The sequence below is a fragment of the Dyella humicola genome (assembly GCF_026283945.1).
In the GTDB taxonomy this organism is placed as follows: domain Bacteria; phylum Pseudomonadota; class Gammaproteobacteria; order Xanthomonadales; family Rhodanobacteraceae; genus Dyella; species Dyella humicola.
Genome location: NZ_JAPDPC010000001.1, coordinates 1,265,724 through 1,320,107 on the forward strand (window position 1 = coordinate 1,265,724; position 54,384 = coordinate 1,320,107).

The following is a 54,384-nucleotide window of genomic DNA, read 5'->3' on the forward strand; positions in this document are numbered from 1 at the left end:
GCCTTGCCGGTGGCCCACACGGTGCCGACTTGCAGCAGGATGGTAAGTAGGACAACGACGGCGGGCAGATGCTGGATCATGAGGGACTCTCGTAAAAAGGTGGCCCACTGTAGCCATCGGATACACGTAGCGGGAGTAGGCGCAAGGCGCTATCGTCACCCGGTCACCACTGTGGTGTGCCACCGAGGGCCGTCATATGGACTGGCAAAAGGGCGAGCGCAGTGAGAACGTCGAGGTCGATAGCGGTGGCGGCGGCGGTCCGCGCTTCGGCGGTGGTCGCGGCATGGGCATCGGCGGCATCATCATCCTGGCGATCCTGGGCGTGGTGTTCTTCAAGGACCCCACGGCCTTGCTCAACCAGGCGGACAACGGCGGCCAGGTCGCCGCGCCCACCGGCGAGCCGGCCCAGGTCGATCCGCAAACCAAGGATTTCGTCAGCGCGATTCTGGGCTCCACCGAAAAGACCTGGGGCGACATTTTTGCGGCGCATGGCCAGCAATACGTGGATCCCAAGCTGGATCTGTTCAGTGGCGGCGTGAATACCGCCTGCGGTTCGGCGTCGACCGCGGTCGGACCGTTCTACTGTCCTGGCGACCAGAAAGTGTATCTGGACGTCGCGTTCTTTCAGGAGTTGGAGAACCGCTTCCATGCGTCGGGCGATTTCGCGCGGGCTTACGTGATTGCGCATGAAGTCGGCCACCACGTGCAGAACCTCACGGGCGTGTTCGACCAGGTGGAGCAGGCGCGTCGTCGCGGCGCACGGATGGAAGGCGCTGACGGCTTGTCGGTGCGGCAGGAACTGCAGGCCGACTGTTTTGCCGGCGTCTGGGCCAATCACAGCCAGCAGCGCTTGCAGTGGCTGCAGCCGGGCGACATCGAGTCGGCGCTCAACGCGGCCAGCAAGATTGGCGACGACGCATTGCAGCAGCAGGCACAAGGCCGGGTGGTGCCCGACTCCTTCACCCATGGCACCTCGGCGCAGCGCGTGCAGTGGTTCCGTACCGGCTTCGAGAGCGGCGATATGGCCAGCTGCAATACGTTTGCCGGCCCGCTCTAGGCGCATCCATGGCTGCCGACGCACGAAGGCCCGTCACCTGCGGGCCGTGGTCGTTCTAAAATGGCGCTGCTGCACGCCTTGGGGTGTGCCTTAGAACGACTGCATGCTGCATCCCTGCCTACGTTGCGGCGCTTGCTGCGCCTATTTCCGCGTGGCCTTTCACTGGTCAGAGGCGGACGCGTCCCTGGGCGGCGTGGTTCCGCCAGAGCTGACCGAAACGCTCGATCCGCATCGATTGGTCATGCGTGGCACTCAGGCGTCGAAGCCGCGTTGCGTGGGCTTGCAAGGTACGGTGGGGGAGGCTGCGCATTGCGGCATTTACGAGGGACGGCCGTCGGTTTGTCGCGAGGTGCAGCCATCCTGGGAGTTTGGGGCGCTCAGTCTCCAGTGCGACAAGGCACGCAGTGCGCACGGATTACCGGTGCTGACGCCGGCGGACTGGCCTGAGCCAACCGGCGCCGATGCGGCGTAGGCATCTCAGGGCTCTTGATCCACATAGGGGTTAGCGCCCGCTGGGTGCGCCCACCTCATTCTGGAAGGCGAGTACGAACTGCTTCAAGTCGTTCTCATTGACGTCCGAGATGGCCGCGTACTGCATGCCATCGGCGCGCCAACGAATCACCGTATAGCCGTGTCGCTGCGTTTGCACCTGTGCGGTCGCCGCGGCCTCCGTTGGCCACTGGTAGAGGTTGATGACATGCAGGCGCCGCTTGTAGATCAGTGCGGCGACACCGTGGCCGTCGACAGCATCCAGCCGCCCGCCGACAAGCGGGAAGCCTTCGCTGGCAAGATCCTTCACGCGTGGCGAGAAATCCAGCTTGCCCTCGAACCAAGGCTTGACCGTGTGTTGATCGGTCGACACGACATCCATCAAATGCTGTTCCTGCAGCGAGCGGACATGGCCCGAGATCACCTCGGCCACGACCTGATCGTCGCCCAGGGCCGGCTGCCGCCACACGTGGAACCAGGCCGGACTGGTGACAAGCAGGGCGCCTGCGAAGCCGGCGGCCATGGCGAAGGCGAGCGGTGCGCGGCGGCGCGGTGGCCGCGAGGTCACCGTCATAGCGGGCCTGGCCGCACTCCAGCGCTCGCGCAATGCTTCCGGTGCGCGCCGATACAGGGATGGTTGCGCGAGCGCCTTGTGCAGGGTGGCATACGTGCCGTAGCGGGCCGTGCAGGCGGCACAGTCCTGCATATGCTGCGCGACGGCCGCGCTATTGGCCGCGTCGAGTTCGTCGTCCAGATAGGCATGTAGGAGCAGCCTGGCGTCATCGCACATCATGGCGACGTACCTCCTTGGGTCGGCAGGTCAGTTCGGTCTTCAGCCGTTCGCGGGCACGCGCCAGTCGCGACATGACCGTGCCGATTTTCTGTTCGGTGATCGCAGCGATCTCCTTGTACGAGCACTCTTCCAGCTCGCGCAGCACGATCACTTCGCGCAGCGGTGGCGGCAGATGCTCCAGTGCGATCTGCAGTGCACCTACATCCACGGCGAGCAGCGTCAGAGTTTCTGGTGAAGGGCCTTCATCCACCAGCGGATGCGCGTCGTCGTCCAGCGAGGCGCGCAGGGCCTCCTGGGGTATTTTCGTACGCAGTGTGTAAAACGTGTTTCGCACGATGGCGAGCAACCAGACCCGAGCATCGCCGCCATGGAAGCTGTCGAAATAGCGCAGCGCACGAAGCATGGCTTCCTGCACCACGTCCTGTGCGTCCGCATCGTCGTGGGCGAGCCAGCGCGCGAGGTTGTAGGCGGCATCGAGGTACGGCAACACGAGCGACTCGAAGCGAGTGCTTCTCGCTGGGTCGTGGCTCGGCGATCCGACGGACGACTCGATGGGCATAAGAGGGATACCTCTGCTGGCGTCACTTTATTCCAAGTCCGTGTTGCGAGCGTGCAAACGACGATGGGTGGGAATAGATCCCCGGGTCTCCCGGTAATGCACGGTGAGGGGCAAGTTGGATCGACGCCCGCATTCCGAATGGCCGCACGGCCACCCAGCCTGGAGATACCGATCATGCGAGACCCAGAAGACAACGAAGTCGGCGGCCGACGCCAGTTCCTCAAATGCATGGCCTGGGCGGGGGCGGGCACGCTATGGCTAATGAAGGGCGGCGTGCTGCATGCCCAGCCCCTGGGCGATGGAGGCGCTGCAGCAGCGGCAGACTCCAGTTTTAGCTTCGTTCAAATCAGCGATTCGCATATTGGTTTTCACAAGGCGCCAAACATGGATGTGGCAGCCACGCTTCGCGCGTCGCTGACGATGGTCAATGCCCAGCCGATACGGCCGGATTTCATGCTGCACACGGGCGATCTTACCCATCTATCGAAACCCGAAGAGTTCGATACGCTGGCCGAACTCATGCGCGAGGCACGTACCGACAAGGTGTTCTACGTACCTGGCGAACACGACGTGATTGGCGACAACGGCGCCGAGTTTTTTCGCCGCTTTGGCGAGCGGCAGCAGTCCGGTGGCTGGTACAGCTTCGATCATCGCGGCGTGCACTTTGTCGGCCTGATCAATGTGCTGAATCTCCAGGCAGGCGGGCTCGGCTCGCTGGGTGCGGAGCAGCTGGCGTGGCTGAAAAAGGATCTGGCGGGTCGCTCCGCCGAGACGCCGCTGGTGGTATTTGCGCATATGCCGTTGTGGCCGCTGTATCCGCCGTGGGGCTGGGGCACGGACGACAGCGCCGAGGCGATGGGATACCTGCGCAGGTTCGGTTCGGTCAGTGTGCTCAATGGCCATATCCACCAGATCCAGCAGAAGGTGGAGGGCAACATCACGTTCTACACGGCGCGTTCCACTGCTTACCCGCAACCAGCGCCGGGCGTGGGGCCGGCCCCGGGGCCGCTGAAGGATATTGCGCCGGATGCGCTGCATGGCTACCTCGGCATCCGCGAGGTGCGCCATGTGAAGGGTGGTCACGTGCTCGCAATTACCGACGAGGCCATGTCATGAATACAGTGCGAAACCAGCTTGCAGCGCTGTTGCTCGGCGCGGGCTACCTTGGCCTGCCTGCCATGGCGGCGGACCTATCAGGCGCCATGAAGGCGAAGACGTTTCAGGTCGAGATACGCAACTTCGCCTTCGCGCCGCATACGTTGACGGTGCCGGTCGGTACACGCGTCGTGTGGACCAATCGGGATGACGAACCTCACCTCATCACCAGCGCGGGTGCGATGTTTGCTCCCTCGAAGGCCTTGGATACCAGCGACAGCTATGCCGTCACGTTCGCCAAGCCCGGCACGTATGCGTACTACTGCTCGATACACCCGATGATGGTCGGAACCATCATCGTGCAGTGAGCGGTGCGCTTGCGCCGTCGAAGCGATAGATATCCATCGCGAGCAGGCCGTACTCGATGCCTGCATCTATGCGTTCGGCATATGCGGCATGGCCGGCCGCGCCCAGCGCCACGAAAAGCGGCAGCAGGTGTTCGTCGGTGGGGTGTGCCTGTTCGGCAAACGGTGACTGGCGGCGATAGTCGAGCAGGGCATCCACGTCGCCTTCCGTCAGCTTGCGCTCGATCCATTCGATGAACGGGCGCACGTAGGGCGCTTCGCGTTCCTCGCTATAGCCGGCGCGGAAGTCGTGCAGGTTGTGCGTGATGCTGCCTGAGCCGATCACCAGCACGCCCTCGTCACGCAGCGGCGCCAGCGCGCGACCCACGGCGTACTGATGCGCCGGCCCCAGCGCGGGCTGGATCGACATCGGTACGACCGGAATATCGGCTTCGGGGTAAAGCAGGCGCATCGGCACCCAGGCGCCGTGGTCGAGCCCATGCGTGGGGTCCAGTGTGGTGGGCAAGCCGGCCTTGTCGAGCAATTCGGTGACACGCGCGGCCAGTTCCGGAGCGCCGGGCGCCGGGTATTGAATCTCGAACAACTCGCGCGGAAAACCGTAGAAGTCGTGGATGGTTTCCGGCCGCTTGGCGCCGCCGACCTGCGGTTGCCGCGCCAGCCAGTGTGCGGTGGCGATAACCACGGCCTTGGGGCGCGGCAGAGTGCGCGCCAGTTCGGCTAAGCGCTCGCCTATCTGCCGCGGCTGGATCGCGGTCATCGGGGAGCCGTGGGAGATATACAGGCTGGGTAGGGTGGTCATGGCGGTCACTTTGGGGACCACCCTAGGGTAAGGGCGCCGCGCGCATTTGCTGCGTGCTTATGGTGAACGATGAGTCACAGCAGTCGAACAATCGGCCCGCCTGCCCGTCATTCCGGCCTATACCGGAATGACGGTTTGTCGAGTGAGCGTGGCTTACTTCGCGCGGCGCGGCGGCTTGCCGCCAGCATGGCCATGCGGACGCGGTTTGAAGCCACCGCCGCCCGGCTTCTTGAAGCCGCCCGGACGGGAACCGCCGCCGGGGCGGCGCGAAGAGGATTCTTCGGCACCGGTGTCGTTGCCGTCCCATTCCTTGATGCGCAGCTGCTGTTGGCTCACCCACACCTTCTGCAGGTGCGTGAACACTTCGGCGGGCATGCCATCGGGCAGGTCGATCAGGCTGTATTCGCCGCGGATGCTCAGGCGACCGATAAAGCCGCTCTCCAGGCCCGCTTCATTGGCGATGGCGCCGATGATGTTGCCCGGTTTTACGCCGTGTTCGTGGCCGACTTCGACGCGATAGGTGCGCTTGCCTTCCTCGGTGTGGTGCGGGCGTACCGGGCGGGCCACGAACTCGCGCGGACCGCTGTCACGATCGCGATCACGCGGGCGATGCTCGCGCTCGCCACGATCATGGCTGCCCGATTCGCGGGTGTGCTCACGCGTGTGCTCGCGCGGGGTGTGCTCGCGCTTCGGCGGCGGCGCCAGCAATAGCGGCTGGCCACCTTGCGCAATCCGCGCCAGGGCGGCGGCAATTTCGATGGCCGGAATGTCGTGTTCCTGCTCGTACTGTTCGATCAACTGCTGGAACAGTTCCAGTTCGCCCAGGGCCACCGTGTCGCTGATGCGCTGCTTGAACTTGGCGATGCGCTGGTCGTTGACCGCCTCCACCGTCGGCAGCTTCATCTCTTCGATGGGCTGGCGGGTGGCACGCTCGATCGCGCGCAGCATGCCTTTCTCGCGCGGCGTGACGAACAGGATCGCCTCGCCACTGCGGCCTGCACGACCGGTGCGGCCGATGCGATGCACGTAGCTTTCCGTGTCGTACGGAATGTCGTAGTTCATTACGTGGCTGATGCGCTCGACGTCGAGACCGCGCGCGGCCACGTCGGTCGCCACCAGGATGTCCAGCTTGCCTTCCTTGAGCTGCTGGATCACGCGCTCACGCTGAGCCTGGGCGATGTCACCGTTGATGGCGGCAGCGGCGAGGCCGCGTGCCTGCAGCTTCTCCGCAAGTTCCTCAGTTGCCTGCTTGGTGCGCGCGAAGATGATCATCGCGTCGAACGGCTCGGCTTCGAGAATGCGCGTCATCGCGTCGAGCTTGTGCATGCCGCTGACGAACCAGTAGCGCTGACGGATATTGGCGGCCGTGGTGGTGGACGACTTGATCGTCACTTCCACCGGCTCTTTCAGATGACGCTGCGCGATCTTGCGAATCGGCGCCGGCATGGTGGCCGAGAACAGCGCGACCTGGCGGGTGGGTGGCGTCGCTTCCAGCACCTTTTCGACATCGTCGATGAAGCCCATGCGGAGCATTTCATCGGCTTCGTCCAGCACCAGGAATTTCAGCTCGGACAGATCCAGCGTGCCGCGATCAAGATGATCGATCACACGGCCGGGCGTGCCGACCACGATATGCACGCCGCGCTTGAGCGAGTGCAACTGCGGGCCATAGCTTTGGCCGCCGTAGATCGGCAGCACCTGCAGGCCGGGCAAATGCGCAGCGTAACGCTGGAACGCTTCGGCGACCTGGATGGCCAGCTCGCGCGTCGGCGCCAGCACCAGCGCCTGCGGCTTGCCGGGCTTGAGGTCGATGCGCGAAAGCAAAGGCAGCGCGAATGCGGCGGTCTTGCCGGTACCGGTCTGCGCCTGGCCGAGTACATCGCGACCTTCCATCAGCGGCGGAATAGTTGCGGCCTGAATCGGCGATGGCGATTCATAACCGACGTCAGTCAGTACGCGCAGCACATCCGGATGAAGGCCAAGCGCAGCGAAGCCGGCGGCTGCCGGCTGGGAATCGGAAGACGGGGAGGACATGGGGGAACCTCGACATGGCATGCACGTGGGCATGCGGGAGAATGGCGGTATTGTAGCAGGCTACCCCGCCCAAGCCGGTCTTTTTCTGGCTTTTGTCCCCCCTTTTGCAGAGGAAAACCCATGTCCCAACGTCTTGACGGTCGTGTCGCGCTGGTCACCGGAGCTTCTTCCGGCATTGGCGAGGCCACCGCGTTGGCTTTGGCCGAGGCTGGCGCCCGTGTAGCGATAACGGCCAGGCGCCGCGATCGACTGGAAGCCTTGGCCGCCAAGCTCGAGGCGCTGGGCGCTGCGCCCATCGTGCTGGTGGCCGACCTGAACTCGGAAGTCGAAGCGCAGCGTGTCGTCGTCGACACCGAGGCGCACTACGGTCGGCTGGATATTCTCGTGAACAATGCGGGTGTGATGTATCTGGAACCGGTGATTGAAGCCGATCTGGGCCGCTGGCGACGCATGCTTGAACTCAACGTGCTCAGTCTGATCGCGTCCACCCAGGCCGCTCTGCCTGGCATGCGCAACCGTCGTGATGGCCACATCGTGAATATTTCGTCGACGGCAGGTCGTGTCGCCAACCCCAATGCGGCTGGCTATTCGGCGACCAAGTTTGGCGTGGTGGCTTTCTCCGAGGCGCTGCGTCGCGAGGTCTATCAGCACAACATCCGCGTCACCGTGATTGAGCCGGGTGCGGTGGCGACGGAGCTGCGAGAGCATATCGGTCACGCTGAAGTGCAGGCCGCCATCAACGCCTGGGCCGAAGGCATGCGCCAGCTGCAGGGCAGCGATGTCGCTGACGCCATTGTGTTTTGCGTCTCGCGTCCCGCACACGTCAACATCAACGAAGTGTTGATGCGGCCCACTGATCAGGAGCGCTGAACGCGTCTATCATCGCGATCCGTGCGAGGACAGGGAGAACCACCATGAGCGAGATGGAGACGATCTCCGAGCAGCGTTGCCACGATGGTGTGCAGGGTTTCTATCGCCATGATTCGGAAAGCTGCGGTGGACCGATGCGCTTCGCCGTCTATCAACCGCCGCAGGCAGCGCGCGAGGCGTGTCCGGTGTTGTACTTTCTTGCGGGGCTCACCTGCACGGAGGAAACCGCCACGATCAAGGCTGGCGCGCAGCGTTTCGCCGCCGAGTTGGGCTTGATCCTGGTGATGCCCGATACCAGCCCGCGCCATACGGGCATCGACGGTGCAACCGGCGATTGGGAGTTCGGAGAAGGTGCGGGCTTCTATGTCGACGCCACGCAGTCAACGTGGGCGTCGCGTTTTCGCATGCACAGCTATATCTCCAGCGAATTGCCCGCGTTGCTTAAACGGCAGTTTCCGGTGGATGCCGAGCGCACAGGCATAACGGGTCACTCGATGGGCGGGCATGGTGCGTTGAGCATGGCACTTCGCCATCCGCAGCAATTTCGTTCAGTGTCTGCGTTCGCGCCCATCGTCGCGCCCAGTCAGGTCCCCTGGGGACAAAAGGCGTTTTCCAGTTATCTGGGCGAAGACGCCGCTGCCTGGGCCGACTATGACGCGTGTGAGCTGGTTCGCCGGCATACCTTCGACGGCACGATCCTGATCGACCAGGGCGAGGCGGATGGTTTCCTCACCACCCAGCTCAAGCCCGAACTGTTCGACCAGGCATGTGCCGAAGGCGGGCAGTCGCTGGTGCTGCGCCGGCATGTCAGCTACGACCACAGCTACTACTTCATTACCAGTTTCATCGAAGACCACCTGCGGCATCACGCCGAGGCGTTGGGGCGCCTGTGAATCTGCTTTATCCATTCACCACCGAGCGTACGCTGATCCGTGTGGTGGAGCCGGCGGACGCATCTCTGCTCCTGCGTTACCGGCTGCAGAACCGCGACCATCTGGCGCCTTGGGAACCGTTGCGCGATTCGGTGTACTACACGCTGGGGCACTGCACGCAAACACTGGTCGATTCGCGTGAAGCGGTGCGCTGCGATCGTGCGTATCCGTTCTTTGTGCTCGATGTGGCTGGCAGCGAAATCATCGGCTGCTTCACCTTTGCCAATGTCGTGCGGGGCGCGTTCCAGGCCTGCCATCTCGGCTATAGCATCGCCGAGCATCGACAAGGGCAGGGGCTGATACGGGAGTCGTTGCAGGTAGCCATGCATTGGGCATTCAATGAGCTCGACCTGCATCGAGTCATGGCCAACTACATGCCGCGAAATGAGCGCAGTGCAAGGCTATTGCAGCATCTTGGCTTCGAGCAGGAAGGCTATGCGAAGCGCTACCTGCAGATCGCAGGCGTGTGGGAAGACCACGTGCTTACATCGCGTATTCGTAGCGAGTAATGCCTGGCGGCTCATGCGGGAGCGCACCCAGTGCGCGACCGCTCCCGCGGTGATGCCGCGTCTTCGCCTTGTAGGTCTTTCGCGCACTGGGTGCGCTCCTACATGGGGTGTTGCCGTGCCCTAGCCCTCTCCCCGGAAGGGAGAGGGAGGGCGCGCGGTTCAGGCCTTCGCAGCAGGGCGACGACTGCGCTGACGGTTGCGATTGCCTTCGGCAGGGCGCTCGCTGCTGCCGTGCGGGTGCGCGGGATTGTGCGGGCGAAAACCGCCACTGCCCTGCGGACGTCCGCCTTGCGGGCGACCCTGACGCTGCGGGCGCTGACCCTGGCCGCCCTGCACCGGACGCGGTGCGCCGGCGTCGGTGCGCAGCGGATGCGAGGGTTCGAAGCCGGGAACGTCGCTGATCGCGATGTCCTGCTTGAGCAGCTTGCGGATGTCGCGCAGCAGGCCCGATTCCTCATGGCTCACCAACGACACGGCCATGCCGTCGGCGCCGGCGCGGCCGGTGCGGCCGATGCGGTGCACATAGTCTTCGGCAACCATCGGCAGATCGAAGTTGATCACGATCGGCAGCTGGTCGATATCGATGCCGCGCGCGGCGATGTCGGTGGCCACCAATACGGTGACGCGGCCGGTCTTGAAATCGCTGAGTGCGCGCGTACGGGCATTCTGGCTCTTGTTGCCATGAATGGCCGCAGCGCGCAGGCCGGCGACTCCCAGGTACGTCACCAGCTTGTCGGCGCCGTGCTTGGTACGGCTGAACACCAGCGTCTGGCGACGGCTGTCCTGCGACAGCACGTGCAGCAGCAGATCACGCTTCTTGGCGGCATCGACCGGGTGTACGTGATGCGTAACGGTGGTGGCTACCGAATTCGCCGGCGTCACCGACACTTCGCGCGGCTCATGCATGAACTGCATGGCCAGGGCCTTGATCGGCGGTGCGAACGTGGCCGAGAACAGCAGGGTCTGACGCTTGCGCGGCACGGCGGCCAGGATGCGCTTGAGCGCCGGCAGGAAGCCCATGTCGAGCATGCGGTCCGCTTCGTCCAGCACCAGCACCTCGATGCCCGACAGGTCGAGCGAGCGCTGCTGCATATGGTCGATCAGGCGACCCGGCGTGGCGATCACCACGTCGACGCCGCGGCGCAGGGCCTGCATTTGCGGACCCATGCTGACGCCGCCGAAGATGGTCGTGCTGGTGATGCGCAGGTGCTTGCCGTACTCACGCAGGTTGTCATGCACCTGTGCAGCCAGCTCGCGCGTGGGCGTCAGTACCAAAGCGCGCGGGCGGCGCGTGCCGGCCGGCGGACCGTTGGAGATGTGCTGCAGCAGCGGCAGCGCAAAGGCCGCCGTCTTGCCGGTGCCGGTCTGCGCGGCGGCCAGCAGGTCGCCGCCTTCGAGCACGATCGGGATGGCCGCGGCCTGGATGGGGGTGGGTTGGGCGTAGCCTTGTTCAACAAGCGCACGCAACAACGCGGGCGCGAGGCCCAGCGATTCAAAAGACATGGAAGCTCCAGAGCAACCCGGAGCGTTCTATCGAACCGCGTTGCAGTATTCAGTGAGGGATGGGCGGCGATCGCCGCGCTGCGAAGTATAGCTGAAACGCAGCAACGCCGCTTGGTATGCATGAACGGCGAGCAACGCGAGGTGGAGATCGAGGGCCGAAAGCGAGCAGCTGCAACGTTTCGAGGGCGCCTTGGTCGGTTGGCGAAACGGCATCAGGCACCCTTCCAAGCGGGTCTTTCCAGCCCTCAACGCCTTCGCTGTGCAACCAATAAATAGCTGTTGTAAGGCGTATGGCCATGTAACGGACGGATGGTGACCTGCAGGCCGGCGGCTTCCAGCGGCGCGCGCAGTTCGTCGGCGCTGGGGTAGTGCTGCGCGCCCACGCGCATCCAACCGCTGATGCGCAGGAAGAATTCCGACACCCGCGTGGCCTGGTAACGCCAATTGGGTTCGCGCAGCACGCTGCGCACGATCAGCATGCCGTCAGGCGCGAGATGGCGAACGGCATGCTCGATCACGGCGCGCTGGCGCTCTTGGGACAGGTAATGCAGCACGTCGAGCAAGGCGACGTGCCCCCGTACGGTTTGCGCCGTGGTGCCATCGGCGCAGCGCAATTGCAGCGATTGATCGATCCCGGCCCGATGTAGCGCGCGCAGGCCGGCTTCAATCTTGCGCTGGTCGTGATCGAGCCCGAGATACTCCGGCACGCAGCCTTGTGCGTGCAGATACTGACCCAGCAGCCCGATGCCGCAACCAATGTCCAGCAACGGCAGTGGATGCTCGGCAATCAGTTCGGCGGCGGCCGCATACACGGGATCGGTGGCGAGCTTGCCGCGCACATAGCCACGTTGTAGCCCGCGCTCGTAGTAGTCGGCAATGCGATGGCGGGCGGCGGCATCCATTCTCGCCATGTCAGCCGACTCGGTGACTGCGCAGCGTGAAGGCAGCAGGGTGCCGGACACGATGCTGCCCTTGCGTCGCGACGGCCGTGATGGTTCGCTTGGCACCCTGTGTGCCGCGCTGACGGCTTTGCCTTGGAGTCCACGATGTCGCCGTTTGCGCCCCTGCGGGAACTGACTCGCACCCAGCGCCACACCGTATTGGCCAGTTTTCTGGGCTGGACGCTCGATGCGTTTGATTATTTCCTGCTCACCTTCGTCATCGTTGCGGTGGCGAAGGAATTCCATGTCGACAAGGAACACGTCACCTTCGGCCTCTTTCTCACGCTGGCGGCGCGGCCGATCGGGGCGCTGCTGTTTGGCCGGCTGGCCGACCGCTTCGGGCGACGCCCGATCCTGATGATCAACGTGATCATGTTCTCGATCTTCGAACTGTTCACCGCGTTTTCCACCACGCTCACCATGTTGCTGGCGTTTCGCTTCCTGTTTGGCGTGGCCATGGGCGGTGAATGGGGTATTGGTGCCTCGCTGGCGATGGAGTCGATACCGGCGAAGTCGCGCGGCATGGTGTCCGGTCTGTTGCAGAGCGGATATCCGTGCGGCTTCTTCCTCGCTGCGTTGGCGAACTGGCTGCTGGTGGACCACGTCGGCTGGCGTGGGTTGTTCGTGGTGGGAGCGGCTCCGGCCTTGCTGGTGTTGTATATCCGCAGCAGCGTGCCGGAGTCGGAGGTCTGGAAGCAGGGGCAGGCACGGGGCGAGAAGCTCGGGCTGATGGCGTCGATGCGCGGCCACTGGAAGCTGGCGATCTACCTGATGCTGCTGATGGCGGCGTTCAACATGTTCAGCCACGGCTCGCAGGACATGTACCCGACCTTCCTGCAGACCAACCTGCATATTCCCGGTGGCTCGGGCACCGCGTTCCTGCTCACGGCCTTGCTCAACATTGGCGCCTTGGTGGGCGGCCTGTACTTTGGTTCGCTGTCGGAGCGGATCGGCCGGCGTCGCGCCATCATCACGGCTGCCCTGCTGGCCATCCCGACCATCCCGCTATGGATGCACGGTGGCTCGATCCTGTTGCTCGGACTGGGCGCCTTCATGATCCAGGTGATGGTGCAGGGCGCCTGGGGCGTGGTGCCTACCCACCTCAACGAGCTATCGCCGGATGCAGTGCGCGGTACCTTGCCGGGCTTTGCCTACCAGATGGGTAACCTGCTCGCGGCCATCACCGCCACGGCGCAGACCTGGATTGCCGACTGGCGCGGGGGCGATCTGGCGTTTGCCATGTCGTTCTGGATCGCCGCGGTGGCCGTGCTGCTGGCCTTGCTGGCCTGGCTGGGGCCGGAGGCGCACGGCGTGCGCTTTGGCCAGAAGGGGCCGGGCGCTGGCAGGTGAGCGGGCGGGTTGCTGCTAGAATCCCCGCTTTGCACCAATCACGAGACATGCAATGAAGGCTGGCAAGGACAAGGTCATCTCGCTCCACTACACGCTCACGGTGGACGGGGAAAAGGTTGAGAGCTCCCTCGATCGCAACGAGCCGCTGTGGGTGCTGCTGGGCCATGGCCAGCTGATCCCGGGTCTGGAATCGGCGCTGGAAGGTCACGAGGCTGGCGAGAACCTGCAGGTTGACGTCGCCCCGGCCGAAGGCTACGGCGAGCGTCAGGAAGGCATGGTCCAGCGCGTGCCGAAGAAGTACTTCCAGCAGTCCGCCAAGCTCAAGCCCGGCATGACTACCGTGCTCGCGCTGAAGGAAGGCGGGCACCGGGTGGTGGTGGTGCAGAAGATCGGCATGACCACGGTCGACGTGGATCTCAACCACCCGATGGCCGGCAAGGCGCTGCATTTCGACGTGACGATCGACGAAGTGCGCGACGGCACCGAAGAAGAGATCCAGCACGGCCACGCCCACCCGCCGGGCGGCGAGGCTCACTGAGTCTTTAAACCCTCTCCCCGAGGGGAGAGGGTAGGGTGAGGGGACATGTTCCCTCAGCACGACAACGGCGCCTCACGGCGCCGTTGTCGTTTCTACCTTTCGGTGCCGATCAGACCAGCGTGATCTGCACGTCGACGTTGCCACGCGTGGCATGCGAATACGGACAGATATCGCGATGGGCGGTATCGATCAGCTCCTGCGCCACAGCGCGGTCGATGCCCGGCAGGCTCACGTCCAGCTTCACGGCGATGCCGAAACCGGTCGGCTCGCGCGGACCGATGCCGACCTGTGCGGTTACCGACGAGTCCTTGTGAATGGTGATGTTCTTCTGGCGGGCGACAAAGCGCACCGCACCTTCGAAGCACGCCGCATAGCCAGCGGCAAACAGTTGTTCCGGATTGCTGCCGGCGCCACCTGGGCCACCGAGCTCCTTGGGTACAACCAACTGCAGGTCGAGCACGCCATCGCTGCTCTTGGCGTGGCCTTCGCGGCCGCCAACGACGGTGGCGGTGGCGGTATAGAGAATCTTGGTGCTGCTCATGGGTTAATCCTCGATGGGGGGTGTTGGAGGTGCTGGGTAAGTTGCTTCAGTTCATCACGCAGGCGTTGCATCTGGTCGAATGACAACTCCAGTCGCTGCGCCATGCATGCGGGTATGTCGCTGGCCGGCTCGCGCAGGGCGAGCCCGGCCGGGGTAAGGCGGATTTCCACCTCGCGCTCGTCTTCGGCGCGGCGCTGGCGGCTGACCAGGCCCGCCGACTGCAATCGCTTCAGCAGTGGCGTGAGCGTTCCCGAATCCAACTGTAGGCGCTGACCTAGTTCACGGACGGTGATGCCGTCCTGCTCCCATAGCACCAGCATCACCAGGTATTGCGGGTAGGTCAGGCCGAGCGGCTCCAGCAACGGGCGGTACAGGCCGGTGATGGAGCGCGACGAGGCATACAGCGCAAAGCAAAGTTGCTGGTCCAGCAGCAGTGGGTCGGGTGTCGGCTTCCGTTTCATGGGCGAATCCTATGTGCAAAATTAAATTGTGTACAATTCAATTTTCCAATTAAATCGATAGGCGCCGTCTTTCGAGCAGGGCATCAGTCGAGCAGACGCTTGCCGAAGGCGAAGTGATCGCGCCAGTAGGGGCCGTCGATATCGTCCAGGCGTACCGTACCGCCGCTATTGGGCGCATGCACGAAACGGCCCTTGCCCACGTAGACGCCCACGTGGCTGATGCCGCCGCTGCCTCCGAAAAACACCAGATCGCCGCTGACCAGGTCGGTCATTTGCGGCACCTTGCGGCCGTCCATGGCAGACATCTCGCGAGAGCTATGGGGCAGCATCAGGCCCGCCGCGTTGCGGTAGATGTAGTCGACCAGACCGCTGCAATCGAAACCGCCGTCGGGTGTATTGCCGCCCCAACGGTAGGGCGTACCCACCAGGGCGATGGCACGGAACAGCACATCGTTCGCCGTGTCGGTATTGGCCGCCGGCCCCCGGGCCGGCTCGTCGGCCAGCGATGAACGGGAGTCCTTGAAGGTCGCTTGCGGCTTGCGCGGGGTGCTGGAACAGGCGGCCAGCAGCAGGACCGTTGCACCCAGCAGCAGAAGACGCGCCGTACGCCACCGCGCTGGCGGGCAAAAGGACGGATCGATGGCGTCCAAATTCACAAGCACCCCCCTGGCTTCGGCTGAGGGGATGCTAGCAAATCAATGATTTGGAGGAAAGTTGTGAGTTAGTACTTGAATAGCGGTCTCAGTCCTTTATGAGCCCGGCTTGTCGACCGTCAAGTTGCGTTTGCCGGTGGTGCGCCCCTCCCGGTCCCACGCGTGCAGCTGGTACTGGCCGGGCTTCAGGTAAAGCGTGTTCATGCTGTTTTCGGTCAGGAAGACATAGCGGTCGGCGGGGACGGCATCATCCGATTCATTGGCATAACGGGCCTCGACGACACAGGGCAGCTGACGGGCGCAGATGTCGCTGGTCACCACCCGCGTCTCGCGGGTGCCCCCAAGCGCCAGCCAATGGGGGCGACGTTGATGGCCTGCCTTGGGCAAGATCACGTCAACGTCATGGCGGGCGGGATCGGAGGTCCACACGCTGCCGTTCTGCCGGTTGATCAGGACCGAGGGGCGATCCACCGGAAACTGTGCGATCAGCTGGTTGTAGGCGTCGGTATTTGGCATCGGACCGATGTCCCTCCAGCGTGTCTGATCGATCGACAGGGGGTCGAATCCGGACAGCATCTTCAACTGCATCGCCATCGGTTTCACGTCGTCACCAAGATTGCCGGTCGCCTTGTCGATATGCGCATAGCCCGCATGCACGAACAGGCGCGCCTTGGGATCCTTGGCGAACACCTTCAGGTAAAGCTGGTTCGCCTGGCCCATTTCGCGGTCGGCCAGCTTCTCCGCGTCAGAGTCATAGGCCACCACCACGAAGCCCAGCCGAATCGCTTCGCGGATGATTTCACCGTAGACCGGCTCATGCAGATACTCGCTGCCGCTGCTGCTGATGGGATAGCCGCGCGTCATCAGCTCGGTGTCGCTGTGGCTCAGCGCTTCGGCGGCAAAGTAGTTGAATCCTTGCGCGCGCAGGAGCGGCAACAGCGCAAGCGTCAGTTCGCGCGTGTGAGCGTCATGATGGGCTTCGTTGACCATCACGATGCGTCGGTTGGCCGCAAGCTTCGCGATCTCGCCGGCGGCATCGGCGGGCTGCCAGTCGGTAGGCGGCGGCATGGGCACGGGTGTCTGGACGCGGTTGTCGAACGGGAAGTCGTTCATGGCCTCGTTGTAGAGCCCCAGTTCGTCTTCGACGGTAGCCAGCAATTGCTGGTCGATCAGACGATCCTTTTGCTGGAGCTGCGGTATCGCCTCCCTTAGATAGAGATAGCGCGCGAGATCATTCTTGATGCGAGCCGTTTCGTTAAACAAGTCACGCGATACATCGGGCCCTGAAGATGCCTGCGCCGGCGGGGTGGCCAGCGAGCGCCCGGCCACCAGGGCCGTGGTGAGAAACAAGGCGAAGGCAGCCGCCCCACGCCACACGTACATCATCCTGCCGGACTTCGTAACGGACGATTCCATCGCTCTGCTTCCCTTGGGGTTAGGGTCGGGCAATTTGGGACGCTACAATAGTTTTATGGATGCTTCTCGCAGTGATGTGCTGATTCTTGGCGGCGGCGTCATCGGCCTTGCCAGTGCCTACTACCTGCTGAAGTCCGGAGCCACCGTGCGCATTTTGGAGCAGGGTACCCCGGGCTGCGGCAGTTCGCACGGCAATTGTGGAACGATCACGCCCAGCCATGCTGCGCCCCTGGCGATGCCGGGTGCATTGGGCGTGGCCTTGCGCTCCATGCTTCGATCGGACGCGCCGCTCTACCTCAACCCCCGCTTCGATGGTCCGCGCCTGCGCTGGATGCTGGGCTTCGCCCGGCACTGCAACTGGCGCGACTTTGAGCGGGCGGCCAGGGCACGCGCGGCCATTCTCAATCGTTCCAGGACCCTGCTGCCCGCGCTGATCCATGACGAGGGGCTTGATTGCGAGTTCCGCGAGGGCGGCGTGCTATACGTGTACCGCACGCCGCAGGCGCTGCAAGGCGACGAGAAGCATCATGCCCGGGTACTCGATCAACTCGGCGTCGAAGTGCAGCGTCTGCGTGGCGATGAGGTAGAGGCCATGGAGCCGGCGTTGAAGCCAGGCGTGGCTGGCGGCCTGTTCCATCCAGGCGACGCTCGCCTGCGCCCGGACCTCTATGTTGCGGAACTGGCGCGCCGGGTGCTGGAGCTTGGTGGTTCGATCGAAACGGGTGCGCGCATCGATCACTTGGGCACACGCGACGGCAGCATCGACTTCGTTCGCACGACACGCGGTGTGTTTCGCGGTGACCGCGTGGTGATGGCGCTTGGCGCGTGGTCACCGTTGCTCGGAAAGCAGCTCGGCTTGCAACTGCCGATGCAGCCCGGCAAGGGCTATTCGCTGACCTATACGCGCCCCGTGCATGCGCCGCGCCATGCCTTGGTGCTGCGTGAAGCGGCCGTGTGCGTCACCACCTGGGACAGCGGTTACCGCCTGGGCAGCACCATGGAATTCTCCGGCTATTCCGAAGGGCTCAATCGCACGCGTCTGGAGGCTTTGCGTCGCGGCGCGGCCCAGGGCCTGCACGAGCCGGAAGGGCCGCAACTGCTGGAGGAATGGTGGGGTTGGCGGCCGATGAGCGTGGATGAAGTGCCGATCATCGGTCCGAGTACGCGTTGGTCCAATCTCACTCTGGCGACGGCTCACGGCATGCTCGGCGTAAGCATGTCGGCAGCAACTGGCGAATTGGTGGCGGGGATGCTGGGCGGCAAAGGGCTGCCGATCGATCCCGCGCCTTATGCACCGGCCAGGTTTGGTGCGTAATCCTTGATGCCTACCGATGGAGACAGGCATGGCCGATAGCTTCGATCTAATCGTACTAGGCGGGGGGTCGGGCGGATTGGCCGTGGCGGTCCGCGCTGCGCGTCATGGCGCACGCGTGGCGATGCTCGAGCCGGGCGCACTCGGTGGTACCTGTGTCAATGTCGGCTGTGTACCCAAGAAGGCGCTGTGGTATGCCGCGCAACTGGCGCACGAACAGCGGCTGGCGGTGGACTACGGCTTTGCTTGCACCCCGGGGCCACTCGATTGGGAGCACTTCCGGCAGCTACGCCAGAACTATATCGATGGTATTCGCCATCGCTATGCCGCTCGCCTCGCCGACGCAGGTATCCAGCTGCTCGCCGAAAGCGGTCGCTTCGTATCGGCCGATACGGTGGCCACATCCAGCGGCAATGAGCTGCGCGCCACGCAGATTGTCATAGCGACCGGCGCGCGCCCCCGACGGCTGGAAGTGTCAGGCTTCGACTTGGGGTTGGTGTCTGACGACATCTTTGCGTTGCGAACCTTGCCGCGTCGTATCGCCGTGATTGGAGGTGGCTACATCGCGGTGGAGTTCGCCGGTCTGTTGTGTGCATTGGGCAGCGAAGTCAGCTTGCATGTACGCAGCAGCCTGCTCACGGGTTTTGATGCCGAACTGGTTGATGCTCTGGAACAGCGCATGCTTGGACAAGGCATTGCCATCACTCATGGGGTGCACGTTGCAGGTCTGCACCGTGCGAACGACGGCATCGTGTTGGACGATGCCGTCAATGGTGAGTGTGGCCCCTATGACGCGGTGCTCTGGGCCGTGGGGCGAGTGCCCAATAGTGAACGTCTCGATCTGGACGCTGCGGGGGTGCGTGTCGACGACGAAGGCCACGTAATCGCCGATGACTGGCAGAACAGCAATGTTCCCGGTATCTGCGCGGTGGGCGACGTCACCGGTCGCGAGGAGCTCACGCCGGTGGCGGTAGCGGCAGGGCGCCACCTGGCGGATCGCCTGTTCGGCGGACAGCCTGAGAGCCGGCTTGATTACGAGAACGTGCCGAGCGTGGTGTTTGCCGAGCCGCCCATGGCCAAGGTGGGCCTGACCGAAGCGCAGGCACGTGAGCTCTATGGTGATCGGTTGCGTGTTTATCGCAGTCGCTTCACGCCGATGCAATGGGCGCTGACGGGACACGGCATCAAGACCATCATGAAGGTCCTCTGCGCCGGCGACGACGAGCGCGTCGTCGGCATTCACGTGTTGGGTGCTGGTGCGGATGAGATGCTCCAGGGCTTTGCCGTAGCGATGCGGATAGGGCTGCGCAAGCGCGACATGGACAACACGGTCGCCATCCATCCCAGCTCCGCCGAAGAGCTGGTGCTGATGTCCTGAGGTCCTGCCGGTTAAACTTGGACGATGAGCAACTACACCCTGCATCGCGGCACTGCGCCGCTGTTGATCAGCCTGCCGCACGACGGCAGTGCCATTCCCGCCGCCATTGCCGACCGCATGCTCCCTGCGGCACGGCGCTCGGTGGACACCGATTGGCATGTTGGTCGCCTGTACGAGCCCTTGGCCAAGGCGCTGGGCGCCAGTGTGTTGAGGCCCGTGGCATCGCGCTATGTGGTCGATCTCAATCGCCCCGCCGACGGTCAGGCGCTGTACCCGGGGCGTCGCGAGACGGGCCTGGTATCCACCATCGGCTTTAACGGCGAGCCGCTTTATCTCGACGGTGCCGAGCCGACGGCCGACGAAATTCAACGGCGGGTAAATGAATTCTGGCGTCCGTACCACGATGCCTTGTCGCAAGAACTTGAAAGGCTACGTGCCGAACACGGCCGCGTGGTGCTGTGGGAGGGGCATTCCATCCGCAGCCGCGTGCCGATGCTGTTCGATGGCCAGCTGCCGGACTTCAACCTGGGTACCGCAGACGGTGCCAGTTGCGACAACACGCTGCAGCAGCAGTTGCGAGCCGCGCTGGAAGGCCAGTCCCAATACAGTTTCGTCGTCAATGGGCGCTTCAAGGGCGGCTATATCACGCGCCATTACGGCCGTCCGGAAAGCGGTGTTCATGCCGTACAGCTGGAGCTTGCTCAGCTCAACTACATGGACGAAGACAGCTTCGCGTATGACGAGGCGAAGGCATCGTTGCTGCAGGCGACCATGGGACAGCTGCTGCGCCTCTGCATCGAGTGACGCAAGAATATTCGGCCGATGTTAGGGAGTCGGAAAGTCAAGCTCCGCCGGCGTGAAAAGCTCCTGCGCGTGTTGAAATCATTGGTTTCGATGCGTCGCGAAACATGCCATGTTTTAGCCGTCGCGCCGCCCGTGTTGCCGGGTTCCGGCCGGGTCCGCGGCATGACCTGATGAGGCTCATCATGATGCGTAAGTTCGCGATTGCTTCCCTGCTGGTGGCAGGTGTTGCTCTCTCTGGTTCGGTGCTGGCGCAGACTGCAGCCCCGCAGGCTGCGCCCGCGACCAAGCCGGCAGCTGCCCAGCCGGCACCGCCGGCCGGCTCTTCTTCCAAGCATCACAAGAAGAGCCACAAGCCGACCCAGATCAGTGGTCAGCCCGGTACCGCCAAGGGTGGCAAATCGTCCGGCAAGAAGTCGGGCAAGGCTACCTTGCCGCCGGTCACGACGGGCCCATCAACGTAAAAGCGTTGCCGTGCGAAACCTCGGTGGCCAGCCACCGAGGTTTCCATCTCATGTGAACCGGTCGCTCAGCGATCGCTACGCGGCAGCGATGCCACGCACTTCAGTTCGATCGCGATGGGTGTGGGCAGGGCGGTGATGCCCAGGGTTGTGCGACAGGCGTCCACGCCCGCGAAATACTCGGCATAGAGCCGGTTGTAGGTAGCGAAGTCGCGCGCCATATCCGTCAAGAACACCGTCACATCGACCAGATGCTCCCAGCGTGCACCGCTTGCTTCGAGCACGGCGCGCACATTCGCGAATACCTGGCGACATTGCGCCTCGATGTCGTAGTCGACCAGCGTGCCCTGCGCATCGTGGACGTTGCCCGGTATGGCGTTCGTGCCCGGCGTGCGCGGCCCCACGCCGGACAGAAACAGCAGGTCGCCGACACGCCGTGCATGCGGGTAGGCACCTACCGGTGCCGGTGCCTGTTGCGTGCGGACGACGTCGCTCATCGGTTGAACTCGGGCACCGTGCCAAGGCGCTGCAGGGCTGCTTCGTAAGCGGGCTTGAGTTGCTCGCGTGAGCTGACATGCATGCCGAGGTCGTTCACATGACCGTCGAACAGGCTGTAGCACCACGCGTGCACGGACAGTTTCTGGCCGCGCTCCCAGGCATCCATCACCATCGTCGTATGGCAGACGTTGACTACCTGTTCCATCGCGTTGAGTTCGCACAGGCGGCTGTTGCGCAGATGCATCATGTCGATAGACGAAAGCATGTTGGAATGCTTCTGGGCCACATCGCCTACATGGCGCAGCCAGTTGTCGACCAGGCCAAGTCGGCGCTCATCGAGTACCGCCTGCACGCCACCGCAGCCGTAATGACCGACCACCAGGATGTGCTCGACCTTGAGTACGTCGACGGCGAACTGGATCGTGCTGAGGCAGTTGAGGTCGGTATGCGACACCACGTTGGCGACATTGCGCTGAACGAAGATGTCACCCGGCGGCAGGTCCACGATCTGCGTGGCCGGTACGCGCGAATCGGAGCAGCCGATCCACAGGTACTTGGGTGCCTGTTGCTGGGCGAGGCGCTCGAAGAAGCGCGGATCCTGCGCGCTGACTTCGGCTGACCAGCGGCGATTGCTGTCGAGCAGTTTCTGTAGCGGACTATTCACGGCGGAGCTCTCAATAGCGAATACAGATGTTTTTCGGTTCGGTGAAGAAACGCAGCGCTTCAGTGCCGCCTTCGCGGCCAAGGCCTGATTGCTTCGTGCCACCAAAAGGCGTGCGCAAATCGCGCAGCAGCCAGCAGTTGATCCACACGATGCCGAAGTCGAGCTGGCCGCCGAAGCGATGCGCGCGGGAAAGGTCGCGCGTCCACATCGAGGCGGCCAGGCCGTAGCCGGTGCCGTTGGCGATGGACAGCGCCTCGGCTTCATCATCGAACGGAATGAGGCTGACGACGGGCCCGAAAATCTCGTGTTGATTGGTGGCGGCCTGGCCGTCCAGGCCCTCGATGACGGTGGGTTCCACGAACCAGCCCTCGGCGCAGCGGCCCGCCACCTTCACGACGTCACCGCCGCAAAGCACGCGACCGCCTTCATCGCGCGCCTGGGCAATGCAGCCGATCACCTTGTCGAAATGTTCCTGCGAAACCAGCGCGCCAAGATCCGTGTTGACTTCGTTGGGGTCGCCCACGCGCAGTGCTTGCACGCGCTGCACGTAGCGCTCGCGAAACGTGTCGTAGATCGAGCGTTGCACCAGCAGGCGCGACCCGCACAGGCAGATCTCGCCCTGATTGGCGAAGCCCGAGCGGACGATGGTGTCCAGGGTGGCGTCGCTGAGATCCGCGTCTTCGAACACCACGGCGGGATTCTTGCCGCCCAGTTCCAACGACAGTTTCTTGAACTGCGGGGCCGCGGCGGTGGCGATGTGGGCGCCCGTGCGCGTGCTGCCAGTGAATGACACCGCCTTGATCCCCGGATGCTCGACCAGGGCCTGGCCGACGCTGGGGCCGCGACCCTGCACGATATTCAGCACGCCGGCAGGGAAGCCCGCCTCAATGCTCAATTCGCCAAGCAGGGCGGCCGTGCACGGCGTGATCTCCGATGGCTTGGCCACAACGGCGTTGCCCGCGGCCAGTGCCGGAGCAATCTTCCAGGTGAACAGGTACAGCGGAAGATTCCACGGACTGATGCAGCCCACCACGCCGAGTGGCTGGCGCAGGGTGTAATTGATCGCCCCGATTTCCATCGCATGCGATTCGCTGCTCCACGGCACGATGGCGGCGGCGAAGTAGCGGAGGTTGGACACCGCGCGGGGGATGTCGAGGCTGCGCGCGAGACTCAATGGCTTGCCGCTATCACGCGACTCCAGTATCACGAAGTCTTCCAGGCGCGCTTCGATCAGGTCGGCCAGCCGGTGCAGCAGGTGGGCGCGTTGTTCCGCTGGCATCGCGCTCCAGCCCGGCGCTGCGCGCTGTGCGGCGGCGACGGCGTCGGCGACGTCGTCCGCAGACGAGTCCGGGCATTGAGCGAATACCTGGCCAGTGGCCGGCTCGAATACATCGACCCAGCGTGAGTCACGTGGCGCCTGCAGGCGACCGTCAATAAGGTTGGCGAGGCGCAGATTTGGCATCGCTACAAGCTTAGAGCCTGCGCCCGATATTTGCACCGGACGCAGCCGTATGCCTGCGGATTTAGCTTAAGCGCGCCCTAGCTCAGCGCGCGTGTACGGCCGCCGTCCACGGCGATGCTTACGCCATTCACATAGGCCGCAGCAGGCGTACACAGGAAGGCGATCACGGCCGCCACTTCCGCGGCCGTGCCGAAGCGTCGCGCCGGCACCGTGGCCAACATCGCTTGCGCCACATCGTCTTCGCTGCGTCCACTGCTGGCGATTTGGGCAGCGAGGATGGCGTCCAGGCGGGCCGTGCGGGTGTAGCCGGGCAGCACGTTGTTGACCGTGATGCCATCGGCGGCCAGTTCGCCCGATAGCGTCTTGGCCCAGGCGGCCACCGCTGCGCGCACGGTATTGGACACGCCCAGGCCGGCGATCGGCTCCTTCACCGAGGTGGAGATCACATTGACGATGCGGCCATAAGCGCTGGCCCGCATGCCTGGCAACAGCGCCTGCACCAGCGTCTGGCCGGCCAGCATGTGCTGGCGAAACGCGGTCTCGAAGGCATCAGTTGCGGCTGTATGTGCCGGGCCTCCCGGCGGGCCGCCGGTATTGTTGATCAGGATTTGCGCCGGATGGTCGGCCACGATCTCGTCTACGGCGATGCGCAGCTCGTCCGTCTGCAGCATGTCGACGGCAAGCCAGCGATGCTGCTGGTCGTGCTTGCGGGGCAGGGCCTCGGCAACGGTCTTCAACGCCTCGGCCGAGCGCGCCAGCAGGGTCACGCTGGCACCCAGTTCGGCCAGTTCGATCGCGCTGGCGCGGCCGATGCCTTGCGATGCACCGCAGACGAGGGCGTGGCGCCCACTCAGGTCGAGCAACATGGTGAGCCCCTTCGGAAAGTGAAAGTGGGAATGGATCAGGCGATCCCTAATCCGGCCGCCCTAATCGGGCCATCCCTAACGTGCAGCCCATTGCATGGCGAGCGCGCCGAACCAGCACAGCCAGGCCACCCACGGACAATAACGCCACATGCGTCGCCAGCGGGTGATGCCGTCGTCCTCCAGTGCCGGCAGCACCGGTGAGCGCAGTGCGAGCTGCAGCCGCATCCAGGTGCGCCATGGCGTCGTCGGTTGCCCATCGGCCTCGGCGATGATTTGCCACTGCTGCGGATGCCTGTGACGCAACAGCGACGCGACGCGGTACTGCGCCACGAAGTGCAGCGCAAAGCTGACCACGCCGGCCATCAGTAACATTAGGTAGAGCTCGATCATGCCGCGCCTGTCTTCAGTGGACGATGTCAATCATGCAGGAGATCAACGATTTCCGGCACCGGCGTTTGCTGCCGATGCAGCGCCATCGCCTGGTGTCGCGCTACTGTTCTTGGCATCGGCACTCTTGCTGCTGGAGCTGCCCCATCCCGGCACCGGAATGGACTCGCGCAGCGTGTTGAGCACACCGTTGCCCTGTTCAGGCTTGCCGCAAATGGCGTTGTTCACGGCATCCTTGAACGTATTGTCCATCAGCCCGATCCAGACCGTGCCATCCGGTCCATGCGGTACCTTGAAGCTGCCCGTGGCAGCCATTTTTACCGGTGCCTCGGCCGAGAAAGACGCCGGCGATTGTTCCCAGTACGTGCTGCTGGCCTGTTGCTTGGCTGAGCTGTAGAGGACCAGGTAACGCGCGCGCTTGTCGGTGATGTCCACGCTGCCGAAAGCGCCCGAAGTTTGGTCCGTCCAGCCCATGTGCTCGCACAGGCCGACATCCTGCGAGCCGATCGGCTGGAACGCTTCATCCAGCACCACGACGGTGGGTGCGAACAGGTAGCTGGAGCGTAGCCAGCGGCCATTCAATTCAGACTTGAACGCTACCCTGTACGGAAGCTCGACTTCGCGCGGCAGGCTGAAACTGAGGAAATAACTGCGCTCGCCATTGAGATTGCCGACCAGGCTGCCCGGCCCCAGCACGAATTTCTTCGGTTGCCAGGGCAGGGCGTTCTGGAACGAGAAGTCCGCGAACGTGGTGCAGCACGGCGTCGCCTTCTGCAACTCAGTCTTGGCCGCATCGAGACTGCTGTGGTTACTTTCTGGCGACCTCAGGTTGGGCGGCACCAGCGTTTTCACGCTATGGCAGCCGCTCACCAGCAGCAGGACGAAGACGATGAGAGCGGTGGCGACGGGGAGGCGATAACGCATAAGACGATTCGTGTGGGTCAGAATTCGGCCGTCCCCGCTGCGCGCGGGTAGGGAATGGCGTCGCGAATATTGGACAGGCCGCACACGTAGACCAGCAGGCGCTCGAAGCCCAGGCCGAAGCCCGCGTGCGGCACGGTGCCGTAACGGCGAAGATCACGATACCAGCCATAAGTGGCCGGATCGAGGCCGAACTGGATCATGCGGCGGTCCAGGTAATCAAGGCGTTCTTCACGCTGGCTGCCGCCGATGATCTCGCCGATACCCGGGGCCAGCACGTCCATCGCGGCGACGGTCTTGCCGTCGTCGTTCAAGCGCATATAGAACGCCTTGATCTGCTCGGGGTAGTTCATCACCACCACCGGACGGCCGACGTGTTTCTCGGCGAGATAACGCTCGTGTTCGGTCTGCAGGTCGATGCCCCAGGCCACCGGGAATTCAAACTTCTGGCCGGACTTCTTCAGGATCTCGATGGCGTCGGTGTAGTCGATGCGCTCGAACGGCTGCGAAATGAACGCTTCCAGCCGGCTGATCGCATCGGGCTGCACGCGCTCGGCAAAGAACGCCATGTCATCCGGGCGCTCGTCCAGCACGGCCTTGAAGATGGCCTTGAGGAAGCCCTCGGCGCAGTCGGCGTTGTCGTGCAGGTTGGCGAACGCGATTTCCGGCTCCACCATCCAGAACTCGGCCAGGTGGCGCGGCGTGTTGGAGTTCTCGGCGCGGAAGGTCGGGCCGAACGTGTAGACCTTGCTCATCGCCAGGCAGTAAGCCTCGACATTGAGCTGGCCGGACACGGTGAGAAACGCTTCGCGGCCGAAGAAATCCTTGCGGAAATCGATCTTGCCGTTGTCGGTGCGCGGAAGGTTCGCCAGGTCCAAGGTGGACAGGCGGAACATGTCGCCCGCACCCTCGGCATCGGAGGTGGTGATGATCGGGGTGTTGATCCAGAAGAAACCCTGCTCAGTGAGCCAGCGATGGATCGCCGTCATCATCGTATGGCGCACGCGGGTCACTGCGCCGAACAGGTTGGTGCGCGGGCGCAGATGCGCGACTTCGCGCAGGAACTCCATCGAGTGCTGCTTGGGCTGGATCGGGTAGGTTTCCGGATCATCGACGAAGCCGGTTACGGTCACTTGATGGGCCTGTATCTCGAAACTCTGGCCCTTGCCCTGCGAGGCCACCAGGGTGCCGGTGACGATGACACCCGCGCCGGCTGTGAGATGCTTCACCTCGGTTTCGTAATTAGAGACCTGGTCGGTGACCACGGCCTGGATCGGGTCGAAGCAGGAGCCATCGCTCACATTGACGAAGGACAGGCCCGCCTTCGAATCGCGCCGGGTGCGGACCCAGCCGCGCACGGTCACGCTGTTGCCGGCTTCGATGCTGCCGGAAAGAGCCTGCTTAACACTAACCACCGCCATGGATTGAAACTCCTGCTGGGCGCCGCATATCGGACGCGTAAGACCAAGTTCGACATGATAATGTACGTATCGTTCAGGTAGCGACCCTCCGCACCTCGATTTCCAAACCTCGTAACACCTCGGTATTTGCATCCAGCCATGACTATCTCCATCACTCCCGCCGCCAGCGAACGCATGCGTCAATTTCTGGCCGGTACGCCGGATGCCGCAGGCGTGCGCTTCGGCGTGAAGCGCACGGGGTGCTCCGGTTTCGGCTATGTGGTGGATCTGGCCCACGCGCTAGGCAGTGACGACGAGCTGGTCAACGTCGACGGCGTGCCGCTGATCGTGGACAGCAAGAGCCTGTCCCTGGTGGATGGCACCGTGATCGATTTCCAGCGTCAGGGGCTTAACGCCAGCTTTGTCTTCCATAATCCCAACGCGACCGGTGAGTGCGGTTGCGGCGAGAGTTTTACGGTGGGGTAAGCCGGGGTTGGGGGCGCGTGAATGTCTGCCGCCTCGGTCCTCGGCACCAGAATCAAGCCTTGCAGGTGGCGCGATGCTTGGGGTCCGTGGTGGCCTCGGCGTTCCCGTTCTGGACGCCTGAGGACGGCATGGCGAGCCATCCATGCGCGTCCGCTACCGGTCTCCCGCCCGTAGGCAAGCCCGCCAACTTGCGCCAAACCCCCGCCCCGCCGTACAATTCCGCTTCTGTCCGTGCCCGAATGGCTCGGATGGAACCTTGCCTCACCGCATAGGGCGGGAGGCTGCGAGGCCGCAAGGCCGCATCCACAAGGAGTTACCCAACAATGTCCCTGCGACATTACGAAGTTGTGTTTCTGGTCCACCCTGACCAGAGCGAGCAGGTTCCGGCGATGATCGAGCGCTACAAGGCGCTGATCGAAACCGACGGTGGCAAGATCCATCGCCTGGAAGACTGGGGCCGCCGTCAGCTGGCCTACCCGATCGTGAACCTGGCCAAGGCTCACTACGTCATGCTCAACATCGAAGTGAGCCAGAACGCGCTGAACGAGTTGGAGTCGGGTTTCCGCTTCAACGACGCCGTGCTGCGCCACCTGGTGGTTCGCCGCGATGAGGCCGACACCGAGCAGTCCTTCATCCTTAAGAGCAAGGAAAAGGACGACGCCAAGTCCTCGCGTCGCCGCGATGACGACAGCGACGGTGACGAGCGCCCGGCACGTCGCGACCGCGACGACCGCGATAACGATCGCGACAGCGACGACTGATCAGGAGCCACGACATGTCAAAGTTCTTCCGCCGCCGCAAGTTCTGCCGCTTCACGGCCGAAAAAGTCAAAGAGATCGATTACAAGGATCTCAACACGCTGCGCCAGTACGTGACTGAGAACGGCAAGATCGTTCCCAGCCGCATCACCGGCACCAAGGCTCGCTACCAGCGTCAGTTGGCGACCGCGATCAAGCGCGCGCGCTTCCTGGCTCTGCTGCCGTACACCGACAACCACGACGTCTAATCGTGGCGCACGCCCGGCCTTGTGGCCGGGCGTGCCCGTCAACTCTTCGGACAACCGTCCACGGCTGCGCCGGGCCACACCGGTGCTAACGAAAAGGAACCATCATGCAACTGATTCTTCTTGAGAAAGTCCGTAACCTCGGCAACCTTGGCGACAAGGTCAGTGTGAAGCCGGGTTATGGCCGCAATTACCTGCTGCCGCAGGGCAAGGCCGTGCCGGTCAACGCCGCCAACCTCGAAGCTTTCGAGAAGCGTCGCGCCGAATACGAAGCCAAGGCCAAGGACCAGCTGTCCGGTGCCGAAGGCCGCAAGGCCAAGCTGGAAGGCGTGTCGGTGACCATCGCCGCCAACGCTAGCCCGGAAGGCAAGCTGTACGGGTCGGTCGGCCCGCGCGAAATCGCCGAGGCTCTCCAGGCTGCCGGCCAGGACGTGAACAAGGGTGAAGTGATCCAGGGCGAAGGCCCGATCCGCCACACCGGCGAGTTCGACGTCGTGATCAGCCTGCACGCTGACGTGCAGACCCAGGTCAAGGTGATCGTGGTCGGCGAAAAGTAAGCCGCTCCATCGCTAAGTAGTACCCGGACGGGCGCCTCCAGGGCGCCCGTCTGCTTTTGTGCCGGCACTTATCCACGTCCGTGCACAAGTTATCCACAGAGTTATTGTCTCGTCGCCTGCGCTGGCGCCGCGTATGCTCTGAGCCCAACGTTATGCCACCGGCGAATGCGTGCCGGTCCGCTGCGAGGAATCTTGATGCCCTTCGTTACTGATCGTTCCGATCGCCCCGAGCGCCGCGGTCGTTCCGAGCGCAAGCCTCCTTCCAACATCGATGCGCTGCGTGTACCGCCGAGTTCGATCGATGCGGAGCAAGCTGTGCTGGGTGGTCTCATGTTGTCCCCTGACTCGCTGGACAAGGTGGCGGACCGGCTGAGCGAGCAGGATTTCTACCGCAAGGACCACCGCCTGATCTGGCGTGCCATCACCGAGCTGGCGGCCAAGGGCATGCCGTGCGATGCGGTGACCCTGGGCGACTGGTTCGAGGCCAACGGCCTGGGCGAGATGGTCGGTGGTGCTGCCTATCTGATTGACCTGGCCAACACCACGCCCAGCGCGGCGAATATTGCTGCGTACGCGGCAATCGTGCGAGAGAAGTCGGTGCTGCGCCAGCTGATCGATGCCGGCACCGGCATCGCCGAGGACGGCTATCAGCCCGAAGGGATGGGCGTGCAAGAGGTGCTTGAGCGCGCCGAGCAGGCGGTGTTCAAGATCGCCGAATCGGGTGCTCGCGGCAAGAAAGATACGGTGTCGATGCGCGAGGCCGTCAAGGACGCGTTCCGAATTCTCTCCGAGCGCTTCGAAAACAAGGGCCAGCTCACCGGCGTCTCCACTGGCTTCTCCGACCTGGACGAGCTGACCTCGGGCCTGCAGCCTTCCGACTTGATCATCGTTGCGGCGCGTCCCTCGATGGGCAAGACGGCGTTCTCGGTGAACATCGCCGAAGCGGTAGCGATGCGTGGCAAGAAGGCCGTGGCGATCTTCTCGATGGAGATGTCGGCCTCGCAGTTGGCCTTCCGTATGATTTCGTCGGTCGGGCGCATCCACGCGCAGCATCTGCGCAACGGCGACTTGGCCGAAGAAGACTGGCCGCGCGTCACCAATGCCATTTCGTTGCTGTCCGAGGCGAAGATCTTCATTGACGATACTCCCGGCCTCTCTCCGGTGGAAATGCGCTCGCGTTCCCGTCGACTGCATCGTGAGCACGGCGGCCTTGGCTTGATCGTGATCGACTACCTGCAGCTCATGCAGGTGCCGGGCAACAAGGAAAATCGCGCGACCGAAATCTCGGAGATCTCGCGCTCGCTGAAAGGCCTCGCCAAGGAGCTCAACTGTCCGGTGATTGCGCTATCACAGCTGAATCGATCGCTGGAACAGCGTGCCGACAAGCGTCCGATGATGTCCGACTTGCGCGAATCCGGCGCTATCGAGCAGGACGCCGACGTGATCATGTTCATTTACCGCGACGAGTACTACAACAAGGAATCGCCGGATAAGGGCCTTGCGGAAATCATCATCGGCAAGCAGCGTAACGGCCCTACCGACACGGTGAAGCTCACCTTCCTCGGCCACTACACCAAGTTCGAGAACTACGCGCCCGATTCCTTCGTCGGCGCCTTCGAGTGAGTCCAGCGCGCCGGCGGCGCGCTTTCTGCGGACCTTAGCTGAGCCAGACAGTGCCATATGTAAGACCAAAGGGCTGCGTGAGCAGCCCTTTGAGCGTGACGGTGCACAGATTACGGGTGCGTAGCCGTGATGAAGCCCGGTGTGCCGCTGATGAACGTTGCCGCCGACTGGATGTCGAAGCTGCCCCAGCCGGTCGCGTTGTCACGGCCGGAGGTGGCCGAGTAGTAGCCATTGTTGCCGGTGGCGACGTCGTGGAACGGGAACTGGCTGGAGTAGGCGTAGAGCGCCGGTGCAGCGAAGCCCAGTCCGTTGCCGTTGGCTGACTCCAGACGCGCCCAGGCACCGACGAACAGCGGCGAGGCCAGGCTGGTGCCGCCGTTGGTGTAGTAACCCGACTGCGGGATGCCCGAGGTGGAGCTCGCCGTGAAGTAGACGATGATCGGCGAGTTCGTCCAGTCCGCATCGAATGCCACATCCGGCACCGAGCGGTGGGCGTAGCTGCTCGACTGCCAGCTCGGCGTCGCTTCCGAACTGCTGACACCGCCGCCGCTATACGGCCAGGAGGCTTCCGAGGTATAGCTGTCGGCCGAGGTGGTGTTCAAGGTCGTACCGCCTGCGGCGACCACGTAGGGCGAGCTTGCCGGGTAGTTCACCGATAAGGTCGTGGTGCTTCCGTAGGCGCCGTTCTGTGGTGCCGTGCTGCCGTTCGGGCACGGATACGAGCCGTTGTCGCCGGTGGCGGCCGAGAAGGTCTGGCCCTGGGTCACGCCGAGCTTGAACGCCGAGTCGGCGAAGCCGGGGGCGCCATCGCACTCGGGCAGGCCCCACGACATGTTGATCACGCGGGCGGTGTTGTCGCTCACCGCCTTGTTGATCACCTGCAGCAGGCCACTGTTGCTGGCGCCGCTGGAGCCGGTGCGGCTGCTGTAAGTGCCGCCGTCGGTATAGAAGATCAGCTTCTGCACGCCGCCGCTGATGCCGACGATGGCCTGCGCGTCCATACCCCATTCGCCCTGGCCGCTATCGTCGCTGCTGCTCTTGGTGACCGTGGATTCGATCGCGGTCGGCACGGCGGTGATGCCCTGTCCGCTTTCGAACTTGCTCAGGTCCGTCTGGGCATTGGTCATGCTGCCCCAGCCCAGGATCGCCACCGTGGTCGCGGTCGCGGCCGTCGTGGTGCCGGCGTGATAGACCGTGGCGAACTCCTGCGGATAGTAGGCATGGGCCGCGGAGTTGCCGGTCACCGAGACGACGGTATAGGCCGGCTTGATCTGCGAAGACGGCAACGAGAACACGCGGGCCTGGTGAAGCGTATTGAAGCCGAGCACCTGGTCGACCTGCGCACCCAGCGCCGAAGGGATCTGGACGTCCGTCGTATTCGCGATGCCGTCATGTCCGTTGCGGCTGAAATGTCCGATCGAGGTGCGGAATGCGCCGCGTGACGCGCCCACCGTGCCGTCGGCCGTGACGAGCAGGCGGTTCGCTGCGATCTGGATGTTGGTAAAGCCCTGCTGGCGGAGATAGTCCGCGACGGCCTGCGCCTGCTGCTGCGTGGGCGCGAACAGCTCCGTGCTGTCCTGGCTGCTCAGGAACTGGTGATAGGACGGGCTGCCAGGATGGAACAATTCACTGAGATAGCTATCAAGTACATCCTGATTGCGCAGTTTCAACGTCACCGTAATCGATACGGGCTCCTGATCCGCTGCATAGCCATTGAAGTTGGCGTTGGCGGTATAGGGGGCAAACGTGCGCGTGGCGGACCAGGTCGTGGCATCGGCGGCATGCGCCGGCCCGATAGCGAGTACCCCTTGCATGCCGATCATCAACGCCAGCGCTCCCGCCAGACGGCCACGCGCAAGCAAGCGCGACGCATTATTTCCAGCATTTCTCATACGGAGATACTCCTAAAGTGAATGGATATTCCGGGTCGGACCTTCCGTCGCAGGATCGATCGCGCGCGTTGACGCACGAAGGGCTCGGCTCGCGTCCAGGCGACCGAGATAGCGTGATCGATTCGGGGTTGGGTGTGCGTGTTTGAACACGCCCAGCAGATTCCCCGTCTGCGAGTTTTTTATAGAGGAGCGAACACCATCAAAGTGTGCGGGCTCGCACAGATCGTTGTCAGTGCGCGGAATCGCTTATGACTTTATGTAACCAGCTAATAGTCAGTAAGTTATCAGGTGCATTTCGGAGATACCGGGCAGCCATATGGCTTCGATATGCGCCATGGGCTGCAATTCGAATGTTCGCGCGATGCGCAAACCGCGTCGGGTAGCGCCACCCATCATTGGGACATCCATCACTGATATCGCCACCGTCGATGAATCGTGCCTTGCTGGACGAGTCGGTGTGATTAGTCGTTTAGCCTTCCATCAGGGAGGGCTCGGCCGACGGAATGCCGCCTGTACGGCAGGCCCGTCGTATGCATCACGTACACGAAATCCACGTGGGCCATTCACGTGTCAGGGCGCAGCCTGCAAGGTGTGTTTCCACTGGAGGCGTATCTCATGTCGCTCATTCTTCTGCTCATCATCGTGCTGCTTCTGCTTGGTGCTGTACCCGCCTGGCCGTATAGCCGCTCCTGGGGTTACGGGCCAAGCGGCGGCATCGGCATCATCCTGATCGTTCTGATTGTCTTGCTCGTCATGGGCGTCATCTGAGGCGATGTGGCTATGAACAGATCATTGATCCTTGCGTTGCTGGCCAGCTGTTGTGTATCGCTTGCCAGCTGCGGGAGCACCACTCGCGTGGTGCAGAACAACGAGACCTGTGGCAAGCAGATGACCGATTTGCAGAATGCGCTGGCTTCAGGCGCCATGACCCAGCACGAATATGAGCGGGCTCGCCGGGAAGCGATCAAGCGCTGCGATAAGTCGTCCTAGGACCTTGCGGGCGCGATGGCGCTTGGCACAGGAAGCCTCGCGGGGTACGAGGCTGTGATGGGCGTCGGGGCCGGTCCTTGGGCCCCGGCGCTCCATGCGAAATCACTGGTTCGCCACGGCTGATTTCGCCGATAAGCGCTTCTTGCCAAAGCAAGTCGACGTAACGATTTGTTTGGCCAACTATCAAACGATCGTCACGTAACGTAACGGCGCCTGTACACGAGCTTTCACCTGAGCACCTTTTACACGGAAAACACCTGGGACGTTTACGTCGTCGGGCGCAGCCTGTTGGGTGCGTTTCTCCGAGGTGCATCCATGTCGATGGTTCCTCAGCAGTCATCGTGACTTTACCGCCTGCTGCCATCCCTGCTTCGCTGCAAAGCCGCTCCTGATGCCACGGGCCAGGCAGCAGCCCGGGTGCCAACCTCCTTGTTCCGATGGTGTTGCTCGTTGTGGGTGTTCCGTGAGGTGCACTGGTCATGAACAAATCACTGGTACCAGGTCTGTTGTTGGGTTGCTGCATGGCGCTTGCGGGTTGCGCAAGTACGACCCGCGTTGCGCAAAGCAATGAGCCTTGCGACATGCGACTGTTGGATTTGCGCGGCGCGTTTGATGCGGGTCGCATCGATCAGACGCAATATACGCACGCTCGTCGTGACGCGATCAGGCGCTGCCAAGGGGTCTAGGGCGTGCCTGGCTGCTCTCTGAAGGAGCGGGTCGCCAGGTATTTGCCGGCTTGCCGCCGGTAGCGGCAAGGCATGCGTGTCGCGCCGGGTCGGGACCAGGCTTGAGCGGCGGGTGGTGGATTGCCCGATAACTGCCATCGAGATGGCTCGATCCAGCCGCGGGGTGGGGTTATGGTTGGGGCGTCGCGTCGGGTGAATCAGGTGGTGCTGCTAAGCTGCCTGCCAGGTCCGAGGCAAACGTCCGTCCCGGGCCGTCCCTCTCCTCTCTTATCGCGCCGCGGCTGCGGCACCAAGCAGGCATGAGCCGTACTACTGTCGCCACCGTCCATCTCGGCGCATTGCGCCACAATCTGGCCCGCATCAAGGCGCTGTCGGCGCCTGCGAAGGTGATGGCCGTCGTCAAGGCCGATGCCTATGGGCACGGGCTGGAACGCGTAGCGCGTGCGCTCGATGGCGAGGCGGATGCGTTTGCGGTGGCCGCGCTGGGCGATGGACTACGCCTGCGTGCCGCGGGCCATCGGCAGCGCATCGTGGTGTTGTCCGGTCCGGATCACGCCAGCGATATCGCTGAAATGCAGCGGCTGAATCTGGATGCGGCGATCCATCACGAGGCGCAACTGCATTGGTTGAAGGAAGTATCGCCAGCGCGCGGTCCGCTGCGCGTATGGCTCAAGGTGGATAGCGGCATGCATCGTCTGGGCTTTGCGCCGGAAGCCGTTCCGTTCGTGCATGCGCAGTTGGCGGCCATGCCGGGCATCGATCCGGAGATCGGCCTGCTCACGCACTTCGCTGAATCGGAAGTGTTCGATGGCATGCAGACGCCAGCGCAGATCGTTCGTTTCGCCGAGGCCACGCGAGGGTTGCGCGGACCTCGCTCGCTATCCAACTCCGCCGCCGTGCTTGGCTGGGCTGATGCGCGCGGTGACTGGGTGCGTACGGGCGGCTTGCTGTATGGACTCTCCGTGGTGGACGGGAAGACCGGCGCGGACTTTGGTTTCCGCCCTGCCATGACGCTGAGCACCCGTTTGATCGCGATCAATCGAATCGGCCAGGGCGAGCGCATCGGTTACAACGGTACCTGGACCTGTCCTGAAGACATGCCGGTGGGCGTGGCCGCCGTCGGTTATGGTGATGGTTACCCGCGCAGCGCGGTGGCCGGTACACCCGTGCTAGTGGGCGATCGCCAGGTTCCGCTGATCGGCCGCGTGTCGATGGACCTGATTACGCTGGACCTGCGCAACGTTCCCGAGGCCAAGGTAGGCGATCGCGTCACCTTGTGGGGGCCAGAGTTGCCGGTGGAGATCATCGCCGGACAGGCAGGGACGATCTCCTATGACCTCACTTGCGGCATGACCCGTCGCGTGCTGTTTGTCGAAGACGAGCACTGATCGGGAACGTCGCGTCTCGCGGTGTGCGATGCACACCCGCTAAGCTCTGCCCCTTCGCTCAACGTCTCCCCGGGAATTTCCATGGCCAAAGCCAAGACCGCCTATGTCTGCACCGATTGCGGTGCGGAGCATTCGAAATGGCAGGGGCAGTGCATCGAATGTGGAGCCTGGAACACGTTGAGCGAATTCGTGGTGCAGCCTGCGGTCAAATCCGCGGGCGCCGCGCGCAGCACGGCTGGCTACGCCGGCGCTGCGGCCGGTTCGCCCAAGGTGACGCCGCTGACAGCCGTCGCGTTGAACGCCGAAACACGCACGCTCACCGGCATTGGCGAGCTGGATCGCGTGCTAGGCGGTGGCCTGGTCGATGGTTCGGTCGTGTTGATTGGTGGTGACCCAGGCATCGGCAAGTCCACCTTGCTGTTGCAGATGCTGGGTACGCTCGGCGCGCAGTTGCCCAGTGTGTATGTCACCGGCGAGGAATCGCTGGCCCAGGTGGCCGCGCGCGCGCAGCGCCTGGACTTGCCGCTGGCGCCGTTGCACGCGCTGGCCGAAACCTGCATCGAACGCATCATCGAACAGGCCCTGGCGAACCGGCCACGGGTCCTGGTGATCGACTCCATCCAGACCATCTGGACCGAGCTGCTTACGGCCGCGCCGGGCTCGGTGAGCCAGGTGCGCGAGTCCGCGGCCAAGCTCACGCGGTTTGCGAAGGAAACGGGCACCTCGGTGTTCCTGGTGGGACACGTCACCAAGGAAGGAGGCATCGCGGGACCGCGGGTGCTCGAGCACATGGTCGATGCGGTGCTGTATTTCGAGGGCGAATCGGGCAGTCGCTTTCGTGTGCTTCGCGCCTTCAAGAATCGCTTCGGTGCCGTCAACGAGTTGGGTGTATTCGCCATGTCAGAAAAGGGCTTGCGCGAAGTGTCCAATCCTTCGGCGATCTTCCTCTCTGCGCATAGCGGGCCGACCTCGGGCAGCGCCGTGATGGTGACGCGCGAGGGTACGCGGCCGTTGCTGGTCGAAGTGCAGGCGCTGGTGGACCAATCCTCCTTGGGTAATCCGCGTCGCGTGGCCTTGGGGCTGGAACAGAATCGCCTGGCCATGTTGCTGGCCGTGCTGCATCGGCATGGCGGTGTGGCAGCCTACGATCAGGACGTGTTTGTCAACGTGGTGGGCGGTATTCGCGTGCAGGAAACGGCCGCGGATATGCCGGTGCTGCTGGCCGTGCTATCCAGCTTGCGCGATCGTCCGCTGCCGGAGAAAAACATTGCGTTTGGCGAAGTCGGGCTTTCCGGGGAAATTCGCCCGGTGCCGAATGGTGAAGAGCGCTTGAAGGAAGCGGCGCACCACGGTTTCCAACGCGCCATCGTGCCGAAGGCCAACGCACCGAAGAAGGGGCGCGTGGGCGATATGGAGGTGGTGGCAGTTGAGCGCCTCTCCGAAGCCATCGATGCCTGCCGCTGAGTATTTCTCCCTCTCTCTTCTGGCCGAAGGTAGTCACGCTGGAAGAGAAGGTTGGGATGAGGGGCGGGTGCTCGCGATGACGCGATGACCGAGCGATATCGCCAGCTTGCCGCTTACGCAGCGGGCGTTTCGATCGCCTGCCGGCGCTCGAGTCACTTTTCTTTTGCTGGCCCAAAAGAAAAGTAACCCAAAGAAAACGGCCTTAAGAGCTGGTAGCACTCCGCGGGATAGAAGCGTTGGAAGGTTCCCGCGAGCAAATAGCTGGTCGCCCACGGCGAGACACAGCGGCTACACCGCAACGCGCCCAAGTGATGAGGACTTAAAGCAGGTTCGGCCGACGGTCGTGAAGTTTGTCGAATCCAAGTGCCAGATGGCCACCGCACCACCGACGTGTTAAGCCCTCTGCGCCACGGCGCGTTGCGGTGTAGCCGCTGTGTGTAGGCCGTGGGGCGCCACTCATTCGGCTGGCCTCGCTCGTCAGGCTCGTATCCTGCGCAATGCTATGAGCCTTTTAGGCCATTTTCTTTGGGTTACTTTTCTTTTGGGCCAGCAAAAGAAAAGTGACCCGGACCGCGGCAGCGGTTCGGAACGCCCGCTGCGTAAGCGGCACGCTGGCGATAACGCTCAGTTATCGCGCCAAAAGCAAGCGCCCCCAATCGCCCCAAAAAGAGGGCGCCGCCAAATGTGCTTAAACCGGTGGCAGCGCCGCAAAATCCGGATGTTGTTCAGCGCGCATCGCGAATGCTGCCAGCCGGGGATAGGAGGCGGCGTCAACGGTCTCCGGCGTCACCAGCTGGGTGAAGCCCCAGGCTACGGCAATGGAAATGTCGGCCTGTCCCGGCTCGCTGCCGAACAACCAGCCCTTCGTGCCGTCGATTTCGCGCTCCAGCACATCGTAGGCCGCATGCAGCTGGCCTTTCACGCGTTGCAGCCATGCTGCATCGCGCTTGTCTGCCTCGCGCTTGTGCTCGTAGACGATCTGCACGCTCTTTTCGCTGGCCGTGAGTGCGCTGCCGATCAGGCGTAGCGCACGTAGGCGTGCGGCTGACTCCGTGGGCAGGAGGCTTGGCCGGTCGCTGATGGTTTCCGCCCAATCGATGATCAGGCTGGAATCGACCAGCAAGCTGCCGTCATCCAATACCAGCGTCGGGGCTTTCACCTGCGGATTGATCGACTGGAACTCATCGAAGTTGCGAAACACGGACAGCGATCGATGTGTGAACGGGATGCCCAGCAGGCGCAGCGAAATGGCGGCGCGGCGAACATAGGGGGAGTCGAGCATGCCGATCAGTTCCACGCATATCTCCAGTCAGGAAGTGAAGATGACGGTCCTACTGCCGTTGAGCAGCACGCGGTCATCGAGGTAAAGCCGTAGGGTGCGCGCCAATACGCGACGTTCGATATCGCGGCCGATGCGGATCAGATCGTCCGGCGTGTCGGCATGCGTCACGCGCTCGATGTCCTGTTCGATGATCGGACCTTCGTCCAGGTCGGCGGTGACGAAATGTGCGGTGGCACCGATCAACTTGACGCCGCGACGGTGCGCTCGATGGTAAGGGCGTGCACCCTTGAAGCCGGGCAGGAAGGAGTGATGAATATTGATGCAGCGCCCCTCCAGTTGCTGCGCCAGTTCGGGCGAAAGCACCTGCATATAGCGGGCAAGTACGACGAGTTCCGCGCCACTATCCTCGATCAGCTTCGACATGGCCGCATCCTGAGCCGCACGATGACTCTTGTCCGTAGGCAGGTAATGGAACGGAATGGCGTCGAAGTCCAGATGCCGATACGTCTCGCGCGGGTGATTGGCGACGATACCGACGATGTCCATCGGCAGTTCGCCGATACGCCAGCGATAAAGCACGTCAGCCAGGCAATGGTCGAACTTCGACACCAGTAGCAGGACGCGATGGCGCTGCGCGCGATCGCGCAAGGTCCAGTGCATGTCGAAAGTATCGGCGACGGCAGTAAAGCCTCGCTGCAGTTCGTCCTGATCGATGCCGCCGCCCTGGAATACCAGGCGCATGAAGAAGCGCGCTGTCTCGTCATCCCCGAACTGCTGCGCCTCCACGATATTGCAGCCTCGTCCCGCCAGATGCCCCGATACCGCCGCCACGATGCCGGCGCGGTCCGGACAGGAGAGGGTGAGGATGAACTGGTCGGAGGGCATGATCGTCAGGGCGTGCGGTGCAGGATCAGTTCCAATACGGCCTTGGTGCCAAAAAATGCCAGCAACAGCACGCCCATGCCGGTCAGGGTGAGATTCACCGCGCTGCGACCGCGCCAGCCGTGTCGCCAGCGTCCGTAGAGCAGGGCGCCGAACACCAGCCAGGCGATGATCGACAGTACCGTCTTGTGGATCAGGTGCTGGCCGAACAGGTTTTCCACGAACAAGATGCCGCTGAGCAGGGTCAGTGACAGCAGCACGAAGCCCGCGCCAATCAGGCGGAATAGCAGGGTCTCGGTGAGCGTCAATGGCGGCAGCGCACGCAGCCAGGGACCGAACTGGCGATGACGCAAGGCGCGTTCCTGGATCGCCAGCAGGATCGCCAGCGCGGCGGCAATCGAGAGCACGCTGAAGGCGAGCAAGGCCACGGTGACGTGCAGCTTGATCTGCCATTCCAGCGGTTGGGGCGAGGTCGTTGGCGCCACCAAGGTATCCGCTGCCAGCAGCAGGGCGGTGAGCGGAAACACGATCACGCCTAGTGCCGCCACCGGGCGCGAGATATTCACGACCAGGGTGAGCGCCGAGACCACGCAAGCCACCAGCGACAGCGCGGCGAAGAAATGCAGGTCCAGTGCGCCGCGGTGAATGCCCAGCAGAATGAAGGCATGGATCACGACGGCGGTCCCGGCCAGCGCGAGGGCGGAGCGATTCAGTGGTTTGCCACCGCTCAGCAGAGGCCGCGCCAGGCCGGCGGCGGCGGTGAGATAGAGCACGACGGCAAGCAGGGCGAAGAGGGTGATGGCCATGACGCGGGAGTGTAGGGGGTAAGCCGGGCGCCTGTGGAGCGGGGTTTCACAGGCCGGAAAGCCGGGTGCTCGGCCCGGGCGCGCCATGGTCCGCTATACTCTGCGATCCTCAAAGGTCACCCGCTGCTTATGTTCGAGTCGCTCAGCCAACGCCTATCCGCCACCGTCAACCGCCTGCGTGGCCGCGGTCGCCTGACCGAAGAGAACATCCGCGAGTCGATGCGCGAAGTGCGCATTGCGCTGCTCGAGGCCGATGTGGCCCTGCCGGTGGTGCAGGCGCTGGTCGAGCGCGTGAAGGTGCGCGCGGTAGGCCAGGAAGTGCTCAAAAGCCTGTCGCCCGGCCAGGCGCTGGTCAAGGTGGTCAGCGATGAGCTGACCGCCCTGATGGGCACGGCCAATACCGAGCTCAACCTCGCTCAGCAGCCGCCTGCTGTGGTGCTGATGGCGGGTCTGCAAGGTGCCGGTAAGACCACCACGGTCGCCAAGCTGGCCCGCTTCCTCACCGAGCGCAAGAAGAAAAAGGTGATGGTGGTGAGCTGCGACGTGTACCGTCCGGCCGCTATCGAGCAGCTGCGCACGCTGGCCGAACAGGTCGGCGTGAAGTTCTTCCCGTCCGAAGCGGGCCAGAATCCGGTCGATATCGCGAAGAACGCGGTGGCCGCCGCCCGTCGCGAAGTCGTGGACGTGTTGCTGGTCGACACCGCCGGCCGCCTCCACGTGGACGAGGCGATGATGGCGGAAATCAAGGCGCTGCATGCCGCGATCACGCCGATCGAAACCCTGTTCGTGGTCGACTCCATGACCGGCCAGGACGCGGCCAATACCGCCAAGGCCTTTGCCGAAGCGCTGCCGCTCACCGGCGTCGTGCTAACCAAGACCGATGGTGATGCGCGCGGTGGCGCGGCGCTGTCGGTGCGTTATGTCACCGGTCGCCCGATCAAGTTTCTGGGCGCCGGTGAAAAGACCGATGCGCTGGAACCGTTCCATCCGGATCGCGTCGCGCAGCGCATCCTCGGCATGGGCGACGTGCTGTCGCTGGTCGAGGAAGTCGAGCGCAAGGTCGACCAGGAAAAGGCGCAGAAGCTGGCCGAGAAGGTCATCAAGGGCAAGCGCTTCGATCTCAACGACATGCGCGACCAGCTCGAGCAGATGAACAGCATGGGCGGTCTGGCCGGCCTGATGGACAAGCTGCCGGGCGTGTCGGGCTTGCCCGATAGCGTGAAATCCAAGGTCAACGACGGTGAGATCAAGCGCATGATCGCGATCATCGGCTCGATGACCAAGAAAGAACGTCGTCATCCGGACCTGCTGAATGGTTCCCGTCGTGCCCGTGTGGCGCGCGGTTCGGGCACCCAGCCGGCCGACGTCAACCGTCTGCTCAAGCAGTACATGCAGATGGAGAAGATGATGTCCAAGCTCTCCAAGGGTGGTTCCAAGGGTCTGCTGCGGCAGATGCAGGGCGCCATGAAGGGCATGGGCGGCATGGGCGGGCTGCCGCCGATGCGTCGAGGCTGAACGGTCCCGGTAGGCTGCATGGGCCGATTTCGGCCGCCAGCTCTTCCTTTTTTCTACAAATTCATTAAAATGCCGCGTTTACCGCGCACAGCTAAGTGCGTGCTGCCGGCATCCGGCAACTCTGGAGCATTTACTTATGGTCAAGATTCGTCTTTCGCGCGGCGGCGCCAAGGGCCGTCCGTTCTACCACATCGTTGTCACCGATCAGCGCAACAAGCGCGACGGTCGCAGCATTGAGAACGTTGGTTTCTACAATCCGGTTGCCTCGGGCAAGGACAAGCGCCTTGAGCTGAACGTCGTGCGCGTTCAGGAGTGGGTTGCCAAGGGTGCGCAGCTGACCGATAAGGTCGCGGCCCTGGTGAAGGAAGCCGGCAAGCAGCAGGCTGCCTGAGTATGATGGCAGCCGGTCGGCGCGTCCTGGTAGGACGCATCGTCGGGCTGTACGGCGTGCAGGGCTGGGTCAAGCTCGAATCCTGGACCGAGCCCCGCACGCGGATCTTCACTTACCAGCCCTGGCAGCTCTCATCGGCGCCGGGTGTGGAGGCGGAGATCACGGGAGTGAAGGGACGTCCGCAGGGCAAGGGGCTAATCGCCCAACTACCCGGAGTGGATGGCCGCGAAGCGGCGGAAGCACTGGTGGGACAAGACATTTATGTCGCCCGCGAGTTGCTGCCTCCTCCCGGCAAGGATGAGTATTACTGGGTCGATCTCGAAGGTCTTGAGGTCGTCACCACGGAGGGCGTGGCACTGGGGCGGGTCAGTCATGTATTCGCGACCGGCGCCAACGACGTCGTGGTGGTTAAGGACGGTACGCGCGAGCGTCTGATTCCTTTCGTCCAGGGTTCTTATGTGCGTTCAGTGGACTTGTCCGAGGGGCGCATGGTGGTGGACTGGGATCCTGAATTCTGAGCGCGCCTGGCGCTGCCTAAAGGGTTGAGGATCATGCGCATCGATGTCGTCACGCTGTTTCCCGACTTCATGCGTCAATGCGCTGCCGTTGGTGTGGTGGGTCGAGCGCAACAGCGTGAGCTGCTGCAGGTGGAAACCTGGAACCCGCGCGACTACGCCACCGACAATTACCGTACTGTGGACGGCCGCACCTGCGGCGGCGGGCCCGGGATGGTGATGCTGATTCAGCCTTTGCGTGCCGCCCTTAAGGCGATGCGTGAGGTGGCACCAGAGCCGGTGCACGTGATTTATCTCAGTCCGCAAGGAGCGCGGCTGACGCAGGGTAGGGTGGAAGCGCTGGCGAAGCTGCCGCGCATTGCCTTGCTCTGCGGGCGTTATGAAGGTGTGGACGAGCGTTTGCTTGCGTACGAGGTCGACGAGGAGCTTTCCATCGGCGATTATGTGCTGTCAGGCGGTGAGCTTGGTGCGGCAGTGATCATTGATGCCGTCGGTCGCTTACAGGAAGGTGCGTTGAATGACGCACAGTCGGCGCAGCAGGATTCGTTTTCGGATGGCCTGCTGGATTGTCCTCACTATGCAAAACCGGTGCACGACGCACTGGGCGACGTACCGGAGGTCTTGCTTTCCGGTGACCATGCGGCGATTCGCCGTTGGCGCCTGAAGCAATCGCTGGGACGGACCTGGTTACGGCGTCCCGATCTTTTGGCGCAGCGCGCGCTGGATGCTGAATCCCGAGCGCTGTTGGACGAATTCCGCCGCGAGCATGCAAGAACGCAAACGCGGCACAACGATACGGTCACCCAGTGACCGCAGTTTGATATGAGACAGGTGTTGCCATGAACAAGATCATTGAACAGTTCGAAGCCGAGCAGATCACCCGCCAGCTGCCGGAATTCGGCCCTGGCGACACCGTGGTGGTCAACGTGAAGGTGAAGGAAGGCAATCGCGAGCGCGTCCAGGCGTTCGAAGGTGTTGTCATCGCCAAGCGCAGCCGCGGTCTGCATTCCGCCTTCACCGTGCGCAAGATCTCGCACGGCACCGGCGTGGAGCGCGTGTTCCAGGCGCACAGCCCGGCCATCGACTCGCTCGAAGTCAAGCGTAAGGGCAAGGTGCGTGGCGCCAAGCTGTACTACCTGCGCGGTCTGGAAGGCAAGGCGGCTCGCATCAAGGAAGACATCGCCGCCGTCTCCGCTGCCAAGGCTGCGAAGAAGAAGGCTGCCGCCGAGTAACTCGGTACGCATCATCGATACAACAAAAACCCCGCGGAGCGATCCGCGGGGTTTTTGCGTTGGGATTGTCTGCGGATCTTGCGTTTGCGGCGCGCCGAAGCGCGCGGCTTTGTCAGTTGCCGATGCTGAGGCGCTGCGGTTCCTGCAGGAAGTTGCCCTGCACAAAGTCCACGCCGCAGGCGAACAGCAGAGACGTGCTGGCCGCGTCTTCCACCCATTCGGCAATGGTCTGCTTCTTCATCTCGCGTGCCTGGCGGCAGATCTCGGCGACTTTCTTCTGGCTCTCCTGCTGCTGCGGCAGGTCCGCCATGTAGCTGCGGTCGATCTTCAGGTAGTCCGCGTCGATATGGTTGAGTAGTTGGAACGAGTTGAGGCCCGAGCCGAACTGCTCCAGCGCGAATTGGCCGCCCAGCTTCTTCCAGGCCGTGATGAACTCCTGCGCCGGGCGCAGCGAGGTCACCACCTTGCTCTCGGTCGTTTCCAGCACCAGTTGTCCGTGTTTGAGCGCGGCCCTATTCAGGCGATCGCCCAGCCAGGGCAATAGCTCGGCATCCTGCAATGAGCCCGACGTCAGCTTGACGAAGAACGTGGTCGGTGTGCCCATGCGTTCGCGCGCCTTGAGCGCCTCGATCGTCTCGTTCAGCACCCAGCGGTCGATCGCTGGGGTGAGGTTGTGCTTCTCGGCGATCGGCATGAAGAAGCCGGGTAGCACTTCGCCTTGCGGGCCATCGAGGCGCAGCAGGATTTCCGAGAATTCGCCTTCGGCGTCCTGCAGGCTGATCGTCTGCTGGTGATAGAGCACAAAATCGTTCTGCGTGAGCGCCTGCTGCAGCACGCCCAGCCAATAACGCTCGCGTTCTTCGTCGGCCTTCTCACGTGCGCCGGGATCATGCAGGTCGCTACGATTGCCGCCCTGGCTCTGCGCATTGCGCAATGCCTGGCTGGCCTGATTGAGCAAGAGTTCGGTGTTCGCGTTCTTCTCGCCCAGCAGGCTGCCGCCGATGCTGGTGGTGATCGTGATCGAGCGCGTGCCGAGATCGAAGATGCCGCCCGCGATGCTCTGTTGCAGGTTGGCGATCCAGCTCTTGATGCCTTCGTCGTTGCGGGTGTGCAGCAGCACGCCGACCGTGTGCTCGGCCAGCAGGCCGGCCGTATCGTGAGCCCCGAGCTGTGTTTCCACGCGCGCGGCAAATGCGGCGAGCAGCTCATCCGCCTTGGCGAGGCCCACCCCGGCCACGATGGTTTGCCAGTTGTCAGGCTCGATCAGCAGCAGTGACTGGCCCTTGGTGCCCTCCGTTGCCGCCGCCACCGCCTGGTCGATGGATTCGAGCGTGCGCGCGCGATTGAACAGGCCCGTGACCTGGTCGCGCTGCAGCTGCTCGATCACATGGGCGTCGATCTGCTGGCGTCGGAAAACCACCTGCAGACAGGGTTCGCCCTCGAACGTGGCATGGGCAAATTCCACGCTGGCCTTGAAACTGGTGGCGTCGGCCCGGCGTGCCTGCAGTTCGAGCGGGCCGTTGTGCTTCTCGCCGCGTGACAGGCCTTTCAGGGTCGCCTTGAACTGTTCGGTATCGCTGGGACCGATCATGTCCAGCACGGGCAGGCCCAACAGGTCGTCGAAATCGGCGTAGCCGAACGTATCGAGATAGGCCTGGTTGGCGCGCACGTGCATGCCTTCGTGCACGTAGGCGATGGGATCGTTGGACGAGTCGAGCAGGGCATCGCAGCGACGCTCGGATTCGCGCAAGGCGGTTTCCAGGCGGCGCAGCTGGCGACGCGTGTTGAGCGCGTCGAACTCACGCTGGATCACCGCCATCAGCTGCTTGGGCTGCGGGCGTAGCGCCACGCTGCGAGCACCATTGACGAACAGATCGGTGACCACGGCATTGTCGACCTGGGCCACCAGGGCGATCAGCGAGAGGTCGCGCCCATGGGCGTCGAGCAGGCGGGTGAGGTCGCGCAGTTCGACGGTGCCCACGGAGGGGTCGAAAAGCACGATGTCCGGTCCCAGCTCGTCGAGGGCGGCGGTCACTTGATCGGTGCTGGTGGCGCGCGCAGGGCGAACGGCAATACCGCTGTTGCGCAGCAGGCTGATGATCTGTTCCGCGTCTTCGACCGACTTTTCGATGAAAAGGATCTTGATGACCTGGTCTGTTTTCATGGGCACGTCGAGCTATCCATTGTTCGCCGCTGCGGGTCAAGCCTGCCATGACAGCAGGGTGCGGGCCATGCGTGGTTGTAGCGGATTCCGTGAGTCACTGCCAGCGGAAATGTTCCGGGAGTGACGCGGCCCACAGCTGTGAGCCAGTTCAAAGTCCTTGCAAGGCGCACGCACGGGCGCCGAGGTGAGGTGATTACAGCGGCCGTTTGGACGCTTCGCCGCCTACTTCGCGCACCAGTTTGGGCACCAGGTAGCCGGGCAGGCGCTGGCGCAGTTCATCGACCAGGGCGAGTGCACGGGTGTCATCGACTTCGAAGTGCGCCGCCCCCTGCACCCGGTCGAGCTGGTGCAGGTAATAGGGCAGCACACCGGCAGCGAACATGCGCTCGGACAGCGTGGCGAGCGCATCGGCGTTGTCATTGACGCCGCGCAGCAGCACCGACTGGTTGAGCAGTGTGCAGCCGGCCTCGCGCAGGCGGGCGCAGGCTTCGTCCACACTCGCGTCGAATTCGTTGGCGTGATTGGCGTGCAGTACCACCACCTTCTGCAGTGGCAGCTGCGTCATCCAGTCCATGAGCGCCCGGTCGACGCGCTCAGGCAGTACCACCGGCAAGCGGGTATGGATGCGCAGGCGCACGACGTGCGGGATGTCCTTCAGGCCCTGAGTGAGCTCTTCCAGCTTGGCCGTGGCGAGCGAGAGCGGGTCACCGCCGGACAGGATCAGCTCAGTGATCGTCGAGTCCATTCGGACATGGTCCAGGGCCTTGCGCCACTGGCCCGCAGCGGCGATCTCATCGCCATAGGGAAAGTGCCGGCGAAAGCAGTAGCGGCAATTGATGGCGCAGCTGCCGCTGGCGACCAGCAGGGCACGGCCGCTGTATTTGTGCAGGACCCCTTGCCCGGCTTTCGAAGCCAGGTCGCCCACGGCATCCGTCGTGAAACCTTCGGCCTGGTGGTGCTCGGCCGCTTGCGGCAACACCTGCAGCAGGAGGGGATCAGTCGGGTCGCCCTGGCGCATTCGAGCCGCGAAACCGCGTGGGACGCGCAGCGCGAAGCCCGCATCGTCGGCGGGCAGCAGGTCGGCACGGTGGCCAAGCCCCGCGGCCTGCAGGAGTTCGGCAGCGTTGGTAATGGCATCTCGCCACAGCTCGCGCCAGTCGGCGGCGGGTGGCGATAGGCGGGAAACGGGGCTTGCGGTTATCATGGTGGGCCTTGGGACGGGCCTTTGGGCCCGCGACAGACCCTAATTCTAGCCGCCCCGCGGGGCGGTTTTACCTTTTGGAGTAGATAGCGCATGGCGACCGCCGGTCTCAACGACGTCAAGAAGGGTATGAAGATCCTTCACAACAACGACCCGTGGGTCATTACCGAGGCCGAGTTCATCAAGCCCGGCAAGGGCCAGGCCTTCACCCGCATCTTTATCCGCAACCTCAAGAACGGCCGCACCTCTGAGCAGACGATGAAGTCCAGCGACTCCTTCGAGGTGGCGGACGTCAACGATACGGACATGCAGTATCTGTATACCGATGGCGATTTCTGGCACTTCATGCACCAGGAGTCGTTTGAGCAGCACCAGGCCACCAAGGCCGGCGTCGGCGAAGCGGTGAAGTGGCTCAAAGGCGAGGAAGAGTGCGTGGTCACGCTGTTCAACGGCGAAGTCATCGCTGTCCAGCCGCCGAACTTCGTCGAGCTGAAGATCACCGAGACCGATCCGGGCGTGCGTGGTGACACCTCCGGTGGCGGCGGCAAGCCAGCCACGCTGGAAACCGGCGCCGTGGTGCGCGTGCCGCTGTTCGTCGGCACCGACGAAATCATCAAGGTCGACACCCGTACGGGTGAATACGTCAGCCGCGTCGGCAAATAAGGCACCGGGCGTTCGATGCATAGATCGGCACGGCAGCCCCCTTGGGCGCCGTGCCGATTTTGTTATGGGCTGGCGAAAGCGAATCTGCGTGAGGCGGGCTGGGTTCTTCGAGGGTCAAGTACGATGGCACGTCCTACGGAGACGACAGGTTCCGTCATTTTTGACATCCCGAAACAGCGAAATGATCTATGACTCCTAGCCCTATCGCCGTCGACCTTCTCATCGAAGCCCGCTGGATCGTCCCGGTCGAACCGCATGCGGTGGTGCTGGAGCACCATGGCGTCGCCATCGATGCGGGTGTGATCGTTGCGTTGCTACCCATCGCCGAGGCGCGAGCAGCCTATGCGCCGCGCGAACGCGTGGCGCTGGGCGAGCACGCGCTGATCCCTGGCTTGGTCAATACCCACACGCACAACCCGATGACCTTGCTGCGTGGCCTGGCCGACGACCTGCCGCTGATGGTGTGGCTGCAGAAGCACATCTGGCCGGTGGAAGGGCAGGTGATCGGGCCGGAGTTCGTGCGCGATGGCGTGGAGCTGGCAGTCGCCGAGATGATTCGCGGCGGCACCACCTGCGCCAACGAAAATTACTTTTTCCCCGATGTCATCGGAGCCACCTATCGGCGCATGGGCTTCCGCGCCGTGGTCGGCCTGCCGGTGATCGAATTCCCGACCGCCTGGGCCAAGTCGCAGGACGAATATTTCGAACGCGCCATCGAGGTGCACGACAGCTTCCGCGGCGATCCACTGGTCGGCACGGCGTTTGCACCGCATGCGCCGTACACCGTGTCGGACGAGAGCTTCGAGCGCATTCGGGTGCTGTCCGACCAGCTCGATATCCAGGTGCATCTGCATACGCATGAAACGGCGCATGAAGTGGATGAGGAGAAGAGCAAGAGCGGCCTGCGTCCGTTCCAGCGGCTGCAGAAGCTGGGCCTGGTCAACGATCGCCTGATCGCCGTGCACATGACCCAGCTCACCGATGGCGAAATCGCGGCCTGCGCGGAAGCGGGCGTCTCCGTGGTGCACTGCCCGGAATCCAATCTCAAGCTGGCGTCGGGCTTCTGCCCCGCCGAGAAATTGCGTCGGGCCGGCGTCAACGTGGCGCTGGGTACTGACGGTTGCGCCTCCAATAACGACCTGGACATGTTCGGCGAAATGCGTACAGCAGCCTTGCTGGCCAAGGCGGTTGCCGGCGATGCAGCGGCCTTCGATGCGGCGTACGCGCTGCGCGCGGCCACCCTCAACGGTGCCCGTGCCATGGGTCTGGAGGACCGGATCGGTTCGATTGAAGTTGGCAAGCAGGCCGATATCGCAGCCGTGCGCCTGTCCGATCTGGAAACCCAGCCGCTGTTCCATATTGCCTCGCAGTTGGCCTATGCCGCGGGACGTCACCAGGTCAGCGACGTGTGGATCAACGGCGTGCGCAAGCTCGCCGCACGAACGCTGGTGGATATCGACACCGACGCCGTACTCGCCAAGACGCATGCCTGGCGCGAACGCATCGCGGCCATCGACGCGGGTTGAATGGAACCATGATGAATCGCTATCTCGTCATGGCCATGCGGCGCTCGATATGTGATCCGGCGATGGTGCAGCCGCATAAGGATTACCTGGAAGGCTTGCGCGCCGGTGGACGTATCGAGCTGTGCGGTGGCTTCAGCGACCAATCCGGCGGTGCCTATCTGTTGCTCGCCGAGCATTTCGAAGAGGCGCTGGCCATCGCGCATGAAGACCCGGCCCACGGAAGCGGCGGCTGGGATATCACGGTATACGAATGGCAGGCGCGTTAAGCTCTGCCGCTGGGTAAAAGGAAGCGTTCGATGCAAGCTGCGGCCAATGTAAGTCCCGAGGAAATCGCCCGTTTCGGCAAACTGGCTGCGCGCTGGTGGGACCCGGACGGCGAGTCCCGTCCGCTGCATGATCTCAACCCCGTTCGTGCCGCCTATGTGGCAGCCCGCGTGGATCTGCGTCGCGCCAAGGTGGCGGATGTCGGTTGTGGCGGTGGACTGCTCAGCGAGGCCCTGGCTCGCGCTGGCGCCCATGTCACGGGCATCGATCTCGGTGAGAAGGTCATCGAGATTGCGCGCCTGCATTTGCACGAGTCGCGACTGGAAATGCCTGACCTCCATGTCGACTATCGCGTGCAGTCGTCCGCCGAACTGGCTGCGGCGGAGCCGGCAAGCTTCGACGCCGTGTGTTGCATGGAACTGATCGAACACGTGCCCGATCCGACCGCCCTGGTCAACGATCTTGCACGCATGGTGAAACCGGGCGGCGTGGTGGTGATGTCCACGCTCAATCGCACGCCGGTCGCCTTTGGCGCTGCCATTCTCGGTGCGGAATACATCATGCGCATGCTTCCGCGCGGTACTCACCATTACGCGCAGTTCCTGAAGCCGTCGGAGCTTGGTCGCCTGATGCGCCATGCTGGGCTGGAGCTGGACGACGTTTCCGGCCTTGGCTACAACCCGATCAACCGCAAGGCCTGGTTGAGCCGCGTCACGGCGGTGAATTACCTGATCAGCGGTCGCAAACCGGCATGAAGTCCTTCCCCCAAAACATCCAGGGCGTGCTGTTCGATCTCGATGGCACCCTGCTGGACAGCGCCGTCGACCTCTATGGCGCCCTGAAGAAGCAGTGCGAGGAAATGGACGTCCCGGTGCCGGCCTACGAGATGGTGCGCGAGGTGGTATCGCGCGGTTCGCGCTCGATCCTGCGCTGTGCCTTTCCTGCTATCGACGAGGCGGAGCTGCTGACCCTGGTGCCGCGCTACCTTGAGCTCTACGAGGCAGTGATGGCGGACCAGACGCGTCCGTTCGAGGGCGTGGACGAACTGCTCGCCGTCATTGAGGCACAGGGGCTGGCCTGGGGCATCGTCACCAACAAGCCTGGGTTCCTGACCGACGGACTGGTGGAGCGCATTGGCTGGGCCGCGCGCGCGGCCGCCGTGGTGTCGGGTGACACCTTGCCGGTGAAGAAGCCCGACCCGGCGCCGGTGCTGCTCGCCTGCGAACGCGCCGGGCTCGATCCTTCGCGTTGCCTGTTCGTGGGCGACGATCGCCGTGACGTGCTCGCGGGCGACGCCGCTGGCCTGTATACGGTAGCCGTTCGCTGGGGCTATCTGGATGGCGGCGATCCGCAGCAGTGGAACGCCGATCTGGTGCTCGACCATCCGTCCGAACTCACCGGACTCCTGCGTCGCCAACGGGTGACGGCATGAGCCAGGCCGCGCTGCAGAGCTATATCGACAAATGGCTCGCGGTACAGCCGCAACAACGCATCGCGCTGGCCTTCGTCGATCAAAGGTCGTATCCCGGCCATATTGCGCTGGCGGCGCTTGAGCAGGAATTGCTGGCGGCGGCCTACGGCATTCGTGAGCCGCAGGTGGCGGCCGGCAAGTTGAACTGGTGGGCTGAGGAGCTTTCCGGTGCAGCCGCCAGCGGTGGCCGTCATCCGTTGACCCAGGTGCTGTTCGACGACGAACGCGCGCATGCCCTGCCCAATGAACGCTGGGTAGCGCCGGTGCTGGCCGCCATGGCGCAGCTGGAAGAGGGCACCGCCGCGGATTTTCCAGCCCAGCTCGCCGCCGGCTCGCTGCTGCATGGCGCGCTGGCGGAACTGGAGACCGCGTGGTGGTTTGGCGAACAGGTGTCCCCGGAACGCGCCAGCCGCGTCGCGACGCTGTCTCATTTGCTGTTTTCCCTGCTGCGGCTGGAAGAGGACGCCGAACGCGATCGGCTGGCCCTGCCGATGGCGCGACTGGCCCGCTATGGCCTGAGCCGCAACCAGCTGCGCACGGCCAGCACGGCGCGTGAAGACGCCATCCGTGCCCAATTGGACGATCTGTACGCCGCCTGGCGCGAATCCGAGCGCCTGGCGGGGCCGCTCAGTGCGTTTCGCGGGCTCGAATCGCGGCATGGGCGCGCGCTGGTGGCGCGGGCGCGCAAGGCGGCCCATCCGCTGGATGTACTGCGCCAAGGGCAGGGTCGCCAGGGGCCTGGCGTGACCTGGCAGGCCTGGCAGGCGGCGCGGGCCTGGCGCCGGCAGGTCGGCTAGGGCCTGTTCACGCGCTCCCCCTGGTCCACTCCGGGACGCAGCGTTTCCGTCACGCCACTATTGCGAGGCTGGCGTCATGCCCCAAGATTGATGTCGGTCGCGGCGGTATGACCGGCCGCTGGATGACGCGTTCGACGACGGCTGGATTACAGGATTCTCCCATGTATATCGACGAAAACACCGCCCGCCTGCTGCCCGATGTGGCCGTGCATGCCCAGCCGCACCTCGCTGGCGCCCTCGATTGGGTCGGCATGAATGGCATCGAGGTACCGGTACGTTTCGATGCCGGCGACGGCGATGCACAGCGCGCCAGTGCGCGTGTTGGCGCCTTCGTCAATCTCAAGCGGCCGGACAAACGTGGCATCCACATGTCGCGCCTCTACCTGCTGGTGGAGCAGGCGCTGAGCACGCAAACGCTGAGTGCCCACTCGCTTCACGATCTGCTGCGCTCCTTTCTTGAATCCCACAAGGATCTTTCCGACCGCGCCTGCCTGAGCATCCGCTTTGAGCATCTGGTGCGCCGTCCGGCCTTGCGTAGCGCCAATAGTGGCTGGCGCGCCTATCCCGTGTGCATCGAAGCGAGCCTGGTCGGCGACGAATTTCTGCTCGAATTTGGCACAGAGGTGGTTTATTCATCCACGTGTCCGGCATCGGCAGCGTTGTCGCGCCAGCTGATCCAGGATCAGTTCGCCAAGGACTTCAACCCGTCCGCACCGGTCGATCATGCCGCGGTCTTCGCCTGGCTCGGCAGCGAGAAGGGCATCGTGGCCACGCCGCATGCACAACGCAGCGTGGCGCGTCTGCGCGTGCGTATTGCCAAGGACGCGCGCTTTGACCTGATCAGCCTGATCGATCAGACCGAACAGGCCCTGGGTACCCCGGTGCAAACCGCCGTGAAGCGCGAGGACGAGCAGGCGTTTGCGCTCGCCAATGGCAGCAACCTGATGTTCTGCGAAGACGCGGCGCGTCGCATCCAAAAGGCACTCGATGCCGACGCGAACCTCAGTGACTTCCATGTCCGCGTGGAGCACCAGGAAAGCCTGCACCCGCACGATGCCGTGGCCTATGCCAGTAAGGGCGTGGTCGGTGGCTTTGCAGGTAAAGGTTGCCCCTGACGCTCGATTACGGGTCGCCCTGTTAGCATCGCGGGAGCCTTGGAAAGGCCCCCCCACAGGAGATCCGCATGTTGTCCCGTTTTTCGCTGCTCGCCGTCGCCGCATTCGCGCTGGCGGGTTGCTCCATGTTTTCGCATCACCCCAAGAGTGATGCAACGCCCGTGCATCAGGCCCTGATCAAGTCGATCACCGGCGATGTCCGTTACAACTTGCCGCAGCCCGTGCCTGCCGATGCCTATCTGCAAGTCACGCTGGCGGACGTGAGCCGGCAGGATGTCCCCGCGCGCACCATTGCCGAGGAGCGCGTCCAGCCGGTAACGGCCTCGCCGGTGGATTTCCTTATCAGCTATGACCCCTCTGAGCTGAAGGATGGTGTGGACTTCGCCATCAGCGTGCGCCTGCAACAGGGCGACAAGTTGCTGGCCATCAACGATACCCGGGTGAGCGTGCTCGGCCGCTCCGGCGAAAATGGGCCGGTGAGCGTGATGCTCAAGGCCGTGCCGTAGCGAGTGACTGCTCGTCCCCTCCGAGGGGGGGCGAGCGGCGTGTGACCCGATCGAGCCTCTGAACAAGCGCTAAGAGCTGTCACCAATGCCCGGCAAGGTGGTGGCAAAAGCGGGCAGGGTGGCCAGCGGCAGGGTATATAGCCCTGCCGCGCGATCCGCTCCCCTCAGCGAGCGAATGCCAGCCGCTGTCCGCGCACGCTGGCGTCGATGGACGAGCCATTCCACACGCGCTGGCCATTGACGAAGGTGGCCACGATCGAGCTGTTAAAGGTGTACCCCTCGAACGGCGACCAGGCGCACTTTGACAGTACTTCGTCACGGCTCACCGTGTGCGGCTTGTTCGGATCAACCAGCACCAGGTCGGCGGCATAGCCTTCGCGCAGGAAGCCTCGTTCCTTCACGTCGAACAAGGTGGCTGGCGCATGCGTCACGGCTTCCACCACGCGCTCCAGGGTCAGCTTGCCTTCGAATACCCGCTGCAAGGCCGCCTGCAAGGCGAACTGCACCAGTGGCAGGCCGCTGGGCGCCTTGTCATACAGCTGGGCCTTTTCCTCGAGCAGATGCGGGGCATGATCGGTGGCGAGCACGTCGATGCGGCCCTCGGCCAGCGCCTTGGTGATCGCCGCGCGGTCAGCGGCGGTCTTGATCGCCGGGTTGCATTTGATCAGGAAGCCGAGTCGCTCGTAGTCGCGGTCGTCAAAGTGCAGGAAGTGCACGCAGGTTTCCGCCGTGATGCGCTTGCCCTTGAGCGGACCGGGCTCGAACAGCGCCAGCTCATCGGCGGTGGAAATGTGCAGTACATGCAAGCGGCTGTTGTGCCGGCGCGCCAGCTCGATCGCCAGCCGGGTGGACTTGATGCAGGCTTCGCGCGAGCGGATCAGCGGATGTTCCCAGGCCGGGATGTTGTCAC

At 63.6% G+C, this 54,384-nt stretch carries 60 protein-coding genes (2 of these 60 running past the window's edge); 35 read left to right on the plus strand and 25 right to left on the minus strand.

Features of this window, described 5'->3' with window-relative positions:
• Nucleotides 1–80: the beginning of an MAPEG family protein gene (locus OUZ30_RS05480; protein WP_283255873.1), read on the minus strand. Its footprint begins 316 nt before the window's first position; the window shows 80 of its 396 coding nt (coding positions 1–80); its start codon is at nt 78–80; its stop codon lies off the left edge, out of view.
• Between the two features lie 116 nt (nt 81–196).
• Here OUZ30_RS05480 and ypfJ point away from each other — a divergent pair, with 116 nt between their 5' ends.
• Together ypfJ and OUZ30_RS05490 are read left to right on the plus strand one after the other, a co-directional pair.
• A complete protein-coding gene (gene ypfJ, locus OUZ30_RS05485; RefSeq protein WP_266181187.1) occupies nt 197–1,057 on the plus strand; it encodes a KPN_02809 family neutral zinc metallopeptidase in 861 nt (286 codons plus the stop codon).
• Nucleotides 1,058–1,160: 103 nt separating this feature from the next.
• A complete protein-coding gene (locus tag OUZ30_RS05490) occupies nt 1,161–1,529 on the plus strand; it encodes a YkgJ family cysteine cluster protein (protein WP_266181188.1) in 369 nt (122 codons plus the stop codon).
• A gap of 30 nt (nt 1,530–1,559) precedes the next feature.
• Here OUZ30_RS05490 and OUZ30_RS05495 read toward each other — a convergent pair whose 3' ends face one another.
• Both OUZ30_RS05495 and OUZ30_RS05500 read right to left on the minus strand, forming a co-directional pair.
• Nucleotides 1,560–2,339, minus strand: coding sequence for an anti-sigma factor family protein (locus tag OUZ30_RS05495; RefSeq protein ID WP_266181189.1), 780 nt, complete (start codon nt 2,337–2,339; stop codon nt 1,560–1,562).
• Nucleotides 2,326–2,829, minus strand: coding sequence for a sigma-70 family RNA polymerase sigma factor (locus OUZ30_RS05500; RefSeq protein ID WP_266181190.1), 504 nt, complete (start codon nt 2,827–2,829; stop codon nt 2,326–2,328). Before OUZ30_RS05500 ends, OUZ30_RS05495 begins: the two co-directional genes overlap by 14 nt.
• Nucleotides 2,830–3,072: 243 nt before the next feature.
• On the opposite strand from OUZ30_RS05500, the gene OUZ30_RS05505 reads away from it, so the two are divergent.
• Nucleotides 3,073–4,014 (plus strand): metallophosphoesterase family protein, encoded by a 942-nt coding sequence (locus OUZ30_RS05505; RefSeq protein WP_266181192.1) that lies wholly within the window; start codon nt 3,073–3,075, stop codon nt 4,012–4,014.
• Nucleotides 4,011–4,361 carry a cupredoxin domain-containing protein gene (locus tag OUZ30_RS05510; protein WP_266181193.1) on the plus strand — a complete coding sequence of 117 codons (351 nt, stop codon included), beginning with the start codon at nt 4,011–4,013 and terminating at the stop codon, nt 4,359–4,361. The genes OUZ30_RS05505 and OUZ30_RS05510 overlap by 4 nt, the downstream gene beginning before the upstream one ends.
• Here OUZ30_RS05510 and OUZ30_RS05515 read toward each other — a convergent pair.
• Complete coding sequence (locus OUZ30_RS05515; protein WP_266181194.1) at nt 4,348–5,157, minus strand: dioxygenase family protein; 810 nt, start codon at nt 5,155–5,157, stop codon at nt 4,348–4,350. The genes OUZ30_RS05510 and OUZ30_RS05515 overlap by 14 nt on opposite strands.
• A 153-nt stretch (nt 5,158–5,310) precedes the next feature.
• Nucleotides 5,311–7,191: a DEAD/DEAH box helicase gene (locus tag OUZ30_RS05520; protein ID WP_266181195.1), complete on the minus strand. Its 1,881-nt coding sequence runs from the start codon at nt 7,189–7,191 to the stop codon at nt 5,311–5,313.
• A gap of 120 nt (nt 7,192–7,311) precedes the next feature.
• On the opposite strand from OUZ30_RS05520, the gene OUZ30_RS05525 reads away from it, so the two are divergent.
• Genes OUZ30_RS05525 through OUZ30_RS05535 form a run of 3 tightly spaced genes read left to right on the plus strand, consistent with a single transcriptional unit; the run spans nt 7,312 to nt 9,502 of the window.
• Nucleotides 7,312–8,061: an SDR family NAD(P)-dependent oxidoreductase gene (locus OUZ30_RS05525; RefSeq protein ID WP_266181197.1), complete on the plus strand. Its 750-nt coding sequence runs from the start codon at nt 7,312–7,314 to the stop codon at nt 8,059–8,061.
• Nucleotides 8,062–8,105: 44 nt separating this feature from the next.
• Nucleotides 8,106–8,954 (plus strand): S-formylglutathione hydrolase, encoded by an 849-nt coding sequence (gene fghA / locus OUZ30_RS05530; protein WP_283255875.1) that lies wholly within the window; start codon nt 8,106–8,108, stop codon nt 8,952–8,954.
• Nucleotides 8,951–9,502 (plus strand): GNAT family N-acetyltransferase, encoded by a 552-nt coding sequence (locus OUZ30_RS05535; protein ID WP_266181198.1) that lies wholly within the window; start codon nt 8,951–8,953, stop codon nt 9,500–9,502. The genes fghA and OUZ30_RS05535 overlap by 4 nt, the downstream gene beginning before the upstream one ends.
• Before the next feature lie 159 nt (nt 9,503–9,661).
• On the opposite strand, the gene OUZ30_RS05540 is transcribed toward OUZ30_RS05535, so the two are convergent.
• Entirely contained in the window at nt 9,662–11,005 is a 1,344-nt protein-coding gene (locus OUZ30_RS05540; RefSeq protein ID WP_266181199.1) for a DEAD/DEAH box helicase, read from the minus strand.
• 245 nt (nt 11,006–11,250) lie between these two features.
• Complete coding sequence (locus tag OUZ30_RS05545; protein ID WP_345781038.1) at nt 11,251–11,967, minus strand: class I SAM-dependent methyltransferase; 717 nt, start codon at nt 11,965–11,967, stop codon at nt 11,251–11,253.
• An 84-nt stretch (nt 11,968–12,051) separates the two neighbouring features.
• On the opposite strand from OUZ30_RS05545, the gene OUZ30_RS05550 reads away from it, so the two are divergent.
• On the plus strand, nt 12,052–13,296 hold the full coding sequence (locus tag OUZ30_RS05550; RefSeq protein ID WP_266181200.1) for an MFS transporter: 1,245 nt from the start codon (nt 12,052–12,054) through the stop codon (nt 13,294–13,296).
• A gap of 52 nt (nt 13,297–13,348) precedes the next feature.
• Complete coding sequence (locus OUZ30_RS05555) at nt 13,349–13,834, plus strand: FKBP-type peptidyl-prolyl cis-trans isomerase (RefSeq protein WP_266181201.1); 486 nt, start codon at nt 13,349–13,351, stop codon at nt 13,832–13,834.
• Nucleotides 13,835–13,943: 109 nt separating this feature from the next.
• Here the strand turns inward: OUZ30_RS05555 and OUZ30_RS05560 are convergent, their stop codons facing one another.
• The 4 genes from OUZ30_RS05560 to OUZ30_RS05575 all read right to left on the minus strand — a co-directional run bounded on the left by OUZ30_RS05560 (nt 13,944) and on the right by OUZ30_RS05575 (nt 16,905).
• Nucleotides 13,944–14,375, minus strand: coding sequence for an organic hydroperoxide resistance protein (locus tag OUZ30_RS05560; protein ID WP_266181202.1), 432 nt, complete (start codon nt 14,373–14,375; stop codon nt 13,944–13,946).
• Entirely contained in the window at nt 14,372–14,836 is a 465-nt protein-coding gene (locus OUZ30_RS05565; protein ID WP_266181203.1) for a MarR family winged helix-turn-helix transcriptional regulator, read from the minus strand. The genes OUZ30_RS05560 and OUZ30_RS05565 overlap by 4 nt, the downstream gene beginning before the upstream one ends.
• 83 nt (nt 14,837–14,919) lie before the next feature.
• Nucleotides 14,920–15,486, minus strand: a complete 567-nt coding sequence (locus OUZ30_RS05570) for a C40 family peptidase (protein WP_266183112.1) — start codon at nt 15,484–15,486, stop codon at nt 14,920–14,922.
• A 99-nt stretch (nt 15,487–15,585) separates the two neighbouring features.
• The gene (locus OUZ30_RS05575; protein ID WP_266181204.1) at nt 15,586–16,905 is read right to left on the minus strand and encodes a hypothetical protein; all 1,320 of its coding nucleotides are present in this window, start codon (nt 16,903–16,905) and stop codon (nt 15,586–15,588) included.
• A 55-nt stretch (nt 16,906–16,960) separates the two neighbouring features.
• On the opposite strand from OUZ30_RS05575, the gene OUZ30_RS05580 reads away from it, so the two are divergent.
• The 4 genes from OUZ30_RS05580 to OUZ30_RS05595 all read left to right on the plus strand — a co-directional run bounded on the left by OUZ30_RS05580 (nt 16,961) and on the right by OUZ30_RS05595 (nt 20,860).
• Nucleotides 16,961–18,220, plus strand: coding sequence for an NAD(P)/FAD-dependent oxidoreductase (locus tag OUZ30_RS05580; protein ID WP_266181205.1), 1,260 nt, complete (start codon nt 16,961–16,963; stop codon nt 18,218–18,220).
• Nucleotides 18,221–18,248: 28 nt separating this feature from the next.
• Nucleotides 18,249–19,595: a glutathione-disulfide reductase gene (gorA, locus tag OUZ30_RS05585; RefSeq protein ID WP_266181206.1), complete on the plus strand. Its 1,347-nt coding sequence runs from the start codon at nt 18,249–18,251 to the stop codon at nt 19,593–19,595.
• Between the two features lie 24 nt (nt 19,596–19,619).
• Nucleotides 19,620–20,399, plus strand: a complete 780-nt coding sequence (gene hutG, locus OUZ30_RS05590; RefSeq protein ID WP_266181207.1) for an N-formylglutamate deformylase — start codon at nt 19,620–19,622, stop codon at nt 20,397–20,399.
• A 182-nt stretch (nt 20,400–20,581) separates the two neighbouring features.
• The gene (locus tag OUZ30_RS05595) at nt 20,582–20,860 is read left to right on the plus strand and encodes a hypothetical protein (protein ID WP_266181208.1); all 279 of its coding nucleotides are present in this window, start codon (nt 20,582–20,584) and stop codon (nt 20,858–20,860) included.
• A 65-nt stretch (nt 20,861–20,925) separates the two neighbouring features.
• On the opposite strand, the gene OUZ30_RS05600 is transcribed toward OUZ30_RS05595, so the two are convergent.
• The 7 genes from OUZ30_RS05600 to asnS all read right to left on the minus strand — a co-directional run bounded on the left by OUZ30_RS05600 (nt 20,926) and on the right by asnS (nt 27,076).
• Entirely contained in the window at nt 20,926–21,354 is a 429-nt protein-coding gene (locus tag OUZ30_RS05600; protein WP_266181210.1) for a RidA family protein, read from the minus strand.
• A complete protein-coding gene (gene can / locus OUZ30_RS05605) occupies nt 21,351–22,019 on the minus strand; it encodes a carbonate dehydratase (protein ID WP_266181211.1) in 669 nt (222 codons plus the stop codon). The genes OUZ30_RS05600 and can overlap by 4 nt, the downstream gene beginning before the upstream one ends.
• A gap of 10 nt (nt 22,020–22,029) precedes the next feature.
• Nucleotides 22,030–23,481, minus strand: a complete 1,452-nt coding sequence (locus OUZ30_RS05610) for an aldehyde dehydrogenase (protein ID WP_266181212.1) — start codon at nt 23,479–23,481, stop codon at nt 22,030–22,032.
• A gap of 77 nt (nt 23,482–23,558) precedes the next feature.
• On the minus strand, nt 23,559–24,347 hold the full coding sequence (locus tag OUZ30_RS05615; protein WP_266181213.1) for an SDR family oxidoreductase: 789 nt from the start codon (nt 24,345–24,347) through the stop codon (nt 23,559–23,561).
• Between the two features lie 75 nt (nt 24,348–24,422).
• On the minus strand, nt 24,423–24,737 hold the full coding sequence (locus OUZ30_RS05620; protein ID WP_266181214.1) for a hypothetical protein: 315 nt from the start codon (nt 24,735–24,737) through the stop codon (nt 24,423–24,425).
• Nucleotides 24,738–24,779: 42 nt separating this feature from the next.
• Nucleotides 24,780–25,658: a MalM family protein gene (locus tag OUZ30_RS05625; RefSeq protein WP_266181215.1), complete on the minus strand. Its 879-nt coding sequence runs from the start codon at nt 25,656–25,658 to the stop codon at nt 24,780–24,782.
• Nucleotides 25,659–25,675: 17 nt separating this feature from the next.
• Nucleotides 25,676–27,076 carry an asparagine--tRNA ligase gene (asnS, locus tag OUZ30_RS05630; RefSeq protein ID WP_266181216.1) on the minus strand — a complete coding sequence of 467 codons (1,401 nt, stop codon included), beginning with the start codon at nt 27,074–27,076 and terminating at the stop codon, nt 25,676–25,678.
• A gap of 138 nt (nt 27,077–27,214) precedes the next feature.
• On the opposite strand from asnS, the gene OUZ30_RS05635 reads away from it, so the two are divergent.
• The 5 genes from OUZ30_RS05635 (at nt 27,215) to OUZ30_RS05655 (ending at nt 30,724) form a co-directional block, all read left to right on the plus strand.
• The gene (locus OUZ30_RS05635; protein ID WP_266181217.1) at nt 27,215–27,541 is read left to right on the plus strand and encodes a HesB/IscA family protein; all 327 of its coding nucleotides are present in this window, start codon (nt 27,215–27,217) and stop codon (nt 27,539–27,541) included.
• A gap of 323 nt (nt 27,542–27,864) precedes the next feature.
• Nucleotides 27,865–28,302, plus strand: coding sequence for a 30S ribosomal protein S6 (gene rpsF, locus OUZ30_RS05640; RefSeq protein WP_121878540.1), 438 nt, complete (start codon nt 27,865–27,867; stop codon nt 28,300–28,302).
• A gap of 14 nt (nt 28,303–28,316) precedes the next feature.
• Nucleotides 28,317–28,547: a 30S ribosomal protein S18 gene (rpsR, locus tag OUZ30_RS05645; RefSeq protein WP_017462785.1), complete on the plus strand. Its 231-nt coding sequence runs from the start codon at nt 28,317–28,319 to the stop codon at nt 28,545–28,547.
• Nucleotides 28,548–28,651: 104 nt separating this feature from the next.
• Nucleotides 28,652–29,101: a 50S ribosomal protein L9 gene (gene rplI / locus OUZ30_RS05650; protein WP_266181218.1), complete on the plus strand. Its 450-nt coding sequence runs from the start codon at nt 28,652–28,654 to the stop codon at nt 29,099–29,101.
• 195 nt (nt 29,102–29,296) lie between these two features.
• Nucleotides 29,297–30,724: a replicative DNA helicase gene (locus tag OUZ30_RS05655; protein ID WP_266181219.1), complete on the plus strand. Its 1,428-nt coding sequence runs from the start codon at nt 29,297–29,299 to the stop codon at nt 30,722–30,724.
• Between the two features lie 110 nt (nt 30,725–30,834).
• Here OUZ30_RS05655 and OUZ30_RS05660 read toward each other — a convergent pair whose 3' ends face one another.
• Nucleotides 30,835–32,616 (minus strand): S53 family peptidase, encoded by a 1,782-nt coding sequence (locus OUZ30_RS05660; RefSeq protein WP_266181220.1) that lies wholly within the window; start codon nt 32,614–32,616, stop codon nt 30,835–30,837.
• Between the two features lie 615 nt (nt 32,617–33,231).
• Here OUZ30_RS05660 and OUZ30_RS05665 point away from each other — a divergent pair.
• From OUZ30_RS05665 to radA, 4 genes are all read left to right on the plus strand, one after another.
• Nucleotides 33,232–33,384 carry a DUF3309 family protein gene (locus OUZ30_RS05665; RefSeq protein WP_266181221.1) on the plus strand — a complete coding sequence of 51 codons (153 nt, stop codon included), beginning with the start codon at nt 33,232–33,234 and terminating at the stop codon, nt 33,382–33,384.
• A gap of 12 nt (nt 33,385–33,396) precedes the next feature.
• On the plus strand, nt 33,397–33,606 hold the full coding sequence (locus OUZ30_RS05670; protein ID WP_266181222.1) for an outer membrane protein assembly factor BamD: 210 nt from the start codon (nt 33,397–33,399) through the stop codon (nt 33,604–33,606).
• 985 nt (nt 33,607–34,591) lie between these two features.
• A complete protein-coding gene (gene alr / locus OUZ30_RS05675; protein WP_266181223.1) occupies nt 34,592–35,680 on the plus strand; it encodes an alanine racemase in 1,089 nt (362 codons plus the stop codon).
• An 81-nt stretch (nt 35,681–35,761) separates the two neighbouring features.
• Complete coding sequence (gene radA / locus OUZ30_RS05680) at nt 35,762–37,144, plus strand: DNA repair protein RadA (protein ID WP_266181224.1); 1,383 nt, start codon at nt 35,762–35,764, stop codon at nt 37,142–37,144.
• 688 nt (nt 37,145–37,832) lie between these two features.
• On the opposite strand, the gene OUZ30_RS05685 is transcribed toward radA, so the two are convergent.
• Genes OUZ30_RS05685 through OUZ30_RS05695 form a run of 3 tightly spaced genes read right to left on the minus strand, consistent with a single transcriptional unit; the run spans nt 37,833 to nt 40,114 of the window.
• Nucleotides 37,833–38,441 (minus strand): glutathione S-transferase family protein, encoded by a 609-nt coding sequence (locus tag OUZ30_RS05685; protein ID WP_266181225.1) that lies wholly within the window; start codon nt 38,439–38,441, stop codon nt 37,833–37,835.
• Nucleotides 38,442–38,453: 12 nt separating this feature from the next.
• Complete coding sequence (gene purU, locus OUZ30_RS05690) at nt 38,454–39,311, minus strand: formyltetrahydrofolate deformylase (protein ID WP_266181226.1); 858 nt, start codon at nt 39,309–39,311, stop codon at nt 38,454–38,456.
• A gap of 5 nt (nt 39,312–39,316) precedes the next feature.
• Entirely contained in the window at nt 39,317–40,114 is a 798-nt protein-coding gene (locus tag OUZ30_RS05695; RefSeq protein ID WP_266181227.1) for a cytochrome C assembly family protein, read from the minus strand.
• Between the two features lie 129 nt (nt 40,115–40,243).
• Here OUZ30_RS05695 and ffh point away from each other — a divergent pair, with 129 nt between their 5' ends.
• From ffh to rplS, 5 genes are all read left to right on the plus strand, one after another.
• Complete coding sequence (gene ffh, locus OUZ30_RS05700) at nt 40,244–41,629, plus strand: signal recognition particle protein (RefSeq protein WP_266181228.1); 1,386 nt, start codon at nt 40,244–40,246, stop codon at nt 41,627–41,629.
• Nucleotides 41,630–41,765: 136 nt separating this feature from the next.
• Nucleotides 41,766–42,020 (plus strand): 30S ribosomal protein S16, encoded by a 255-nt coding sequence (rpsP, locus tag OUZ30_RS05705; RefSeq protein ID WP_266181229.1) that lies wholly within the window; start codon nt 41,766–41,768, stop codon nt 42,018–42,020.
• Nucleotides 42,021–42,022: 2 nt separating this feature from the next.
• A complete protein-coding gene (rimM, locus tag OUZ30_RS05710) occupies nt 42,023–42,538 on the plus strand; it encodes a ribosome maturation factor RimM (RefSeq protein ID WP_266181230.1) in 516 nt (171 codons plus the stop codon).
• Between the two features lie 33 nt (nt 42,539–42,571).
• Nucleotides 42,572–43,345 carry a tRNA (guanosine(37)-N1)-methyltransferase TrmD gene (gene trmD, locus OUZ30_RS05715; protein ID WP_266181232.1) on the plus strand — a complete coding sequence of 258 codons (774 nt, stop codon included), beginning with the start codon at nt 42,572–42,574 and terminating at the stop codon, nt 43,343–43,345.
• 29 nt (nt 43,346–43,374) lie between these two features.
• The gene (gene rplS / locus OUZ30_RS05720; RefSeq protein WP_266181233.1) at nt 43,375–43,767 is read left to right on the plus strand and encodes a 50S ribosomal protein L19; all 393 of its coding nucleotides are present in this window, start codon (nt 43,375–43,377) and stop codon (nt 43,765–43,767) included.
• A gap of 112 nt (nt 43,768–43,879) precedes the next feature.
• On the opposite strand, the gene OUZ30_RS05725 is transcribed toward rplS, so the two are convergent.
• Nucleotides 43,880–45,931 carry a GGDEF/EAL domain-containing response regulator gene (locus OUZ30_RS05725; protein WP_266183113.1) on the minus strand — a complete coding sequence of 684 codons (2,052 nt, stop codon included), beginning with the start codon at nt 45,929–45,931 and terminating at the stop codon, nt 43,880–43,882.
• A 193-nt stretch (nt 45,932–46,124) separates the two neighbouring features.
• Entirely contained in the window at nt 46,125–47,135 is a 1,011-nt protein-coding gene (gene epmB, locus OUZ30_RS05730; protein ID WP_266181234.1) for an EF-P beta-lysylation protein EpmB, read from the minus strand.
• A gap of 90 nt (nt 47,136–47,225) precedes the next feature.
• Here epmB and efp point away from each other — a divergent pair, with 90 nt between their 5' ends.
• From efp to OUZ30_RS05770, 8 genes are all read left to right on the plus strand, one after another.
• A complete protein-coding gene (gene efp / locus OUZ30_RS05735) occupies nt 47,226–47,795 on the plus strand; it encodes an elongation factor P (protein WP_266181235.1) in 570 nt (189 codons plus the stop codon).
• Between the two features lie 188 nt (nt 47,796–47,983).
• Nucleotides 47,984–49,321, plus strand: coding sequence for a TRZ/ATZ family hydrolase (locus OUZ30_RS05740; protein WP_266181236.1), 1,338 nt, complete (start codon nt 47,984–47,986; stop codon nt 49,319–49,321).
• Nucleotides 49,322–49,332: 11 nt separating this feature from the next.
• Entirely contained in the window at nt 49,333–49,587 is a 255-nt protein-coding gene (locus tag OUZ30_RS05745; protein WP_266181237.1) for a YciI family protein, read from the plus strand.
• A 30-nt stretch (nt 49,588–49,617) separates the two neighbouring features.
• Nucleotides 49,618–50,340, plus strand: coding sequence for a bifunctional 2-polyprenyl-6-hydroxyphenol methylase/3-demethylubiquinol 3-O-methyltransferase UbiG (ubiG, locus tag OUZ30_RS05750; RefSeq protein ID WP_266181238.1), 723 nt, complete (start codon nt 49,618–49,620; stop codon nt 50,338–50,340).
• Nucleotides 50,337–51,017 carry an HAD-IA family hydrolase gene (locus tag OUZ30_RS05755; RefSeq protein WP_266181239.1) on the plus strand — a complete coding sequence of 227 codons (681 nt, stop codon included), beginning with the start codon at nt 50,337–50,339 and terminating at the stop codon, nt 51,015–51,017. Before ubiG ends, OUZ30_RS05755 begins: the two co-directional genes overlap by 4 nt.
• Entirely contained in the window at nt 51,014–51,853 is an 840-nt protein-coding gene (locus OUZ30_RS05760) for a squalene/phytoene synthase family protein (protein WP_266181240.1), read from the plus strand. Before OUZ30_RS05755 ends, OUZ30_RS05760 begins: the two co-directional genes overlap by 4 nt.
• Nucleotides 51,854–52,014: 161 nt before the next feature.
• Complete coding sequence (gene folE2, locus OUZ30_RS05765) at nt 52,015–52,968, plus strand: GTP cyclohydrolase FolE2 (RefSeq protein ID WP_266181241.1); 954 nt, start codon at nt 52,015–52,017, stop codon at nt 52,966–52,968.
• A 68-nt stretch (nt 52,969–53,036) separates the two neighbouring features.
• Entirely contained in the window at nt 53,037–53,474 is a 438-nt protein-coding gene (locus OUZ30_RS05770) for a YbaY family lipoprotein (RefSeq protein WP_266181242.1), read from the plus strand.
• Between the two features lie 164 nt (nt 53,475–53,638).
• On the opposite strand, the gene OUZ30_RS05775 is transcribed toward OUZ30_RS05770, so the two are convergent.
• On the minus strand, nt 53,639–54,384 hold the 3' portion of the coding sequence (locus OUZ30_RS05775; protein ID WP_266181243.1) for a dihydroorotase. It continues 592 nt past the right edge of the window; the window shows 746 of its 1,338 coding nt (coding positions 593–1,338); its start codon lies beyond the right edge, outside the window; it ends in the stop codon at nt 53,639–53,641.

Coding starts and splice junctions, on each gene's coding strand:
- ypfJ (WP_266181187.1), top strand. CDS start 197: ATGGACTGGCAAAAGGGCGAGCGCAGTGAGAACGTCGAGGTCGATAGC.
- OUZ30_RS05490 (WP_266181188.1), top strand. CDS start 1,161: ATGCTGCATCCCTGCCTACGTTGCGGCGCTTGCTGCGCCTATTTCCGC.
- OUZ30_RS05495 (WP_266181189.1), bottom strand. CDS start 2,339: ATGATGTGCGATGACGCCAGGCTGCTCCTACATGCCTATCTGGACGAC.
- OUZ30_RS05505 (WP_266181192.1), top strand. CDS start 3,073: ATGCGAGACCCAGAAGACAACGAAGTCGGCGGCCGACGCCAGTTCCTC.
- OUZ30_RS05510 (WP_266181193.1), top strand. CDS start 4,011: ATGAATACAGTGCGAAACCAGCTTGCAGCGCTGTTGCTCGGCGCGGGC.
- OUZ30_RS05515 (WP_266181194.1), bottom strand. CDS start 5,157: ATGACCACCCTACCCAGCCTGTATATCTCCCACGGCTCCCCGATGACC.
- OUZ30_RS05520 (WP_266181195.1), bottom strand. CDS start 7,191: ATGTCCTCCCCGTCTTCCGATTCCCAGCCGGCAGCCGCCGGCTTCGCT.
- OUZ30_RS05525 (WP_266181197.1), top strand. CDS start 7,312: ATGTCCCAACGTCTTGACGGTCGTGTCGCGCTGGTCACCGGAGCTTCT.
- fghA (WP_283255875.1), top strand. CDS start 8,106: ATGAGCGAGATGGAGACGATCTCCGAGCAGCGTTGCCACGATGGTGTG.
- OUZ30_RS05540 (WP_266181199.1), bottom strand. CDS start 11,005: ATGTCTTTTGAATCGCTGGGCCTCGCGCCCGCGTTGTTGCGTGCGCTT.
- OUZ30_RS05550 (WP_266181200.1), top strand. CDS start 12,052: ATGTCGCCGTTTGCGCCCCTGCGGGAACTGACTCGCACCCAGCGCCAC.
- OUZ30_RS05555 (WP_266181201.1), top strand. CDS start 13,349: ATGAAGGCTGGCAAGGACAAGGTCATCTCGCTCCACTACACGCTCACG.
- OUZ30_RS05560 (WP_266181202.1), bottom strand. CDS start 14,375: ATGAGCAGCACCAAGATTCTCTATACCGCCACCGCCACCGTCGTTGGC.
- OUZ30_RS05565 (WP_266181203.1), bottom strand. CDS start 14,836: ATGAAACGGAAGCCGACACCCGACCCACTGCTGCTGGACCAGCAACTT.
- OUZ30_RS05575 (WP_266181204.1), bottom strand. CDS start 16,905: ATGGAATCGTCCGTTACGAAGTCCGGCAGGATGATGTACGTGTGGCGT.
- OUZ30_RS05580 (WP_266181205.1), top strand. CDS start 16,961: ATGGATGCTTCTCGCAGTGATGTGCTGATTCTTGGCGGCGGCGTCATC.
- gorA (WP_266181206.1), top strand. CDS start 18,249: ATGGCCGATAGCTTCGATCTAATCGTACTAGGCGGGGGGTCGGGCGGA.
- hutG (WP_266181207.1), top strand. CDS start 19,620: ATGAGCAACTACACCCTGCATCGCGGCACTGCGCCGCTGTTGATCAGC.
- OUZ30_RS05595 (WP_266181208.1), top strand. CDS start 20,582: ATGATGCGTAAGTTCGCGATTGCTTCCCTGCTGGTGGCAGGTGTTGCT.
- OUZ30_RS05600 (WP_266181210.1), bottom strand. CDS start 21,354: ATGAGCGACGTCGTCCGCACGCAACAGGCACCGGCACCGGTAGGTGCC.
- OUZ30_RS05610 (WP_266181212.1), bottom strand. CDS start 23,481: ATGCCAAATCTGCGCCTCGCCAACCTTATTGACGGTCGCCTGCAGGCG.
- OUZ30_RS05615 (WP_266181213.1), bottom strand. CDS start 24,347: ATGTTGCTCGACCTGAGTGGGCGCCACGCCCTCGTCTGCGGTGCATCG.
- OUZ30_RS05620 (WP_266181214.1), bottom strand. CDS start 24,737: ATGATCGAGCTCTACCTAATGTTACTGATGGCCGGCGTGGTCAGCTTT.
- OUZ30_RS05625 (WP_266181215.1), bottom strand. CDS start 25,658: ATGCGTTATCGCCTCCCCGTCGCCACCGCTCTCATCGTCTTCGTCCTG.
- asnS (WP_266181216.1), bottom strand. CDS start 27,076: ATGGCGGTGGTTAGTGTTAAGCAGGCTCTTTCCGGCAGCATCGAAGCC.
- OUZ30_RS05635 (WP_266181217.1), top strand. CDS start 27,215: ATGACTATCTCCATCACTCCCGCCGCCAGCGAACGCATGCGTCAATTT.
- rpsF (WP_121878540.1), top strand. CDS start 27,865: ATGTCCCTGCGACATTACGAAGTTGTGTTTCTGGTCCACCCTGACCAG.
- rpsR (WP_017462785.1), top strand. CDS start 28,317: ATGTCAAAGTTCTTCCGCCGCCGCAAGTTCTGCCGCTTCACGGCCGAA.
- rplI (WP_266181218.1), top strand. CDS start 28,652: ATGCAACTGATTCTTCTTGAGAAAGTCCGTAACCTCGGCAACCTTGGC.
- OUZ30_RS05655 (WP_266181219.1), top strand. CDS start 29,297: ATGCCCTTCGTTACTGATCGTTCCGATCGCCCCGAGCGCCGCGGTCGT.
- OUZ30_RS05660 (WP_266181220.1), bottom strand. CDS start 32,616: ATGAGAAATGCTGGAAATAATGCGTCGCGCTTGCTTGCGCGTGGCCGT.
- OUZ30_RS05665 (WP_266181221.1), top strand. CDS start 33,232: ATGTCGCTCATTCTTCTGCTCATCATCGTGCTGCTTCTGCTTGGTGCT.
- OUZ30_RS05670 (WP_266181222.1), top strand. CDS start 33,397: ATGAACAGATCATTGATCCTTGCGTTGCTGGCCAGCTGTTGTGTATCG.
- alr (WP_266181223.1), top strand. CDS start 34,592: ATGAGCCGTACTACTGTCGCCACCGTCCATCTCGGCGCATTGCGCCAC.
- radA (WP_266181224.1), top strand. CDS start 35,762: ATGGCCAAAGCCAAGACCGCCTATGTCTGCACCGATTGCGGTGCGGAG.
- purU (WP_266181226.1), bottom strand. CDS start 39,311: ATGCCCTCCGACCAGTTCATCCTCACCCTCTCCTGTCCGGACCGCGCC.
- OUZ30_RS05695 (WP_266181227.1), bottom strand. CDS start 40,114: ATGGCCATCACCCTCTTCGCCCTGCTTGCCGTCGTGCTCTATCTCACC.
- ffh (WP_266181228.1), top strand. CDS start 40,244: ATGTTCGAGTCGCTCAGCCAACGCCTATCCGCCACCGTCAACCGCCTG.
- rpsP (WP_266181229.1), top strand. CDS start 41,766: ATGGTCAAGATTCGTCTTTCGCGCGGCGGCGCCAAGGGCCGTCCGTTC.
- rimM (WP_266181230.1), top strand. CDS start 42,023: ATGATGGCAGCCGGTCGGCGCGTCCTGGTAGGACGCATCGTCGGGCTG.
- trmD (WP_266181232.1), top strand. CDS start 42,572: ATGCGCATCGATGTCGTCACGCTGTTTCCCGACTTCATGCGTCAATGC.
- rplS (WP_266181233.1), top strand. CDS start 43,375: ATGAACAAGATCATTGAACAGTTCGAAGCCGAGCAGATCACCCGCCAG.
- OUZ30_RS05725 (WP_266183113.1), bottom strand. CDS start 45,931: ATGAAAACAGACCAGGTCATCAAGATCCTTTTCATCGAAAAGTCGGTC.
- epmB (WP_266181234.1), bottom strand. CDS start 47,135: ATGATAACCGCAAGCCCCGTTTCCCGCCTATCGCCACCCGCCGCCGAC.
- efp (WP_266181235.1), top strand. CDS start 47,226: ATGGCGACCGCCGGTCTCAACGACGTCAAGAAGGGTATGAAGATCCTT.
- OUZ30_RS05740 (WP_266181236.1), top strand. CDS start 47,984: ATGACTCCTAGCCCTATCGCCGTCGACCTTCTCATCGAAGCCCGCTGG.
- OUZ30_RS05745 (WP_266181237.1), top strand. CDS start 49,333: ATGAATCGCTATCTCGTCATGGCCATGCGGCGCTCGATATGTGATCCG.
- ubiG (WP_266181238.1), top strand. CDS start 49,618: ATGCAAGCTGCGGCCAATGTAAGTCCCGAGGAAATCGCCCGTTTCGGC.
- OUZ30_RS05755 (WP_266181239.1), top strand. CDS start 50,337: ATGAAGTCCTTCCCCCAAAACATCCAGGGCGTGCTGTTCGATCTCGAT.
- OUZ30_RS05760 (WP_266181240.1), top strand. CDS start 51,014: ATGAGCCAGGCCGCGCTGCAGAGCTATATCGACAAATGGCTCGCGGTA.
- folE2 (WP_266181241.1), top strand. CDS start 52,015: ATGTATATCGACGAAAACACCGCCCGCCTGCTGCCCGATGTGGCCGTG.
- OUZ30_RS05770 (WP_266181242.1), top strand. CDS start 53,037: ATGTTGTCCCGTTTTTCGCTGCTCGCCGTCGCCGCATTCGCGCTGGCG.